The organism is Aggregatibacter segnis ATCC 33393, from assembly GCF_000185305.1.
Classification (GTDB): Bacteria; Pseudomonadota; Gammaproteobacteria; order Enterobacterales; family Pasteurellaceae; genus Aggregatibacter; species Aggregatibacter segnis.
On record NZ_GL622200.1, the window covers coordinates 1804741 to 1862411 of the forward strand.

The following is a 57671-nucleotide window of genomic DNA, read 5'->3' on the forward strand; positions in this document are numbered from 1 at the left end:
AGGATAAACAAAGCAGGAGGAAACATGGAATTTATATTAGCTTTTTTAGATGAATGGTATAAAACTCAATCCATACATCGAAAGAACCCTTCCCGTTTCAAAGAGATTAAAAACATATCTAAAATTAACCGCACTTTTAGCATTTTTTAAAATGTGTATTTTCAAAATACAAATTTTTCTTATCTATTCTCAACCCTCAATTCAAAATAAATAATCCCATCTAAATAAAATCACCGCTTAATCTCTTTTATATACAAATTTGCATTTTATTTTTTACATTATTTTCTCATTTATGATGTATTCATAAAGAATAAGTAAGGAGGAAATATGTTGAACTTAAGAATGCATCATAAAGCAACACAAGTAATATTTAATCCTTCCTATGCTGAAAGTGAAATTAACGCTATTGCTGCAGGTTTTGTTGAAGTAAGAGACGAACGTGCTTATAACGGACGTTATTTCATTAAAAATGGTAAAAAATGGATTCATAATTTAGAAGCTTTACGCAAGAAATTAAATACTAAATATGGTCGTTATATTGATGATGAGGAACTGTCTTCACCGGCACCTGAAGGGTTTGGTTACGACATTAAAACCTATTATTTATATAACTCAACATCATCAACTCACAATGAGTTTTCAACTCGTTTTCGTACGATACTGGAGAAGGTTTGTATTAAGCATTAGCTTGAGTGCAAATTTGTATTTCAATATTTAACACTCAAGATAATTTATTATTTAATCAATCATTGAAACACGAAAGGTATAAATAAAAATGTTCTATATCACTAAACATAATTATTATAAAAACATTATCTGTAAGTTAGATATTGATATTCCTACTATTGAAAAAACAGGCTTTTTCTCAAGTTACAAACTCGATCTATTTGATCTTGATCTTAGCTATTTTGCAAAAAATGAGCGTGAAATGCTCATCATCAGCGATCATTTATTCCGCAATATTTCTAATATTAATAAGAATGTGATTTTTAAACAAATCAAACACAAAGAAAATAACTGGGTGTATAAACTTAGTGTGCCTGCATATCATGCGGATCGTCATTGCCCGAATTTAACAAAAGAATTCAATAACATCAGAATTCCATATTCTCTTGAGCCTTCTCTATGCAAGGAATATCGTCAATTTTTTATTGATAATAAGGATCGTTATGGTAATAAAGCCGGTCTTATTGAACCGAAAGTTTTCGCACGTAAGTTAAAAGAGAAATTTAACTTAAGCGAAGAGCTTGATGAATTGCTAGAAAATCACATTTTACCGGAAATCCGTGAAAATAGCGGTGTAGAGTGCGTAAACATCACTGTTGAACAGCTTATTGATGAAATCAATGAACTCATTGATATTTTTAAGAATTTCATTAAAAAAGAACAGATTTCAGGCTTATTGTCCCGTCGCTCATGGTTGAGTACTAAAGATGATTCTGAACTTTCTGAGACGGAACGTGAATCTATGCAGAAAGTATATGAACAAAAAAGAAGAATCTGCGCCCGTATTCTCGCATTTCATTTTCAGCACTTTGAAAAAGAAGGGTTTAATATTTCGGAAAACCTATTAGAAATGCTTGGATTTCAGGCTTGCCCAAATTGCTGTAAGCATATTATTCCATTCTAAAATCGGAGAAGGGTTATGGATACTCGTCGGAGTCGCTACCTGATCGCCTATGATATTGCTGATTCTCATCGACTTTATCAAATGCATAAACACGTCGAGGCCTATGCCATTGGCGGACAAAAATCTTTCTATGAATGTTGGCTAACAGAACATGAAATGATCGCATTCCAACAAGACGTAAATGCATTAATTGACGCCTCTGACGATCGTGTATTTATTTTTAGAATTCCAAATAACATCGAACCTTTGCTATTCGGCAAAGCTACATTGCAATCAAATTCCCCATTTTTACTCGTTTAGGAGGCATTATGTCGAGCTTATATATTGATAGAAAAGGCACCGAAATCAAATTAAATGGCGAAGCCTTAGTGTGTTATGAAAATGGTGAACGCGTCGGCACCATTCCCCTTGCGCCAATAGAACGCATTTATTTAAAAAGCTATGTCACCGTACAAGCCTCATTGTTGGCAAAATTGGGAGAAAAGGGCATTGGCATTATTTTTCTTTCCGGCAGAAAAAATACCCCCACACTCTTTTTGGCTCAACCGCACAATGATGCCACCCGTCGTTTAAACCAATATGAACTGGCAAAAAATGAATCTTTCTGTTTAGCGTTTGCGAAAAAACTCATGCAACTCAAATTAGTCACACAAAAAAATTGGCTTTGGCAGGCAAGTAATGCTCGCGCGGATAAAAAAAGCCAATTGGCAGAAAAAGCCGGCGAATTGGATCAACTGATTGGCAAAATCAATGAACAGACAACCCTCGCCTCATTGCGTGGTATTGAAGGCAGAGCCGCCTCCGTTTATTTCACCGCATTAAGTCTTTATCTTCCTCCGGCATTACGCTTTCAAGGCAGAAACCGCCGTCCACCACGGGATCCGTTCAATGCCGGCTTATCCCTCACCTACACACTCATCCATTCAGAAGCCGTACTCGCAGCCTATGGCGCAGGGCTTGATCCATATATCGGCTTTTATCACGCCCTTGATTTTGGTCGAGAATCCCTCGCCTGTGATCTCATTGAACCGTTACGTCCTTTAATTGATAACTGGTGTTTAGGCTTATTTCGCCAAAACATTTTACGCGAAGAGTCTTTCTCTACAACACAAGAGGGCTGCTTTTTAGGGAAAGCAGGGCGTGTAGAATTTTATAAAAGCTATGAAAGTGCGGTCGGAAATTGGCGCAAAATGCTCACAGAGAACAGTTTAGACATTGTTAATCTCATTAAACAAGCTGATTTTATCAGCTCACCACAACGCCGTGAAAGTGAATGGCAAACCTTTTCCGGCATTAACGAACGACAATGGCAAGGTCTGTTAGGACGCTATTATTTTAATCAACAAACCATGCTACAAGACGTGATTTTCCAATTTTAGGAGGGAACAATAATGCAATACCTTATTGGTTACGACATTGCCGACCCCAAACGTCTCCAGCGTATTCATCGCCGCATGACCAAATATGCCACCCCAATTCAATACAGTATTTTCTTATTTGAAGGTTCAGAAAAATTGTTAACACAATGCTTAACGGAGGTTATGCAGATTTTCCATAAAAAAGAAGATGATCTCCGAATTTACCCCTTACCCCATAAGTGCTCTCAATGGCGCTTAGGAAAAGCGAGCCTGCCCCAAGGCATTATTTGGACAGCATTACCCATCAGTTTAACGTTATAACAGAGGTGAAAATGTGGAGAAACTGAGGTAAAATAGCGAACAAAAGTCATATAAAAAACGTCGTTTTTTATCACCGCACTTTGAACAAAGATTAAAAAGAAAATGAGTAAAAACGTTCAACATTTAATCAAATTCATACCCTACTTTTCGCGTGAGGGAAAAAATTGGGAACCGATCCTCCCAAGCCTTATCCATCAAGGCACTAAACCACCCCCGCAGTCGAAAGACCTTGCCCTGTTCCAAAGGGATTAAGACTACTCAAGCTTCTCGAGTCTAGCAGGTTCACCGTCGAAAGACCTTGCCCTGTTCCAAAGGGATTAAGACTTCTCCTTTAATTTCGCTTCGATTTCAGAAATCAGTCGAAAGACCTTGCCCTGTTCCAAAGGGATTAAGACTTGTAAAGTGCTAAATAAACCTTATCCATTATTGTGTCGAAAGACACCGCCCTGTTCGAAAGGGATTAAGACTTATCACCGCTTTGCCGGCTATCAAGCATTTGCAGTCGAAAGACACCGCCCTGTTCCAAAGGGATTGAAACGAATATGGGATATTGATATTAATTTCGTTCATTTGTCGAAAGCCCCGCCCTGCTCCAAAGGGATTGAAATGCGTTTAATGGGCGCTAAAATACGATTTAAACCTGTCGAAAGACCTCACCCTGCTCCAAAGGGATTGAAACTCTGGGTGGTATTTGATTGCCATTCTTTTATATGTCGAAAGACCCCGCCCTGCTCCAAAGGGATTCTCCATCAATCACCAAAGTGCGGTGTGTTTTTTAAATAAATCACGCCAATCAAGTTTCTACTAATTAATCGGCAAGACTAAATTTTTTCATTTTTTCTCTTGAAATCCCTCAAAACGATCTTATTTAAATTTGGCGAACAAATGTTCAACAGAACATCCATGGAACGAAGAAGGAAATACTTATGAATATTGAAAAATTTACGACCAAATTCCAACAAGCCATTGCTGAAGCGCAATCTTTAGCGATTGGCAAGGATAATCAATTTATTGAACCGGTGCATTTATTGAGTGCCTTGTTAAATCAACAAGACGGTTCGGTGGCACCGATTCTAACCGCAAGCGGTGTGAATGTTGCCGCGTTGCGCAACGAACTCAACAACGAACTTGCCAAACTTCCGCAAGTGTCCGGCAATGGCGGTGATGTACAACTTTCCCGTCAGTTGCTTAACCTTTTGAATTTATGCGATAAATTGGCGCAACAACGGCAGGATAAATTTATTTCCTCCGAACTCTTTTTACTTGCCGCCTTAGAAGAAAAAGGCGCCGTCAGCGAAATACTGAAAAAGTGCGGTGCGAAAAAAGACCAAATTTTACAAGCCATCGATCATATTCGTGGAGGACAAAACGTGAATGACCAAAATGCGGAAGAAAGCCGCCAAGCCTTAGAAAAATATACTATCGACTTAACTGCCCGCGCGGAAAGCGGCAAATTGGATCCGGTGATTGGGCGTGATGAAGAAATCCGTCGCACCATCCAAGTGTTGCAACGCCGTACTAAAAATAACCCGGTACTTATCGGTGAACCTGGCGTGGGTAAAACCGCCATTGTGGAAGGGTTGGCACAACGTATTGTGAACGGCGAAGTGCCGGAAGGTTTAAAAAATAAACGCGTACTTTCACTTGATATGGGCGCGTTAATCGCCGGCGCAAAATATCGCGGTGAATTTGAAGAACGCTTGAAAGCCGTTTTGAAAGAATTGGCGCAGGAAGAAGGCCGTGTCATTTTATTTATTGATGAAATTCACACCATGGTGGGTGCGGGTAAAACCGATGGTGCCATGGATGCGGGCAACTTGTTAAAACCAAGTTTGGCACGCGGTGAATTGCATTGTGTAGGCGCGACTACGTTAGACGAATATCGCCAATACATTGAAAAAGACGCGGCTCTTGAACGTCGTTTCCAAAAAGTGTTTGTGGGCGAACCAAGCGTGGAAGATACCATTGCTATTTTGCGTGGCTTAAAAGAACGTTATGAAATCCATCACCACGTGCAAATTACCGACCCGGCTATTGTGGCAGCGGCAACATTGTCCCATCGTTACATTTCCGATCGCCAGTTACCGGATAAAGCCATCGACTTGATCGACGAAGCCGCATCCAGCATTCGGATGGAAATCGACTCCAAACCACAGCCGTTGGATCGCTTGGATCGCCGTATTATCCAACTCAAATTGGAACAACAGGCGTTACAAAAAGAAGATGACGATGCCAGCCGCAAACGCTTGGAGATGTTAGAAAAAGAATTATCGGAAAAAGAACGGGAATACGCTGAATTAGAAGAAGTGTGGAAATCTGAAAAAGCCGCGCTTTCGGGCACCCAACACATTAAAGCTGAATTGGAAAACGCCCGTACCCAAATGGAACAAGCCCGTCGTGCTGGTGATTTGAGCAAAATGTCCGAATTGCAATACGGTAAAATTCCGGAATTGGAAAAACAATTAGCGGCAGCAGAAGGTGCGGAAGGCAAAGAAATGAGCCTATTACGCTATCGTGTTACCGACGAGGAAATTGCTGAAGTGCTTTCCCGCGCCACCGGCATTCCGGTCTCCAAAATGATGGAAGGTGAAAAAGAAAAACTCTTGCGCATGGAAGAAGAATTGCACAAACGCGTTATCGGGCAAAACGAAGCCGTGGATGCCGTGGCGAACGCCATTCGTCGTAGTCGTGCCGGTCTTTCCGATCCAAATCGCCCAATTGGTTCCTTCTTGTTCTTAGGGCCAACCGGTGTGGGTAAAACCGAATTGTGTAAAACCTTGGCGAAATTCTTATTCGACAGCGAAGATGCCATGGTGCGTATTGATATGTCCGAATTCATGGAAAAACACAGCGTGTCCCGCTTGGTCGGCGCACCTCCGGGTTATGTGGGCTATGAAGAAGGCGGCTATTTAACCGAAGCCGTACGTCGTCGCCCGTATTCTGTGATTTTGCTCGACGAAGTGGAAAAAGCGCACCACGATGTGTTCAACATCTTGTTGCAAGTGTTGGATGACGGCCGTTTAACCGACGGACAAGGCAGAACCGTGGATTTCCGCAATACGGTGGTAATCATGACGTCTAACTTGGGTTCCGATTTGATTCAAGGCAACCAAGAAGAAAGCTACGACGACATGAAGACGTTAGTGATGTCTGTGGTGAGCCAACATTTCCGTCCGGAATTTATTAACCGAATTGACGAAACCGTGGTGTTCCATCCGTTGAATAAAGACAACATTCGCGCCATTGCGGAAATTCAGTTAAAACGCTTAATCAACCGCATGGAAAGCCGTGGCTATGTGTTGCACTTTACGGATGCCACCCTCAATTTCATTAGCGAAATCGGCTATGACCCGATTTACGGCGCGCGTCCGTTAAAACGTGCGATTCAGCAAGAAATTGAGAACCCGTTAGCGCAACAAATCCTTTCCGGTAGTTTATTACCGGAAAAACCGATTAGCGTGGATTATGTTGACGGCAAAATTGTAGCAAAACAATAAAACATAAAAAAACAAAAGCCATTTAGTGAACGCTAAATGGCTTTTTTGTTATCTCGATGACAGAAAGTGCGGTCAAAATCCACCGCACTTTTTCTTTTCTTATTTCCGACGGTACATGTTCGCACACATCACTTGCCCTAACGTATAAAGGGAAGATTGTGGCTGTAACGCGATAGTATGTTGAGATTGGCGTTTCGGCGCGGTGCGAATACCGTCACCCCAAAAATCAGCGTAGAAATCGCTGCGCACGTGGGTGAAATAGTGACTCTCACAATTTAAAATTTTATATTGGCGCATGGATTTGGCATAAAGCGTCGGATGATCTTTGAATACATATAACCCTTTGTCCAAGTTAATCACCACATCAAAATGAATCAGGCGTTTGTCCTTGTTATCCACCCAAACGGAATTGGTGTCCACATAATAAAAAATACCCGGCACAAGTTGTAAAAAGCCGTTTTTCGTTTCTTTTGGCGGAACAAGCGGCACATCGCCCTGCGCTTTCGCATTGACTTGTGAATTTAACGCCGGCTTGGTTGAAGGCGAGGAAGAGCAAGCAGCCAATAAAAGTGCGGTTAAAAATACAAACGTTTTTTTCATATTAGACTCCTTATTCACGCCAAAGGGCACTATTCCTATGCCTTTCATTTTGGCACAATTCTTATTCAATAGCTAATTGAAAGCCGGCTTTCGGAGAAAAATTCTTTACACGTATCGCAAACGTTTGCGTAAGCGTGTACAATGGCGCCCTAATTAATTTAGTCATCATTAACGGGAAGCCATCGTGAGTACACAATCCTTAAGTTATAAAGATGCCGGCGTGGATATTCATGCAGGTAATGAATTAGTTGAACGCATTAAACCAGAAGTGAAACGCACCACTCGTCCTGAAGTGATGGGCGGTTTAGGCGGTTTCGGCGCACTTTGTGCCATTCCGTCTAAATATAAAGAGCCGATTTTGGTATCAGGTACTGACGGTGTCGGCACAAAATTGCGTTTAGCCATTGATTTAAATCGTCACGACAGTATCGGTATCGATTTGGTGGCAATGTGCGTAAACGATTTGGTGGTACAAGGTGCCGAACCGTTATTCTTCCTGGATTATTATGCCACAGGCAAATTGGATGTAGATGTTGCCGCCAACGTCATTAAAGGCATTGCAAATGGTTGTGAACAATCCGGCTGTGCTTTAGTGGGCGGCGAAACGGCTGAAATGCCGGGCATGTACCACGAAGGCGATTACGACCTTGCCGGTTTCTGCGTCGGCGTGGTGGAAAAATCGGAAATCATTGATGGCAGTCAAGTCAAAGTTGGCGATGCGTTAATCGCCCTCGCTTCTAGTGGCCCACACTCTAACGGCTATTCTTTAATTCGCAAAGTGATTGATGTTGCCGGTGTGAATCCAGCTGAAGCACAGTTAGAGGGCAGTCCATTAGCCGACCATGTACTGGCACCGACAAAAATCTATGTGAAATCCATTCTGCAATTAATCAAACACGTAAATGTTCACGCTATCGCTCACTTAACCGGTGGTGGTTTCTGGGAAAATATCCCGCGCGTGTTACCAAACAGCGTCAAAGCGGTGATCAATGAAAACAGCTGGCAATGGCCTGCGGTGTTTGATTGGTTGCAACAACAAGGCAATATCACCGACTACGAAATGTATCGCACGTTTAACTGTGGCGTGGGTATGGTGATTGCATTGCCGCAAGAAGACGTGGAAACCGCACTAGGTCTGCTACAACAGGCTGGTGAAAACGCTTGGGTCGTCGGGGATATTCAACATCTCGCTGATGAAAACGAACCGCAAGTTGTTATTCGTTAATGAAAAAAATCGTTGTTCTTATTTCCGGTTATGGTGCGAATTTACAGGCGATTATTGATGCTTGTGAATCGCGCTATATTGACGGTGAAGTCGTTGGCGTATTCAGCAATCGAGCGGATGCCTTTGGACTGCAACGGGCAAAAAGTGCGGGTATTTTTCACCGCACTTTTTTACGTAGCGATTATGCCGACAACCTCGCCATGGATCGCCATATCGCCGATGAAATCGACAATCTCGGCGCGGATTTAATCGTGCTGGCCGGCTACATGAAAATCCTCACGGCGGAATTTACCCAACGCTTTGCGGGAAAAATTCTCAACATTCACCCTTCTTTATTGCCCAAATATCCTGGGCTGCATACCTACCAACGGGCAATCGAAGCCGGTGAGACGGAACACGGCATGACCATTCATTTTGTCAATGAAGAAGTTGATGGCGGCGCCATTGTGTTACAAGCCAAAGTGCCTATTTTTGCCGAAGATGATATTGCAGATATTGAGCAACGGGTCAAAGAACAAGAAATTCGTTTTTATCCGTTGGCAATAAAATGGTTTGCTGAGGGAAGACTCAGGTTAATCGACAATCATGCCTATTTAGACGGCAACCGCTTACCACCGCAAGGTTATGCGATTGACTAAAGATATAAAAAACGCGCTTTTCAGCGCGTTATTTTTTATTCGTTAATTAATCCGGCTTTGATAAGGAATCGATAAATGCCGTCTTGATCAAGCGGTTCCGCCACATGATCGGCAATCGCTTTGAGTTTTTCATTGCCATTGCCCATCGCCACACCTACGCCCACGGTGCTTAACATTTCCAAATCGTTTAACTGATCGCCGAACGCCATGACATTGTCCATTTGTAGTCCCAAGTGTTTGACCACCGCTTGAATACCGCGAGCCTTTGAACCTTCTGCATCGAATAAATCCACAGAATCTTCATGCCAACGCACCACGCGCAAGCCATCTAATACGCCTGAATTTTGCACCAATTCATCATGCTCTGCGCGATAAAACGGCAGAACTTGGCCAATATCATTTGTTTCAAAAAAGGTTTTATCCACAATATAATCTTTCAAGATCGGATCCATCGCGAACTGCACCACTGAATTCCGCTCTGAAACTGCCACCGTATGATCCGCGACAAACGCATAAGGCATATTATGTTGCTCAAAAAAATGCACCAAACGGCGAATTTTTTCCGTTGGAATCACATGTTTCTCAATCACTTGCCCACGATAACTTGCCATCTGCCCGTTCATGGTCACAAATAAATCAATGCCTTCCTGCTCAATCACCTGATTTAATTTATGCGGGAAAGCACAACGAGTACGCCCTGTGGCAATGGCAGGAATAATGCCGTTTTCTTTCAATTTACGCATAAACACAGGCACCGTTGCCGGCAGAAAATCACGTTGTTTCATAAACAACGTGTCATCGATATCAAAAAAGACCACTTTGATTTGGTCTCGATAATTCGGAATGCTCATGTTTTTTCTCTTCTATTAAATTCAGTGTCTGGCAGAAATGTTGCCTGATTTTAGCATTTTTGCGAGGCAGATCCTAAAATCGGGCAAAAAAACAACGAAAAAAAGCACCGCACTTTATGATGTGCCGGTTTTCTTAATCAAGTGCGGTCGCTTTTATGAACGTTTTTCGATCCAGCTGCGTGCATTGCCATGCGCCTCTTAAACTAGCCAAACATGGCTTATGTAGCCGTTGTAATCGAACGATTCGGCGTTTTCCTTATTGCGGTTGCTGTGGCTCAGAGCTGATGGAAAATGCCTTGCATTGTGGCAACTGTTTACAGCAGGAACCGGCGTGGGATCGCATGGTGATTATAGGTCGTTACAACGAACCGCTTTCCACGCTGATTCATCGCTTTAAATTTCAAAAACAATTTCAACTCGACCGCACTTTAGCACGCCTGTTGTATTTGGCCATCCGCGAAGCTCGACGAAATCATCAATTGCCTTTGCCTGAGGTGATCCTGCCCGTGCCGTTACATCATGTTCGACAATGGCAACGGGGATATAACCAAGCAGATTTATTGGCGCACCAACTGAGCTCATGGCTTAAGATACCCGCCAAAAACGACTTAATCATCCGTGCCAAACGTACACCGACTCAACGAGGCCTTAGTGCTAAAGATCGACGACAAAATCTCAAAAATGCGTTTCAACTTTCCGCTAAAGCCCGAGATTTTCCTTATCGTCACGTTGCCTTAATAGACGATGTGATCACCACCGGCGCGACGTTAAACGAAATCGCCAAGCTATTACGCAAAGCGAATGTTACACATATTCAAGTGTGGGGATTGGCGCGAACATAAAACGCATGATAAGGCAGCGGTATTTTTTATTACACCAAAAGGTGGAAAAAAAACCGCATGAAGCGTATCATATCCGACAAATTTAATTAGGTTTTATTGTGGGAGCGTTATGCAACAAATTACCATTTCAGCGGAAGCACAAGCACATTTCCGCCGTTTATTAGATCAGCAAGAAGAAGGCACTAACATTCGTATTTTCGTTGTCAATCCCGGTACGCCAAGTGCCGAGTGCGGTGTGTCTTACTGCCCACCCAATTCGGTGGAAGCAAGCGATACCGAAATGAAATACGACACCTTTTCTGCCTTTGTGGATGACATCAGTCTGCCATTTTTGGAAGATGCAGAAATCGACTATGTCACGGAAGAATTAGGCGCACAACTCACCTTAAAAGCACCAAACGCTAAAATGCGCAAAGTGGCAGACGACGCGCCGTTAATCGAACGCGTGGAATACGTCATTCAAACTCAAATCAACCCTCAATTAGCAAGTCACGGCGGTAAAATCACCTTATTAGAAATCACCGATGACGGCTATGCGATTCTACAATTCGGAGGCGGTTGCAACGGTTGCTCCATGGTGGATGTCACCTTGAAAGACGGCGTAGAAAAACAATTAATCAGCCTCTTCCCGGATGAATTAAAAGGCGCAAAAGATGTGACGGAACACCAACGCGGCGAACATTCTTATTATTAAACCCAAACAAAAAACCACCGAAAAGGTGGTTTTTTGTTGTCTTTGAAAACTATTTTGCACGTTTACCAACCAACATGGTCAAGAACATCACGCCTAACGCCGGAATTAACCACGCCAAGCCATTATCATATAATGGGAAATTGCCAAGGAATTGTTTCACGCTGTCAGACAATAATCCCACGTTATTTAAGCTGTCGCACAGACTAAAACACACGGTGACCGCAATCGTGGCGTTATAGGTTAATTTCACACGTGGCAATTTAGCACGGACGAATTGCAATACCACCAACATGATTGCCACCGGATAAATTAATAACAATGCAGGAATAGTTACTTGTAATAATTTCGTTAAGCCGTTTTCGGAAATGATGGTCGTCATGATAGTAAATACCACCACCCAAAAGGCGTACGGTAAGCGGTTGGAGAATTTAGCGAAATAGTAAGCACAAGCACTGGTCACGCCCACTAAGGTGGTTAAACTTGCCAAGAAGATGATACCGGACATAATCCAAGAACCTTCTTTGCCAAATAACACGTTTACATAACGAGAGAAAATTTGACCGCCGTTGCTAGCGCCTTGCGCCACTTGGTCACTGGTCGCACCAAGATAGAAAAGGGAAAAATAAAGTGCGGCTAATAAAACCACTGAAATGCAGCCCGCAGAAATGGTGTAACGCATGATTTTTTGCGGTTCAGTGACGTTTTTCGCACTTAACGCACGTGCAACAATGCCGCCGAAAGCAATTGCCGCTAAGACATCCATGGTTTGATAACCGCTAATTAAACCGGTGGTCAACGCGGAGCTGTCCGCATAACTTTTGCTTGGTGCGGCAATGTCAGACAATGGCGACATAAAGACTGTCACAGTGACCACCACCAATAACACCAATAACGCCGGGGTCATAAATTTGCCTACGCTGGAAATAATGGTGTTTGGTTTTAGCATGAATAACATAGCAATAATGTTAAAGACTACGGCAAAAATCAGGTGATTTGCCGGTGTATCCGAGACAATCTCTAACGGCACCAACGCCATTTCATAGGCTACGTTGGTAATTCGCGGCATCGCAAACGTAGAACCAATCACTAAATATAAGGTGGCTAAAAATAAAATTTCCGCCCATTTTGGTAGGTCGCGAGTAAGTTCTTCGCCACGTCCTAAAACAGACACAATCACTAAGGTGATAAATGGCATTAACACACCGGTCACAACAAAACCTAATGCCGCTGTTGCCCAATGTTGCCCAGCAGTGTAGCCTTCCATAGGTGGGAAAATGATGTTTCCTGCACCTAAAAACAGGGCAAAAATCATCATACCTAAAACAACAATATCTTTACGTGAAAACATAATAAATTTCTCTTTTGTTATAAAAAGTCGGCGGATTTTACACCAAAAATAGCGAATTTCGTAATAAAACATAAAAAAAGTGTGATATTTTTCCACCGCACTTTCTGTCAAATCCGCAAGCGCGGCGATTGAGTTCATCGGACCTTTGTTGTAAACTAGGCTCCCGTCTTGATAGATTATCTTTATTCTAATTTTTCCATTCATTCCAATAGCAACAAACAGGTTTCTTATGGCTACCAATTATATTTTCGTCACAGGCGGCGTGGTTTCTTCGCTTGGTAAAGGTATTGCAGCAGCGTCCCTTGCGGCAATCTTAGAAGCGCGTGGCTTGAACGTCACGATCATGAAACTCGACCCTTATATCAACGTCGATCCGGGCACCATGAGCCCGACCCAGCACGGTGAAGTTTTCGTGACCCAAGACGGCGCGGAAACCGATTTAGATTTAGGTCACTACGAACGTTTTATTCGTACCAAAATGACCAAACGTAACAACTTCACGACCGGTAAAATCTATTCCGAAGTGTTACGCAAAGAGCGTCGCGGAGATTATTTAGGCGCGACCATTCAAGTGATTCCACACATTACCAACGAAATTAAAGCACGCGTGATTGATGGCGCAGCGGGGCATGATGTGGCCATCGTAGAAGTAGGTGGCACAGTGGGCGATATTGAATCCCTCCCATTCTTGGAAGCCTTGCGCCAACTTGCCGTACAAGTGGGACGTGAACGCACGATTTTCATGCACTTAACGCTTGTTCCTTATATTCCGACCGCCGGCGAAGTCAAAACCAAACCAACACAACATTCCGTGAAAGAATTGTTGTCCATCGGGATTCAACCGGACGTGCTGATTTGCCGTTCCGACCGCATGATTCCACCAAATGAACGCGCCAAAATTGCGTTATTCTGTAACGTACCGGAACGCGCGGTGGTTTCCCTGAAAGATGTGTCTTCTATTTACCAAATCCCGGCACTTTTAAAATCTCAAGGATTGGACGATTTCATTTGCAATCGCTTCCACCTAACTTGCCCGGAAGCAGATTTGTCCGAATGGGAACAAGTGTTGTATCAACAAGCCAATCCGACAGGCGAAGTCACCATTGGTATGGTGGGCAAATACACTGAATTGCCGGATGCGTATAAATCCGTAAACGAAGCCTTAAAACACGCCGGTTTGAAAAATCGCTTGAGCGTAAATATTAAATACATCGACTCACAAGATGTAGAAACCAAAGGCGTCGACATCTTAAAAGGCTTAGACGGTATTTTAGTACCAGGCGGCTTCGGCTATCGTGGTGTGGAAGGCAAAATCCTCACCGCCAAATATGCCCGCGAAAACAACATTCCCTATTTAGGTATTTGCTTAGGGATGCAAGTGGCGCTCATCGAATTCGCCCGTAATGTTGCCGGCATGACCCAGGCAAACTCTTCCGAATTCGACCGCACTTGTCCTCAACCGGTGGTAGGTTTAATCACCGAATGGCAAAATGCAGAAGGCAATACGGAAGTCCGCAGTGATGAATCCGATTTAGGTGGCACCATGCGTCTTGGCGCACAAAAATGCCATTTAATTGAAGGCAGCTTAGCACGTCAATTATACGGGGCTGAAACCATTGAAGAACGCCATCGTCACCGTTACGAAGTCAATAACGTATTGCTTCCGCAAATCGAAAAAGCAGGCTTAAAAGTGACCGGTTTATCCGCCGATAAGAAACTGGTGGAAATCATTGAAGTGCCGAACCACCCTTGGTTTGTCGCTTGCCAATTCCACCCGGAATTCACCTCTACGCCACGTGATGGTCACCCGTTATTCGAAGGCTTTGTGAAAGCGGCAAAAACCAATCAGAAAAAATCCGACTAACGGCTTTCTGAAAAATTGAAATGAAAGTGCGGTCAGAAAAACACTTGGATTTTTGACCGCACTTTTTTATTTTCTCGCCGTGATCCACTTCACAAAAAATGGCCTTTGCTCTTGTTCTGCCTCTTGCCTTTCACTATATTGAGAACCCTCTTGTCGGAGTGCCGGAAGGCTGAGATCGCAATGAACGCGAGATCCGTGGAACCTGTGGATTAATCCCCGCGCAGGGAACAAGTTATTAGCAATTTGCATTTCATCACACCTTCCGCACAAGCTACCTTTTATTTACCTTACCGGAGATTGCCATGTCGGAAGCTGTGTCTCATTTATCAGAAATCATCCCGCCTAAAGCGCCTTTTGCGCCCACCGAATTTAAGTTGGGATTGTATGTCATCGTGGACAGTTACGAATGGATTGAACGGCTCATTCATGCCGGCGTGAAAACCTTGCAAATTCGCATTAAAGATCGCTCGCCGGAACAAGCAGAAGAGGAAATCGCCCGTTGCATTGCCTTAGCCAAACAACATCAAGTGCGGTTATTTGTAGATGATTTTTGGTCGTTAGCGATTAAATATCAGGCTTATGGCGTCCATCTTGGGCAGGAGGATTTGCTCACAGCGGATTTAAACGCCATCCAACAAGCAGGACTGCGTCTCGGTGTTTCCACCCACAATCAAGAAGAAGTCGATCTGGTGTTACCGTTGCGCCCTTCCTATGTTGCCCTCGGGCATATTTTCCCGACGCAAACGAAAGACATGCCTTCCGCCCCTCAAGGTATTACCAATTTAGCTGCACAGGTAAAAAACTTAGGTAAAATGCCGACTGTCGCAATCGGCGGTATTAGTGCCTCACATTTCCCCGATATTTTGGCCACAGGAGTCGGTAGCATTGCCGTGATTTCTGCTGTAACCAAAGCGCAAGACTGGCAACGTGCGGTGAAAAATTTACAGCAATATTTTGTCGAATAACGGGCTATTTTCGTTCAAATTTATGGCGCACCATCTCGAAAAATTCATCTTAAAATTGAACCGCACTTCAGACGCAGTAAAACATAGAGCAAAATCAAATTGTCTGTAGTTTTTGCAAGACAAAGGAACAAAATAGCTTTATGATACCGACATTTTTAGAGCAAACTAACCCGTTTTAATTAACTTAATGAGGAAAATAAAATGGCAAAAATCGTTAAAGTCATTGGTCGTGAAATTATCGACTCCCGTGGTAACCCAACAGTGGAAGCCGAAGTCCATTTAGAAGGCGGATTCGTCGGTCTTGCAGCAGCGCCATCAGGAGCATCTACCGGTTCTCGCGAAGCGTTAGAATTACGTGACGGCGACAAATCCCGTTTTTTAGGTAAAGGCGTATTAAAAGCGGTTGCCGCAGTAAACGGACCAATTGCCGAAGCAATTCTTGGTAAAGATGCGTCTAACCAAGCTGAAATCGACCAAATCATGATCGATTTAGATGGCACTGACAACAAATCTAACTTCGGTGCAAACGCCATCTTAGCGGTATCCTTAGCAAACGCAAAAGCAGCCGCAGCGTCTAAAGGTTTACCACTTTACGCTTACATCGCTGAACTTAACGGCACACCAGGCGTTTACGCTATGCCATTACCAATGATGAACATCATCAACGGTGGTGAGCACGCAGACAACAACGTTGATATCCAAGAATTCATGATTCAACCGGTTGGTGCGAAAACCTTACGTGAAGCACTTCGTATCGGTGCGGAAGTATTCCACAACTTAGCGAAAGTATTAAAATCTAAAGGCATGAGCACCGCAGTTGGTGATGAAGGTGGTTTCGCACCTAACTTAGCCTCTAACGCAGACGCGTTAGCCTGTATCAAAGAAGCGGTAGAAAAAGCAGGTTATGTATTAGGTAAAGACGTGACTTTAGCAATGGACTGCGCATCTTCTGAGTTCTACAACAAAGAAACCGGCAAATATGAAATGAAAGGCGAAGGCCGTTCATTCACTTCTCAAGAGTTCACACACTATCTTGAAGAATTAACCAAACAATACCCAATCGTGTCTATCGAAGACGGTCAAGATGAATCAGACTGGGAAGGTTTTGCATATCAAACTAAAGTGTTAGGCGACCGCGTTCAATTAGTGGGCGACGACTTATTCGTAACTAACACTAAAATTTTAAAAGAAGGTATCGAAAAAGGTATCGCAAACTCCATCTTAATCAAATTCAACCAAATCGGTTCTTTAACCGAAACCTTGGCTGCGATTAAAATGGCGAAAGATGCTGGTTACACTGCTGTGATCTCTCACCGTTCAGGTGAAACCGAAGATGCGACTATTGCTGACTTAGCCGTGGGTACCGCAGCAGGTCAAATCAAAACCGGTTCTATGAGCCGTTCTGACCGTATTGCGAAATACAACCAATTAATCCGTATCGAAGAAGCATTAGAACGCGCAGGTACACCTGCTCCGTTCCCAGGCTTGAAAGCGGTTAAAGGTCAAGCTTAATTAATAACCATCGCGGTTATTAAAACGCGCTAAAAGAACACCGCACTTTTTGTTGAAAGATAAAAAGTGCGGTGATTTTTTTATGTGTTTTTTTAAAGCAATTTATTCACAGTATTGCTCAAACCAACTTTCCAATATTAAACAAGCAGAAATACCGTCCACTTTACTTTTATTCAAAGCTCGATAACCGCCCCGCCCAAAAATTTCGCTACGGGCTTCTGTGGTAGTTAAGCGTTCGTCCTGTAACTCCACCGGCAAATTGAAACGCCCATGAAGGCGGTTAGCAAATTTTTTTGCCCGTAAAGTTAACGGCTGTTCCGTACCGTCCATGTTCAATGGTAACCCCACCACAAGTCGTTCAGGTTGCCAATCTTGAATACACTTTTCAATGGCTTCCCAGTTTGGAATACCGTCTTGCGCCTTGAATGCGGGTAAGGATTGCGCCGTGCCGGTAATACTTTGCCCGACCGCACAACCGATACTTTTTGTGCCGAAATCAAAGGCGATAACCGTAATGCCCATTAACTGTGCCCTACCTGACCGGCAAAATTATGGGAATCAATACCTAACAATTGGTTTGCTGCAAGCCAGCGCTCTTCGTACGGCAAATCAAATAAAATCTGCTCGGTTGCTGGTACAACTAACCAAGAGTTATTCATAATTTCCCGTTCCAACTGATTCGGTTCCCAACTCGCACAACCAAGTGCTACCAAATATTTTTCCGGCTCCAATAGCGTGCCGAAAGTATCCACGACATCCGCTGAAGTCGTCAGCATGAGGTTGTCGTTCACCCGATAACTGTGATCAAAAGGCTCATGAGTATTAGTATGCAAAATAAAACCACGATCGACATTGACCGGTCCACCGGCAAGCACCAACTTATCGCTATAAGTGCGGTTGCTGACCATCATGAAATTCATCTTGGCGCCCAGCTCCGCAATACTTAAATCTGTCGGTTGATTTAACACTAATCCCATAGAACCTTTTTCATTATGTTCACAGATATAAATCACCGAGCGGTAAAAATAACTGTCATCTAAATTCGGCATTGCAATCAAGAGATGATCTTGTAAATCCATCATATTTCGTTTTTCTCTATCCTAAATCACCAAAACACACTTGCAAGGCGGTAATTGCCGCCATCGCTGCGGTTTCAGTGCGTAATACACGTTTTCCTAATAAGACTTCCACAAAGCCATGTTCCTCGGTTTGTGCAATTTCTTGTGGGGACAAACCGCCTTCCGAACCGATTAATAAGCGAACCCCCGCCTTAGAGATTGCCGGCAGAGTACGAATGGAATAACTGGCTCTTGGATGTAAATTTAATTTGAGTGCGTCATCCGGTTCGGCACACCATTGTTGTAATTTCATTAACGGACGAATTTCCGGGATGGTATTCCGTCCGCACTGTTCGCAGGCAGCAATCGCAATTTTTTGCCATTGCTGAATTTTTTTCTCCATGCGTTCACCGTCTAATTTCACGCCACAACGTTCCGACCACAGAGGCGTAATGACATTCACACCCAGTTCAACGGATTTCTGAATAGTAAATTCCATGCGTTCCCCACGGGAAATCACTTGTCCTAAATGGATCGCAAGTGGACTTTCACGATCATCTAACTGACGACTCAAAATATCGACATCAACGGATTTTTTCGTGATCGCATTGATGACAGCTTGATAGATATGGTTACTGCCATCAAAAAGTTCAAGTTGATCGCCCGGTTGCATACGCAAAACACGAGCGACATGGTTGGCACCATCTTCAGAAAGTGCGCAGGAGGTAAGTGAATTAAGAGAAGTTGGATGATAAATTCGAGGTATTCGCATAATAGAACAAATAAGTAAAAATAATTTGTTCTATCATAGCAGAAAAGCAGATGGCAAAACGAAAAATGCGAAGTGAAAAAATTAATATTCCCACTGTGTCGGATCAATGCCCAACTCGCGCATAATTTTTTTCGCTTCTTCCGGAATTTCGTCACTACGTTCTTTTAACAGGTCTTCATCTGTTGGCAAAGGTTGACCTGTAAAAGCATGTAAAAATGCTTCGCATAACAGTTCACTGTTGGTGGCGTGACGCAAATTACGAATTTGGCGACGGGTACGTTCATTGGTCAAAATTTCAAGCACTTTAATCGGAATAGATACTGTAATCTTTTTAACTTGTTCGCTTTTTTTACCGTGTTCCGCATAAGGACTGATATATTGTCCGTTCCAATCCGCCATAATTGATTCCTAAAATAACCTTATTAATTGTCGAGATATTCTAATAAAAAATAATAAAAATAACAATCTAGCCGTGAAGACTGCTAGATTTCCAGCGCTAAAAATAGAAAAAATAAAGGCATCTTATCGATGCCTTTTTATTCAACAAAATTAAAATGTTTTTACTAAATCTTTTAAATAAGATTTAAATTCACCACCCAGTTTATTGTGATGCAAACCATATTCTACGAAGGCTTTCATATAACCAATTTTATCACCGCAATCGTAAGAAACGCCGGTCATATGGAACGCTTCGACAGTTTCTTTTTCAATTAACATATCAATCGCATCGGTTAATTGAATTTCATCACCAACACCAATCGGTGTTCTTTCCAACAAATCCCAAATAGCCACAGAGAACACATAACGTCCCACAACTGCTAGATTAGATGGCGCTTCATCAACACTTGGTTTTTCCACAATGCTATTAATTTTCGCACTTTCTCCCGGTGGAATTTCAACACCGCCGCAGTCAGCAATACCGTAGCTGCTGACAGCTTCCGCTGCAACAGGACTTACCATGATTTGGCTGGCTTTCGTTTGATTGAAACGTTTTAACATTGCTGCTAAATTTTCTTTTTTCTGGTTCGCAGAAAATTCCGCTAATAACACATCTGGCAAGATCACCGCAAAAGACTCATCTCCAACTAACGGACGACCACATAATACGGCGTGACCCAAGCCTTTCGCATTCCCTTGGCGAACATGCATGATGGTGACATCTTTTGGCACAATAGAACGAACTTCTTCCAAGAGCTGACGTTTTACCCGTTTTTCTAACATCGTTTCCAATTCGAAAGAGGTATCAAAATGGTTTTCGATAGCATTTTTGGAAGAGTGGGTAACCAACACAATTTCTTTGATGCCCGCGGCAACACATTCATTTACAACGTACTGAATAAGTGGTTTATCCACCAGCGTTAACATTTCCTTTGGAATCGCCTTTGTTGCAGGCAACATACGTGTGCCTAAGCCGGCAACAGGAATAATTGCTTTCATGTCTATTTTCCTTATATAAAAAGACCGCACTTCTCTCTTCGGAAAAGTGCGGTAAGTTTTTTATGTGTTTTTACTGGCGAAGTAATGCCAAAATCTCTTCGGTTTTTTCCGCCATCAGTTGTTTATCACCACGGGTTTCTAGGTTCAAACGAACCACCGGCTCGGTATTTGATGAACGCAGGTTAAAACGCCAATTTGGATATTCAATACTAATACCGTCAATATCATCAACGCGAACAGCGTTTTTTTCATACGCAGCACGTACACGTGCAATGGCGCTTTTCGCATCGGCTAATTTGCTGTTAATTTCGCCTGGAGACGGGAAGGTATTCACGCTATTGTTCACTAGCTCACCTAATGATTTACCGGTAACAGAAACAAGTTCCATCACAAGCAACCATGGGATCATACCACTATCACAATAGAAGAAATCACGGAAATAATGGTGTGCGCTCATTTCACCGCCGTAAATTGCGTCTACTGCACGCATTTTCTCTTTAATGAAAGAATGACCTGATTTAGACATAACAGCCTCGCCGCCATTTTCTTCTACTAATTTCACCGTATTCCAAATTAAACGCGGATCATAAATAATTTTCGCGCCTTTATTTTTTTGCAGGAACGCTTGGCTTAACAAGCCGACAATATAGTAGCCTTCGATAAAATTCGCGTGTTCATCAAATAGGAAACAACGGTCAAAATCACCATCAAAGGCAATTCCCATATCCGCTTGATTTGCCAAAACAGCATCAATCGTATCTTGGCGGTTTTCCGGCAATAAAGGATTAGGAATACCATGTGGGAATGTCCCATCCGGATTGTTATGAACCTTAATAAACTCGACCGGCACTTGTTTTGCTTTAAATTGAGCTTCAATTGCGTCAATAACGTGTCCTGCCGCGCCATTACCGGCGTTAATCACTAACTTTAAAGGCTTCAACTGTGCCAAATTAATGTAGGACAACAAGTGTTCAACGTAATCGCCTAGCACGGAAAGCTGTTTATATTCACCACGTTGAATCACTGGTGGAAAATTATTCTCTTCTGCCAAACGTTGAATATCCGCCAAGCCAGTATCTGCACTAATCGGACGGGAACCTTCACGTACTAATTTAAGTCCGTTGTAATCCATTGGATTGTGGCTTGCGGTAACTTCAATACCGCCATCGGTTTTCAAAAATGACGTAGCAAAATAGACTTCCTCTGTCCCCGTTTCACCTAAATCAATTACATTAACTCCGGAATCCAATAATCCATTTGTTACCGCACTTTTTAGTTCTTTGCTCGTTAAACGAACATCTCCACCAACGACAATGGTTTTAGGCTTCAAAAACTGCCCAAATGCACGACCTATACGATAAACAATATCCACGTTTAACTCTTCGCCTAAGCGACCACGGATATCGTAAGCTTTAAAGCAAGTCAATTTACTCATAACTACTCCATTTTAATTGTCCATAAAATGAAATTTGCTACTATGCTTTGTTTTCATCCTTCGCTTGATGAATACGCTGGTAAATTTCTTCTCTATGAACAGAAACATCCTTGGGGGCTTGCACGCCAATTTTTACTTGGTTGCCTCGTATATTGAGAATCGTGATAGAAACATCATCGCCGATGAGCAAGCTCTCGCCAACTTTACGGGTTAAGATCAGCATATAAACTCCTCACCTTTTATAGTTTATTTCCAACTTCCCTATTTTGCTTCCAACATCCCTATCAAACATTAAACAATACTTTGTACTTTGGCACTCATGAAATCATAAGTACCCATAATTAATTAACAAGAAACAAAGATTACAAATTTGCTTTTAACCAATCAGAGCAAACAGATAATGCTTTGTTGATATTTTGTGGTTCAGTACCACCGGCCATCGCCATATCCGGGCGACCACCGCCTTTACCACCGACTTGTTGAGCCATTAAATTCACGAGCTCACCGGCTTTTACTTTGGCGGTTAGATCCTGAGTTACGCCAACAATTAAGTTAACTTTTTCATCCAACGCGGAAGCAAACACCACGACGGCAGAGCCTAACTGATTTTTCAGGCTATCAACCATTGCGCGTAAAGACTTCGCTTCAATACCATCAAGCTGCTGCACAATCACAGAAACACCATTAATTTCGACCGCACTTTTCGCCAAGTCATTACCAGCCTGAAGTGCAGCTTTTTCTTTTAATGTTTGTAACTCTTTTTCAACTTTCTTATATTTATCTTGCAACAGAGAAATCTTATCCGTAACGGAATTAACGTCCGATTTCAGTAATTCAGCGCTTTGATTCAATAAAGTTTGTTGATGTTGTAACCATTCAATCGCAGTTTCACCGGTAATCGCTTCAATTCGACGAATACCTGCTGCCACAGCAGTTTCTGTGACGATTTTAAATAATCCGATATCTCCCGTACGTTTTGCATGAATACCACCACACAACTCAATAGAGAAATCACCCATCGTTAAGACACGAACTTGTTCGGAATACTTCTCACCGAATAACGCCATAGCACCTTTTGCTTTTGCGGCTTCCAACTCCATAATGTCAGTTTGGATTGGATTATTTGCTCTCACTTGCTGGTTCACAATACGTTCAACTTCAGCTAATTGTGCTTTGCTAATTGCTTCATGTTGAGCAAAGTCAAAACGTAACAACGTATCGGAAACAAGTGAGCCTTTTTGCGCGACATGTTCACCTAATACTTGACGTAATGCAGCATGCAACAAGTGTGTTGCGGAGTGATTTAACGAAATACGTTGACGGCGAACATCGTCAACCACTGCATTTACAGACTGCCCAACAGATAAACTACCTTGGGTAAGCTCACCAATATGACCAAACACTTGACCATATTTTTGAGTGTCTTTTACGTCAAAACAAAAACCATTGCCTTCTAAACGGCCGATATCACCAATTTGACCACCTGATTCCGCATAGAATGGCGTATTATCTAAAATAACCACTGCACTTTGACCGGCTGAAATCGATTCCACCGGATTTCCCTCATGGAAAAGTGCGGTCACTTTTGCCAGTGTTTCTGACTCGGTATATCCTTCAAAACGGGTTGTCCCGTCAACACGGATTACACTGTTATAGTCCATGCCGAATTGACTTGCAGATTGTGCGCGAACTCGTTGCAATTCCATTTCACGCTCGAAACCTACTTCATCAATGGCAATACCACGCTCACGGCAAACATCTGCGGTTAAATCTAATGGGAAACCATAGGTATCATATAACTTAAAGGCCACTTCACCGGATAAAACATTCTCTTTTACATTGGCTAACGCTTCATCCAACAAAGTCAAACCACGTTCTAATGTGCGAGCAAATTGTTCTTCTTCCAAGCGCAAGAATTTTTCCACTGTCGCTTGCTGTTTTTTCACTTCTTCACCGGCCTCTGCCATCACATCAATCAGTGTTGGGACGAGTTTGTAGAAGAATGCTTCTGTTGCACCGAGTAAATGCCCATGACGTACTGCGCGACGAATAATACGACGAAGGACATAACCACGCCCTTCATTGGAAGGAACCACACCGTCAGCAATTAAATAAGCGCAAGAACGAATATGGTCGGCAATAACACGTAATGATTTATTGGCTAAATCTTTCTCGCCGGTTAACTCTGCCACTTTGGCAATTAAGGTTTTAAAAATATCAATATCATAGTTGGAGTTGACGTGTTGCAATACGGCACTGATTCGTTCCAACCCCATACCGGTATCCACAGACGGTTTTGGAAGTTTCTCCATTGTGCCGTCAGCATGGCGGTTAAATTGCATGAACACGATGTTCCAGATTTCAATATAGCGGTCACCATCCTCCTCAGGAGAACCCGGAGGGCCACCCCAAATATGATCACCATGATCGTAGAAAATTTCAGTACAAGGACCGCAAGGACCGGTATCGCCCATTTGCCAGAAGTTATCCGACGCATAAGGCGCTCCTTTGTTGTCGCCAATACGAATAATACGCTCTGCAGGAATACCGATTTCTTTATGCCAAATGTTGTAGGCTTCATCATCGGTTTCGTACACGGTCACCCATAATCTTTCTTTCGGTAAGCCCAACCATTGTGGTGAAGTTAAAAATTCCCAACCGTAATGAATTGCATCTTGTTTAAAATAATCACCAAAGCTGAAATTACCTAACATTTCAAAGAAAGTATGGTGTCTGGCGGTATAACCCACATTTTCTAAATCGTTATGTTTTCCCCCCGCGCGTACACAGCGTTGTGCTGTAGTTGCTCGGGTATAAGGGCGTTTTTCTAATCCTAAAAAAACATTTTTAAATTGGTTCATTCCTGCGTTGGTAAATAATAACGTCGGATCATTGTCTGGAACCAAAGAACTACTTGCTACAACTTGATGCCCTTTACTATGGAAAAAATCAAGGTACGACTGTCGAATTTGTGCTGTTGTTTTCATGTACACGCCTTAGCTTTTAAATCTTATTAAATACCGTCAATTCACGGAGTAACTCTGTATTCTTACATATTTTTGAAATTTATAAAAAAACTTTTTATACCGCACACTTTATTTTCTAATAATAGAGAAAATAAAACCGCACTTACGCTCTAAATTCGTGAAAGTGCGGTCGGTTTTTATAATATTTTTAATAACTGGCTACGCTTTGTAATCATTCTTCACGAAGAGGAACTACGAGCATATCAATGGTAATTGAGTTCATCACCTGGCGAGTAGAAGACATCAATTTACTCCAGAAATCTTGATGGTGTCCCGTTACCAATAAATCAACATCATATTGTTCGATAGCATCTGTCAACACTTGACCTAAGTCGCCGCTACCGCTAAGTTTTTCATTGATCGGATAACCGGCTTGTTCTGCTAATTGTAATAACGCTTGTTGCGTTTCACTGGAAATACGATCCTGCATTGACACCATATTTACATCAATCAGCCCTGTATAAAGATCCGAAAAATTTACATCAACATGGATAATAGATAATTTCGCATCGTGGCGTTTTGCAACCCCCACCGCTTTTTTCAAGAGAATTGGACTTTCTTCTGAAAGATCTACTGCAACTAATACATGTTTATACATAATCGACTCCTTATCCGATCAGGGTTAATTAATCTTCATCAGTATAGTATCACTAGGTTTCAAGAAAAAATATGTGCAAGATCACATTTTAGAAAAAAGATCCTAAATGTCTTTTATGTTATTATTTTGTCTCCTTTTTCTCTCTATTTTCAAAAAATATGACCTATTCAATAAACGACTTTTTAAAATTAATTGCCCAATTACGCGATCCTATAAATGGCTGTCCGTGGGATATTAAACAAAACTACCATTCCATGATTTCTTGTTTAAAAGAAGAAACCTACGAAGTCATTGAGGCGATTGAAAAAAATGATGTTGAAAATCTAAAAGAAGAACTGGGCGATTTATTGCTCCAAGTGGTATTTCTGAGTCAACTTGCGACGGAAGAAAATAAATTTACGTTTGACCACGTCGTACAAAACGTAGCCGAAAAGATCGTTCGGCGCCACCCTCATGTGTTTGGTGATAAACAGGCTAAAAATGAGCAAGAAGCTTTACAAAATTGGAATGCGATGAAAGCCGAAGAACACAAAACACTTGGGCATACGTCAATTTTAGACAATATTCCACAGTCCTTTCCCGCCTTAATGCGGGCGGAAAAACTACAAAAACGCTGCTCAAAAATCGGATTCGATTGGGATAATATCGCGCCGGTCTTTTCTAAGGTAGAAGAGGAATTACAAGAGGTCAAACAAGAACTCGCACGTCAGCCACAAGACCAAGTAAAAATTGAAGAAGAGATGGGTGATTTGCTCTTTGCAACAGTAAATCTAAGTCGTCATATACACTGTCAAGCAGAAGAAAGCCTACGTAAAGCTAACCAAAAGTTTGAACAACGCTTCCGTAAAGTCGAAGAGAGGTTAAAACAACAAAACCGTCGCCTTGAAGATGCAAGCTTAGTAGAAATGGATGTGCTTTGGGATGAAGTGAAGAAAGAAGAAAAACACTGCTAAAAATGACCGCACTTTCAGAAAAAATACCGAGCAATTGCTCGGTATTTTTTGTATGAGATCAGAGAAGAACTAGTCCAAGCCCAATACTTTACGACCGTTGATACTGGCGATATTTACCATGGCATCTAAATCAGGGAAGCGGCAACCTGCAGCCAGTAAACTTAATTCTTGCCACATATCCCCTTCGCACAAGGGCACCATGTAGTCACAAATATTATCCGTACCAATCGCCACCGTAATCCCTTCCGGAATCATTTCATCAGCCGGCGTTAACGCATTATGGAAAGGCATAAGTTCTTCTTTACGATTACTATCAATCCACGCCATAGGGCAAGCAATCATCATCATTTGCGCTTGGCGCATTTTCTCATATAAACGATAACGATACTCTTTAGAATGTGAACCGATAGAAATCCCGTGAATCGCCACGACACGTCCTTGCATCCCATGTTCAATGGTTTTGTCACATAGTTGTTCGGTTTCAATTTCGGTTGGCGAGTTAAATTGATCCACATGCACATGACACATAATCCCTAAAGATTTCGCCTTATCCAACAAAATATCCATGGCTTCCAAACCGCGACCATAATCTAGCTCGTCGCGATACGGCAAACCACCAATCATATCCACCATTTCCGAACCAATATCAAACCATTTACGTGCTGTTGGCTCAATCACGCCTTTTAAGGTTTGGTTAGCGAATTTCAATACGATGTCATGTTTATAAACTTCACGGGCTTTATGTGCCGCGATAATTGCACGATCTTCACACACCGGGTCGATATCAACAAAGGTTCCGAAAGCCGTTACCCCTTGAGAAATCATTAATTCGATAGATTGGCAGAAACGGGCATAGTAATCATCCACGGAAGACGTACGTTTTACTTCATCTACCAAGTCCCATTTTTGTTGTAAATTGCAACTTTGGTAAATGCCAATTTTTTCCGGCGTCATGGTAAAAGCACGATCCGCGTGGGCATGAGCATTTACCCAGCCCCCTTTTTTAATGATTTCATCCCGAATATAAGTTTTAAAACTACGAACGTGATTTTTGGTCATAACGACTCCGTAATGAGTAAGTTTTGGAAACGGGCAGGGAGCAAATAGAAAAAAATCCTCATGGAAGAGGATGGCTTATTAATTGAAAATAGAAAGAGGTTCAATGATAATGCATTGAAATAACGAACAATGTTATGAAAAATTCTCAGATTTTTAATTAATAACATCTTATTTGTCCTGATGGAATTGCGCGCTAGTATAAAACTCGCTGCTACAAAAATATAATTGATTTTAGCTATCGGTCAGCGCCTATTTCATTATTTTTCTAAAAAAGAACGCTCCTGACTAAAGGCTTCTAAAAACAATCCTAAAGGCGGTCTTTCGGATGACATTTTTTGATAAGTGCGGTCGTATTTTTCATAATTTCCGCGGTTATCAATATGATATTGCGTACCATCCGGTTGAACAATCACATTCCAACGATAATTAGAAACCAAAACCCAATCCGAACTAGAAGTAAGATCAAACAAATCTCGTCCTTGAGCATAATCGGCAATTGGATTTTTTACCTTAAAAATATGCTTCATTAAAGCCGGCACTAAATCCACATGTGAAGTTAACTTGGAGATTTTCCCTGTTGCCAAACCATTCCAATGAACAATCATTGGTACTTGCACTTCATCACGCGAAAAATAATTTGTTTCTTCTTTTTCTGATAATTTTTTGAATGTATAGCCATGCTCAGCAGTAATAATCACAAGGGTATTTGGCAAATCTAACTCGGGCAACAACTGTCCCAATGACGCATCAATATCTGCCAGTTGCTGCTCATATTTCTCTTGCGTAAGATTGGGTTCGATATTCAAGCTTAAATGCCCCCAAAACGGTTTATTCTGCGTTTTTGCGGTATCCAACCAACGCGTGAAAGAACGAATCGCGGCCTGATTACCATTCTCCGCAACAAGCTTCGTTTTTGGATAAATGGCACGACGGAAAATACCCGCATCCATCTTTTTAGAAAAAAACACGCCTTGCGCATATTGTTGTTGTGTTAAACGTTCCACTAACACAGAAGGCGTTTTATTGCTGAGCAAGCTGTCGGTATAACTTCCATTTAGACCATAAAACAACCCGACTAACCCTGTATTATTGTTATTACCACTGCTGTAATGATTGATAAATTGTGTCGAATTCTCTGCAAATTGTGCCAAATTCGGCATTTTTTCCGCATCAATCACATCATGGCGCAAGCCTGACAGCGTGATTAATAGAATATTGGTATTTTCCTGTTGCTCAGCAAAGACTAACGGATTTTTCGGATAGTCGATGGCTAAGGCATCTAATCGCCCCTCTTGTGCGAGACGTTGTGCATATTCTGCTTTATCTAAGAAACCGTGTTTCTCTAAAAAGGAACGTGCTGTCATCGGATAAGACAAAGGAAAATTAGAACGTTGCATGGTGATTGGACGGTATAAATAGGCATCCGCCCATGCATAAATTAGGTGAGTTGCACTAAAGGTGCAAACAAAAAAGACGCCCACTGCTTTTAGCCATTTTTGGCGTTCTAAGCTACGCAGTTTTTGCCAAGACCAGCGGGAAAACAGCATTTGCACCAATAAAATCAATGGCATCGGCACAAAGAAACTTTGCCAGTTGCGTGATAATTCTCCGTTCTCCGGGTTAACTAAGAGATTCCAGACTAATGACGACAAGTGCAAGTTAAAACGCAAGAATACTTCGCTGTCCACCAACAACAAAGTGTTGCCGATAGTTGCAAGAATAACCGTCAGTCCACGAAAAGTGCGGTGGTTTTTAACAATGAAACTGAGCGGGAAAATGACCAGCAAATAAAAGGCGAAAACAATAAAACTAAAATGCCCAAGTAAGCTGATAAAGAAGTAAATTTTGCCGAATAGCGTATCCGGCCAGTCAATGATAAACGCATAACGGGCACCAATAAAAACAGCCCAAAGAATATTAAAAAAAGCAAACCAGTGACCCCAAGAAATTTTCTGTGAGGTTTCTTCACGATATTGCCTGCTTTTAAATGTCCACATACGCTAATTATTTTGCTGTTTTAATAGAGTTGAGTAAGGCGTCAGAAAATGCTTGCGCTAAGACGTGTTGCTGCTGTTTGCCTACGCTGCCGGTAAGTAAATTTGTGGTCATGTTCCCGAGAACAATTAAGGATAAGTCTAGAGGAGCCTGATGTTTCTCAAGCACTGCAATCATGTCATTTAAGATCGCATCGATTTGTTTATCTTGATATTTAGATTGGATTGCCATAGTGATAATTTACCGGTTTAAAATGCCGTTTATATTAACTGATAATTGCGCTAATCCTAACATATTTTGTTAGTTCTGTTAAAAAGTGCGGTTATAATAGCGGAAATTTTTTAGAGGCAAATTTATGAGCATTACCGTTAAACAAATCATTCTTCATCAACTCGTTAAGTCCAATGAAGAAGCTGAAAATTCTCCTCAATTAACCGCTGTTTTGCGGGAACAATTACTTGCTATCACGCCGGAAGTGGAACAAATGATGTTACAACTTCATCAAGGCTATCAAAATAAAGCTAAAGGCTATGGCATCTTTCAGGAATCATCTATTTTTGCACAAAGTTTAAATCGCTTACTGGAAAACGAAACAGACTTTCTGCCTTTTAGTCATGAATCAACACATTTACTCATCAACGAATTAAGCAAGTATAACTTTGCCGATAACGGTACATTGGTGCTGTGCCAGTACAACTTTTTAGCCACCGACTATTTATTTATCGCATTACTAGACAGCAGAATCAGTATGCTAGTTAACGAACAGTTAGAAATTCAACGTACAGAATATCTTGATATTACTCAATTCGACATTGCCGCCCGGATTAACTTGACGGATTTACAACTGAATGCCAATTCAAACCGCTATTTAACCTTCATTAAAGGTCGCGTTGGACGGAAAATCGCTGACTTTTTTATGGATTTTCTTGGGGCGGAGGAAGGATTAAATCCGCAAGTACAAAACCAATGCTTATTACAAGCGGTTGATGATTATTGTGTCCAAGGCGAATTAAACCGAGAACAAACGCAAGCGGTGAAAAAACAAGTATTTGAATATTGCAAAGGTCAATTAAACAGTGGAGAAGAAATTGAATTAGCGGAACTTTCCAATGAGCTGCCGACTCTAAACCAGCAACCTTTTATGGCGTTTACCCAAGAACAAAACTACGGCCTGGAAGAAAATATTCCGCCGGTACGCACCGCACTTAAATCGTTGACCAAATTTTCCGGCTCCGGCAAAGGCGTTACCATTAGCTTTGATGCCGAATTAATTGATCAGCGAATCATTTGGGATGAGGCAGCCGATACTTTAACCATCAAAGGGCTTCCACCGAATTTACGGGATCAATTACAGCGCCGGTTAAAAGCATTGAATTAATTTGGCAATGCACTAAACTTTCAGTATGATCATTGCAACTATTTACAGAGGATAAAAAGCAAAAATGCAATTCAAATCTGTTCTCACCACACTCATTTTGGCACTCAGCGTAACTGCCTGCTCCAGCGTTAACAAAATTGTTTATCGTATTGACGTGCCGCAAGGCAACTACTTGCAAGCAGAAACTGTGGCTCAAGTTAAGACCGGCATGACAGCACAGCAAGTTCAGTACTTGTTAGGTACACCGGTGCTCATCGATCCATACAGCAACCAAACTTGGTACTACGTTTTCCTACAACAAAAAGCCTATGAAACACCGGAACAACATACATTGGTCGTCAACTTTGACCAACGTGGTATTGTGACTAATGTCGATTTAGATAAACCATTACCAAATAGCGGCCAAGCAGAAGTCAATAATACGATTATCAACGGACCAAGTGCTCCCTCAAAGAGCTGGTGGAAATTCTGGTAATAGTCTTAAAGTTTCATCATATAGATTGACATAAACACGGTTTTCTTTATGCCCAAAATCTTACTTGTCGATGATGATACTGAATTATCTGAATTGCTCGCCAACTTCCTGACATTGGAAGGTTTCCGGGTCACTATCACAAAGACAGATCAAATAGCACAGCAACTTGATCTGTCTTACGATCTTATCTTATTAGATGTTATTGCTCCCACATGGAACGGCATCGCAACTCTCAAACAAATCCGGAAACACTATTCCACACCGATTATCATCTTAAACGCCCAAAATGATGCGATGAGTCGAATCCTGTACTTAGAGCTGGGTGCTGATGATTATTTGGTAAAACCCTTTAACGCTCATGAGCTGATTATCAGAATAAAAATGCTTTTGCGTCGGAGCGGGCAACAAGCCAACTTTATCGAACCGTATTCCGCAACATCAGAACAAATTAAATTTGATTTATTGACGCTCCATCCGGAAACCCAGCAACTTTTTTTTGGTAGCACCCCAATTGAATTAACCCATACTGAATTTACGTTGCTTCTCCAATTCGTTAAACGCCCGAATATATTGATGACTCGTGAAGAATTAAGTGTGGCGATCCTCAATAAGCTGTTAACGCCTTTTGATCGTGCTATAGATATGCATATGTCCAATTTACGCAAAAAATTGCCTAGCCGAGAAAATGGCTTACCTTGGTTTAAAACCGTCAGAGGCAAAGGATATATTCTGCTTAAAGATAACTAAAACTTCGCTCAAATAGACCGCACTTAAAAAATTTCCATCAAAGAAAAACCCCATTGATTTCTCAATAGGGTTCTTTTTTATGACTAAATACCTAGCAATTAATGCAGGGATGTCACCACAACCATAAAGCCTTTCAATACGGCGGCATTCACCAGGTCAATAAAGAATGCACCAACCATTGGTACGATTAAGAATGCTTTGTGTGATGGTCCAAAACGGCTCGTAATTGCTTGCATATTTGCAACAGCAGTTGGTGTCGCACCAAGACCGAAACCACAGTGACCGGCACTTAACACAACCGCATCATAGTCTTTCCCCATCATGCGATAAGTCACATAGATTGCAAATGCGGCCATTAAAACAACTTGAACCGCTAAGATTACCATTACCGGTAATGCCAAGCCGGCCAATTGCCATAATTTCAAAGACATTAATGCAATAGCCAAGAATAGAGACAACCCAACGTTACCTAACACATCAACGGCCGCATCCGCCACATTAAATTTGAAGATGTGCGTTAAGGTGTTACGAATGATCACCCCGGTGAACAAACACCATACGAAAGTAGGTAATGCAAGTGCGGTGCCTTTTGTTTGCGCATCTAAGAATTGTCCGATAAGCAAACAACACGCCAACATAGTGATGGTTTCAATTAATGAACGGGTATTAATTTTACGTTGGAAAGTCGGGTGTTCAAACGCTTCTTGAATGTCGCTATTGTCTTCATTTTCCGGGCTTTCATCACGGTGCATTTTTTTCAATAAATGACGCGCTACCGGCCCACCGATAATACCACCGGACACCAAACCAAATGTCGCACAGGCCATAGCAAGCTCTGTCGCACCTTGTAAGCCAAATGTTTCAGTGAAGGTTTTGGCCCACGCTGCACCTGTACCATGACCACCGGTTAAGGTAACAGAACCGGCAATCAAACCGTAAGCAGGATCAATACCAAGCAATAAAGAACCGGCAACGCCTACTGTATTTTGTAATGCAATCAAAATCCCTGCGGCAACCACAAAAATAATTAAGGGTTTTCCACCTTTAATCAATCGGGCAAAGTTAGCACTCAAACCAATAGATGAAAAGAACACTAACATCATAGAAGAACGCAAATTGTCATCGAATGTAAAAGAAACGCCCCAACCTTGATATAATACCGTTAAGATGATCGCGACAAGAAAGCCGCCAACAACAGGTTCCGGAATATTGTAGTTTTTTAATAGGGAAATACGTTTTACTAAAAAGTATCCTAGCAAGAGCACAAAGCCTGCTAAAGCAAGAGTTTCATAGGTATTAAAATTCATAGAATAGCCTCTTTCTGATGATTATTTATACGAAATCATCGTTGATGATTTGATATAAAATAAATTTATGCGAAGAATAAAAATTTCTATTAATCACAAAAGGAATTTCAATTTAACAGAAAAAAAACATCGCTTCTACAAAAAACTCAAAAAGATTTTCTCAATTTCTAACTATTTAACCAAAATGTGACCGGTCCCTCATTTACTAGACTGACTTGCATGTCCGCTGCAAATCGGCCGCATTCCACCTCCACTTTTTCACCGCACTTTTCGGCAAAATATTCATAGAGTTCGTTTGCTAACGATGGTGTTGCGCCTTTGGAAAAGCTCGGACGAAGCCCTTTTTGTGTATCCGCCACCAACGTAAATTGCGACACAACCAAGACTTCGCCAGCCACTTGTTGTACGTTCAAATTCATTTTGTCATCTGCATCGCTGAAAACACGATAATTCAGGACTTTCTCCGACAACTTATCTGCCTTTTGTCGGTCATCATCCTTTTCTACGCCTAACAGGACCAACAACCCTTTGCCAATTTGCCCAACGATTTCACCGTCAACTTCCACTTTTGCACTGGAGACACGCTGAATTAATGCGATCATTTTGTTTCCTCACTTTGTTCTAAATTCATCATTTTTTTCGACCGCAATTCTGCCAACACTGCGGCTAATTGCGCGCCGAGCAACACCACCGTCCAGCTTAACTGAATCCATAACAACATAATGGGCAAGGTGGCCATGGCGCCATAAATTAATTGATAAGACGGGAACGTCACGATATACCAAGCAAAGGCTTGCTTACCTAAGGTAAAGAATACAGCAGCAATCAGCGCACCGGCGGCAGAATGTTTAATACTGACTTTTTGATTCGGCACCACCATGTAAATCAGGGTAAAAATAAACCACGTGGATAAAAACGGCACAAAACTCAACAACTTCAAACTAAAAGAAAAGTTTGACGCGCTCTCAAACATGGTCTTTACATAGGTGCTGGCGGCAATACTGGCGCCGACTAACAGCGGGCCAAGTGTCAGAATCAACCAATAAATCGCAAAAGACGTAAAAATCGGCCGCGTGCCGGTATCATGCCAAATACTGTTTAACGTGCGATCGATAGAATTAATCAACATCAATGCCACAACAATTAAGCTGATAATCCCCACCGCACTCATTTTTTTGGAATTATTCACAAATTCATCAATGTACTGACCCACCATGTCACTTGCTGACGGGGCAAAATTGGTGAAAATAAATTCTTTCAACGCACCCGTTACTTCATTAAATACCGGAAATGCCGAGAAAATAGAAAACACCACCATAATCAACGGCACAATGGCAAGCATGGTGCTGTAAGTTAAATAACCGGCGGCTTGGGTTAATTTATTCTGATTAAAACGCTGCCAAAAGATCGCACCAAACGTTTTCCACTCACTCATAAAAAGCCTCCGCAACAATGCTTAAATTTTTTGCCGGAACCGCACACGCAAGGTTGTTTCATCGTTGGCAGTGGCACCGTTGGATCCACAAAATACCAACGCCCGTCAATTTTCACAAAAATCGACCGCTCATGATGAGATTGTTCCCCCTCCTCACCTTGAAAAACGGCGTTAAATTCCACCGCACTTTGGATTTTCGTTAAGCTTTCCGTGTTCAAAATTTGCAATCCCAACCATTGTGTTTCCTCCGCCCATGCTTGAATGGCTTGTACGTTGAGTAACTTCTGTTGGCTCAGCACGGTGGTTTCCACAATATAAGGCACATTTTTCAACACATAAGCGGCATAGCGGGAACGCATGAGTTGCTCAGCAGTTTCAGGGAATTGGGCATGTGTATGAAAACGTCCACAACAATCCCCGTAAGATTTATTCGATTGACAAGGGCAAGCTGAATCTAAAAGTGCGGTCATGTTTAACTCTGTTTTTCTTGTAATTTCATCAGTTGTGAATTTAACGAACGCTTAAATGCCGGGGCTAATTCTTCAATAGCCAGAGCTTGTTTCAATTCCGCCATGCTCGGTTTATCGGATAATAAACGATTTAAATAACGAATAGTAAATTGCGGATACGGACGCTGTTGCAAAATTATCTCATCGCCCTTGTGAATCTCACCGGTTTCAATTACGCGGACATACCAGCCCGTCCAACCTGATTGATGCACAATTTTCTGCGTATTTTCATTTTCGGTATTTTTCGACAACCGTTCGCAAGGTTTACGCGGTTGAGATACCTCTAATAGCACCGAACCGATTTTAAATCGATCGCCCACGCACACAGAATCTTCATTAAATCCCGATACCACAAAATTTTCGCCATAAATTGCCGTATTATCGTAAGTAAAATTTTCACCTAACAAGGCATTTAATGCCGGAAAAGATACGTCAGACATAAAAAATAAGGCTTTATCCGGACCGCCGTGATGCGCTTTTAACCCAACATCATTGCCTTCCGCCCCCAACGCATGAATTTTCACCGACGCGACCGGCTGCTTACGAATCGCACTTTCATATTGCGATCCATCGGCAAAGGTCAATTGTGCAACTTCCCCAATTTTTATGATTAAAACTTCTGCTTTTGACATACCTCACTCCAAATCACACTAATAAATTAATAAACTAATAAAATGTGGCAGATTATAACGTAAAAACACTGAAATTTTTGACCGCACTGTGTTTTTTAAATATCATGCCTCGCTTAATACGCAATCAATTAGGAACAACAAAATATGCAATATTTACTCGCCCAAACTAGCCAAAACCAACAACTTGGTATCACCGCGAAAATGGCGAACCGCCACGGTTTAATCGCCGGCGCCACCGGCACAGGGAAAACCGTCACGTTACGCAAAATGGCGGAAGCCTTTAGTGACGATGGCGTGCCAGTGTTTTTAGTGGATGTGAAAGGCGACCTTTCCGGCTTAGTGCAGCCGGGCGCGATGCAAGGCAAAATCGCCGAGCGTATTGAACAATTCAATTTAGGCGGCGAAAGCTATTTGAGCGGTTATCCTGTTTCTTTCTGGGACGTGTTCGGCGAAACCGGCATTCCGCTTCGCACCACCATTTCCGAAATGGGGCCGTTATTGCTCTCCCGTTTATTAAACCTCAACGCGACGCAAGAAGGCTTGCTCAACCTCGTGTTCCGTGTGGCGGATGACAAAGGCTTATTGCTTATCGACCTAAAAGACCTGCGTGCCATGTTGAAATATGTAGCGGAAAACGCCAAAACCTTCCAAGTGGAATATGGCAATGTGTCTGCCGCCAGCGTAGGCGCCATTCAACGCGCCTTATTAACCTTAGAAAACGAAGGTGCGGCAAATTTATTCGGCGAACCGGCGCTTAACTTAGATGACTGGCTACAAACCCGTGATGGTCGCGGTGTAATCAATGTGCTTAATTCGGAAAAATTAATTAACTCTCCACGCATGTACAGCGCGTTCTTGCTTTGGTTAATGGCGGAATTATTTGAACAGCTACCGGAAGTAGGCGATCCCGACAAACCGAAATTCGTGATGTTCTTTGACGAAGCGCATTTGCTGTTTGACGGCGCACCAAGCGTATTGGTGGATAAAGTGGAACAGGTCGTGCGTTTGATTCGTTCCAAAGGTGTGGGCATTTATTTCGTGACCCAAAATCCGTTGGATTTGCCGGATACCGTGCTCGGTCAATTAGGCAACCGCGTGCAACACGCCTTGCGCGCCTTTACGCCACGCGATCAAAAGGCTGTGAAATCAGCCGCGGAAACCTTCCGTTCCAACCCGAACATAAACGTGGTTGAAACGATTTCAACACTCGGCGTAGGTCAGGCATTAGTCTCATTCTTAGATGAAAAAGGCATGCCGACACCGGTGGAAATTGCTTACATTTTCCCACCGAAAAGCCAATTAGCGCCGATTACCGCCGAACAACGCACCGCTTGGGTGAAAGACGACGATTTGTATGCCTTCTATAAAGATTATGTGGATAACGAATCTGCTTTTGAGGTGTTAAACCAACAAGCAGATTTAGCCGCCGTGGCGCAAAAACAAGCGGAACAAGCCAAGCAAGAAAAAGAAAACGGCATTATGGGTAGCCTCAGCCGCATGATCTTCGGTACGAAAAAACGCGGTGAACAACTGACCGTAACGGAAGAGCTGGTCAGCGGCGTCGCCAAAGCCGTAGGACGCAACATCCGCAGCCAAATCACCAAACAAATTATGCGGGGAATTTTGGGCGCGTTTAAAAAATAAAATTTATCCGAAAAATGCACCGCACTTTTGGATATTCACTGACGATATTCTCTAAAAAGTGCGGTCATTTTTTTTTAATGTTTTTCACTCTTCATTACTCAGTCTTTAATCAAGAATAATTCTCATCTATAATCACCCCTATTAATAAGAGAAATCACTTTCCCACGACGGCAGTTTACGCCGTACTGCCCGCCATAGCTTTATTCCACTGCAAACAAGCAGGATAAACATAAGGAGTAACTATGTTTCAAATTCAAGATGCGGTCAGCGAAACCCTGCTTATTCCGCTATATATGCGTTATCGAGAATCATTAAAACCCAATCCGATTATTCATGATGAATCGGCGCTGCGCCTGATTCCACAAATCGATTATGATTTCAGTAAATTTGATACCGCCGTACACAGTTCCGTAGGTTCGGCGATTCGCGCCACATATTTGGATAACGTGACTAAAGACTTTATTCAACGCCATCAACAACCGATTATCGTGATGGTCGGCTGCGGGTTGGATGCACGTCATGAGCGTGTTGGTGATATCGGCAAAAACATTCCTTTCTATGAACTGGATTTGCCTGATGTCATTGCATTACGCAAGCAAATGATGCCGCCGGCGGAAAACGAAATTTTATTGCCTGCGTCAGCCTTTGAAACGGATTGGATGGACACATTACAAACGCAATACCCGCACGCTTCGTTTTTATTTGTGATTGAAGGGGTGTTGATGTATTTCACTAAGTCGCAGGTAAAAAAACTGTTTAAAGATTTAGCCGCCCGTTTTAGCGGCGGAGAAATCGTTTTTGATATCGGTAGCACTTGGATGAGCCGCAATTCGAAAAAACATCATGACGTAATAAAACATATGCGAGCCCAATTTGATTACGGCTGTGATGACGATCATGAAATGGAGCACTGGGCAAATAATCTACAACTCATATCGGCAAAATATATGCCCGATTTTCCGGCTTGGAAACGTGTCGGTTTGCTAAAAGCAGTCATCATGTGGCTCGTTCCGACAATCCGCAAATCCTACCGTTTCCTGCGCTATAGAATTACCTAAAATTTGAGGTAAAAAAAGACCGCACTTTGATTTTGTCATTCAAAGTGCGGTCAGAATTTCAAACGTTTTTCGGGATTATTCCACTGTTACCGCTTTCGCCAAGTTACGAGGCTGATCCACATCGGTGCCTTTGATTAAGGCAATATGGTAGGCCAATAATTGCATCGGCACAGTGTAATAAATCGGTGCAGTAATATCATTTACTGTCGGCATAGTGATGATTTTCATACCTTCCGCTTCACTAAAGCCAGCCTCTTTATCCGCAAAAACATACAACTGACCACCGCGTGCGCGAACTTCCTCAATATTGGATTTGATTTTCTCCAGTAATTCATTGTTTGGTGCCACCACAATCACCGGCATATCGGCGTCAATTAATGCTAACGGACCGTGTTTCAATTCGCCGGCGGCATAGGCTTCCGCATGAATGTAAGAAATTTCTTTTAATTTTAGCGATGCTTCCATGGCTATCGGGTAAAACGCGCCTCGGCCTAAAAATAGTGCATGGTTCTTTTCAGCAAAATCTTCCGCAAGCTGTTCAATGTGTTGATCAAAAGCCAGTGCTTTTTCAATTTCTGCCGGTAATGCTTCTAACGCTTTCACGATCTCCTGTTCTTTCTCAGCCGAGAGCGAGCCTTTCGCTTTACCAACCGCGACCACCAACATTAATAATGCGGCTAACTGTGTCGTAAAGGCTTTGGTGGACGCCACACCGATTTCCACACCGGCGCGGGTCATGAAGGCAAGATCCGATTCACGCACCAACGAGGAACTGGCAACGTTACAAATGGTCATCGCAGCCATGTAGCCTTTTTGTTTTGCTAAGCGCAATGCCGCTAAGGTATCAGCGGTCTCACCGGATTGAGAAATGGTGACCAATAAACTGTTCGGACGGGTCACAAACTTGCGATAGCGAAATTCGGAGGCAATTTCCACATCGCAACTGATGCCGGCTAAGCTTTCAAACCAATAACGTGCCACCATACCAGAATTATACGAGGTACCACAGGCCACGATTTGGATGTGTTCTACATTTTCTAAAATCGCTTTTGCCCCATTGCCAATGGATTCAATGACTAAATTATCATGTGTCAAACGCCCTTGCATGGTGTTTACCAGTGCGGTCGGTTGTTCGTAAATTTCTTTTTGCATGTAGTGACGGAATTTTCCTTTCTCTGCCGCATCATTTTCGGCGTTGGAATCGTTCATGCCCCGTTCCACTTTATTACCATCGCGATCGTAAATATCCACAGAACGGCGGGTAATTTCCGCAATATCCCCTTCTTCTAAATAAATAAAACGGCGGGTGACACTCAATAATGCCAGTTGATCAGAGGCAAGGAAATTTTCACCGATCCCTAAACCAATCACCAATGGGCTACCGGAACGAGCCGCCACTAAATGTTCCGGATGCATGCGATCCATCACGACCATACCATACGCGCCGGTCAGTTGCTTCACCACATTTTGTACGGCAGCCAATAAACTTTCTGTACTGCGCATTTCCCATTCCACCAAATGCGCAATCACCTCTGTGTCGGTTTGAGAAGTAAAAATATAACCACGGGATTTTAGCAATGTCCGTAATTCTTCATAATTTTCGATAATGCCGTTATGCACTACGGCGAAATTACCGGAAACGTGCGGATGGGCGTTATCTTCTGAAGGCGCACCATGGGTTGCCCAACGGGTATGCGCAATGCCGGTGCCCCCAATAATCGGCGATTTTTCTACCGCCTCATCAAGCGCTTTAACTTTACCTAAACAACGAATACGTCGTAATTCGTGCTGTGCATCCACCACCGCTAAACCGGCAGAGTCATAACCGCGATACTCAAGACGATGTAATCCGTTAATTAAAATTTCTGCCACATCACGTTGAGCGACTGCACCAACAATTCCACACATAAATTTTGCTCTCCTAAATTCAATTAAAAAAACACTCATAAAAACGACCGCACTTTTAAGCACAAATGACTTCCACGCCATGTGCCTCTATACGTTTTTTACTCTCTTCCGACAACAAATTGTCCGTAATCAATACATCAATTTGTTGCCATACCAATTCAACGTTAGGCATCTTTCGCCCTATTTTTTGTGATTCCACCATCACAATCACTTCGCGAGCCACCTCTGCCATCACTTGGCTCAAGCCAACTAACTCGTTGAACGTTGTCGTTCCCCGTTCAAAATCAATTCCATCAGCACCGATAAATAGCTGGTCAAAGTTATAAGAACGCAATACTTGCTCCGCCACTTTCCCTTGAAAAGACTCTGAAGCCTTATCCCATGTTCCCCCCGTCATTAATAAGGTGGGTTCATTTTCTAGAGAACGCAGTTCGTTCGCCACATACATAGAATTGGTCATCACTACCAATCCTTGCTTGTTGTTCAACTGTTTAATCAACGCTGCCGTGGTGGTGCCGCTATCAATAATAATGCGATTGTGATCTAAAATACGTTCGGCTGCCAATTTAGCAATGGACAACTTTCGTTCCGAAAGAAAGTCCTCCTGTTCATCCTCAATAAGTTCTTGCGGCATCAAGATCGCGCCACCGTAACGGCGCACTAAGAAACCATTGTTTTCTAACACCGTTAAGTCTTTACGAATTGTTACTTCTGAGGTATCAAACAGCTGAACAAGCTGATCAACACTAACTTCTCCACGCTCAAGCAATAATTGCATGATGCCATGGCGACGCTGTTGGGTATTACGAGGCTGAATGTGTCGTTTAGTCATTTCCAAACCAAAATAGTTCCGGTTAAATTTCGGTTCGAAAGTTTATAGCCATTTAGAAAGGATGTAAATAAAAAGATAGGCAACAAAAAACCCTGTTCACTAGAAACAGGGTTTGAAGATTAAATATCAGAACTAATTATTTAACAGCATCTTTTAATGCTTTACCAGAAACGAATGCAGGCACTTTAGAAGCCGCAATTTTAATTTCTGCACCGGTTTGTGGGTTACGACCAGTACGAGCTTTACGCGCGTTTACTTTAAATGTACCGAAACCGATTAATTGTACAGCTTCACCTTTTTTCAAACTACCGGTGATTGCGTCTAAAGTTGCTTCTAAAGCTGCTTTAGCTTGTTTTTTATTTAACTCAGCGGCGCTTGCAATAGCATCAATTAAGTCTGTTTTGTTCATGGATTAGTACCTTCTTTTTAAGAAATTTAACAGTGGCTGAATAAGTATTTTAAGATACCTTATTCAATAAACCAGAATCACTGCAGTCAGTGCAGGCAAAGCTTAATCTAAGTTGCCTTGAAAACAAAGCAGGATTTTTAAAATTTGTGGAAAAAATCACATTATTGGTCAATTTTTACACAAATATTTGAAACTCCCACCTCGCGTAACTCATTTTTTAAATCAGAAATCAACTCAACGTTGTGTTTTTCAGCTTCTTTCAATGCACGATAAATCTGCCATTGCACGTCTAATTCCTGCTGAATTTCTTCCGTTTCCTTTAATTCTGCTTCGGATAATTCACGACCATTTTGCTCAACTAATAAATCGGCTACCGTTTGCAGAGAAAGTTCACTCAATTTAACCGCTTGCACACATGAATCGACGGCGATGACCGTATGCAACACTTCAGCAAGCCCCTCACAGGCATCCAACGCAGGTACGACACCATAAAAATCATAGTCATTCACATCGGGAATAATGTTTTCTAACTTCTCTAACTGATTTTCAAAATTAATATTGGCATCTTTAACCGTTAAATATTCCCACACTAAATTCAAAATATTGTGATATACCTTGGCATTTTGTGGCTGTTCTGTGATTTGGCAGAATAAATGGTAGTTGGGATACATTCGCTCACACAAGCACGCCATAAAAGTTAAATGCTGCCAAGTGGCGAGATTTTCTAAACGTTTATGAATCGGATTTCGCATATTATTTTTACCGCACTTTAGAGATGATAAGGCTTGGATAGCTGGTGTACCGCATCCACCAACACTTTCGGACTTTCTTCCGGCACGTCCTGATGAATGCCATGCCCAAGGTTAAATACATGGCCGCTCCCTTCACCAAACGCCGCTAAAATTGACCGCACTTCGTCTTCAATTCGGCCAGCAGGCGCATAGAGCACGCTCGGATCCATGTTGCCTTGCAATGCTACTTTATGCCCAATACGGTGGCGTGCCTTAGCGATATCCACCGTCCAATCCAAGCCTACCGCATCACAACCGGTGTCGGCAATGGCTTCTAACCATAATCCGCCACCTTTGGTAAATAAGGTGACCGGCACACGACGCCCCTCATGCTCGCGAATCAAACCATCTACGATTTTGTGCATATAACGCAAGGAAAACTCCGGATATTCACGATGCGCCAACACGCCGCCCCACGTATCAAACACCATGACCGCCTGGGCGCCGGCTTTAATTTGCGCATTTAAGTAAAGAATCACGCTGTCTGCCAGTTTATCTAACAAGGCGTGTAATAAGTGCGGTTCGCTATACAGCATTTTTTTAATTTTCGTAAAGGCTTTCGAAGATCCGCCTTCTACCATATAAGTGGCCAATGTCCACGGACTCCCGGAAAAGCCGATAAGGGGCACTTCTCCATTTAATTCACGACGAATCGTGCGCACCGCATTCATCACATATTGCAGTTCTTGTTCCGGATCCGGAATAGGTAAATTTTCCACCGCACTTTTGCTGTCGATAACCCGTTCAAATTTCGGCCCTTCACCGGCGCCAAAGCTTAACCCGAGCCCCATGGCATCAGGAATCGTTAAAATATCGGAAAATAAAATCGCGGCATCCAAAGCATAACGGCGCAACGGTTGTAATGTCACCTCACAAGCTAAATCCGCATTACGACACAAGGACATAAAATCACCGGCTTGCGCACGAGTGGCTTTGTATTCAGGCAAATACCGCCCCGCTTGGCGCATCATCCAAATCGGCGTCATATCCACAGGCTGACGTAAAAGGGCTCTTAAATAACGGTCATTTTTTAATGTGCTCATAAAACCTCATGATTTATTTTTATCTTGTTGACATAAAACAAGCGTTGCTTCAATTAATTTACGCGCAATAGTGCCATGTGGCGGCAATTCAGGCAAAGGCTGTTCGCAATCAAACCACTGCGCATCATAGATTTCTTCCGGTTGGACGTGAATTTCTCCTGCTGCGTAATCAGCCAAAAAGCCCACCATTTGCGAATTAGGAAATGCCCACGGCTGATTGCCAACATAGCGTAAATTTTTCACTTCAATCTGTGTTTCTTCCCAAATTTCACGGTGTACAGCCTCTTCAAAGGTTTCACCCACTTCCACAAAACCTGCCAGCGTCGTGTACATACCGCCTTTGTGGCGCATATGATTTGCTAACAAAATTTGCGAACCGCGCCGAACGGCAACAATCACACAAGGGCAGATTACAGGATAAGTACGAAAGCCGCAAACTTGACATTGTACTGCCCACTCATCCGATTTTTGTTCGGTTTTGCCACCGCACTTGCCACAAAATTGATGCGTTTGGTAAAAATGATTTAATTCTACGCCACGAGCAAGCAGATTAAATTGTTCCTGTGGTAATGACAGCTGATCGCGCAAGGGAAAATACGCCCGTGCATCGTTCGGTTGAGGCACCACGAGATATAACGGTTGCGCTAACCACTCGCCAAGAAAAAGTGCATGATGCCCTGTTAAACCTAATTCAGCCGCAGAACCAAAAGGAAGATTGCCATCAACAAGATGTATGGTGGAACCCTGTGTAAAAAGCCAAAAACCCTTGTCTTCAGCTTGAATTAATTTCATTTTTTGACACCCGTTTAAATACGTGAAAAACACTTAAATTTTCCACCGCACTTTGTTGTTCTGAGAAGAAAAAAGTGCGGTCATTATAAAAGGTATTTTTTTATTTAGCGAATCATGCCCATAAAAAAACCCGAGGTTTAGCTCGGGTTTTTATACGAGGGAATATTATTCCGCGTGCTCGTCATCTTCTACCATGTTTAACATTTCAGTTAAGCTGGCGGAAGCATCTTCAGAGGTCATAACGAATTCAGAAGCAATTTCTTCTTCATCCGCAGCCGATAATCTTACCGGCACCTCTTCATCAGCGATAACTGCCGGGTTTTTGTGACGATTTTGGTGATACGCAAAACCGGTACCAGCCGGGATCAGACGACCCACGATGACGTTTTCTTTCAAGCCGCGTAATTCATCGCGTTTACCTGCTACTGCTGCTTCCGTTAACACACGAGTGGTTTCTTGGAAGGATGCCGCAGAGATGAAGGACTCAGTTGCCAAGGACGCTTTGGTAATACCCAATAATTCACGTTCAAATTCCACCGGTGGCTTGCCTTCCGCTTCACGTTTACGGTTAACGATTTTCACGCGAGCTACTTCCACTTGTTCCCCTTCAAGGAATTCTGAGTCATAAGCTTTGGTAACAATCGCTTTACGCAACATTTGGCGAACGATAACTTCGATGTGTTTATCGTTAATTTTTACCCCTTGTAAGCGGTAAACTTCTTGGACTTCGTTAACGATATATTCGGTTACCGCGTGTACACCGCGTAAACGTAAGATGTCATGTGGCGTTTCTGCGCCATCGGAGATTAAATCACCGCGTTCTACCATTTCACCTTCGAATACGTTCAATTGACGCCATTTTGGAATCATTTCTTCGTACACTTCGCCTTCTGCCGGGGTAATCAACAAGCGACGTTTACCTTTGGTTTCTTTACCGAAGGACACGATACCGGAGATTTCCGCTAAAATCGCAGGCTCTTTCGGTTTACGCGCTTCAAACAAGTCTGCCACGCGAGGAAGACCACCGGTAATATCTTTCGTTCCCACAGATTCTTGCGGAATACGTGCTAACGGATCACCGATATGCACTTCTGCGCCGTCATCTAGGGTCACGATAGCTTTACTTGGTAAGAAGTATTGCGCTACAACATCGGTACCCGGCACGAAAATATCGTTACCTTTGTCATCAACCAGTTTAATCGCCGGACGTAAGTCTTTACCTGCTGTTGCACGTTCACCCACGTCTTGCACCACGATAGAAGAAAGACCGGTTAATTCGTCGGTTTGACGAGTAACAGTTAAACCATCCACGATATCCACGAATTTTACGAAACCGCTCACTTCAGAGATAACCGGCATAGTATGCGGATCCCAGTTCGCAATGGTTTCACCGGCATTCACCTCTTGCTGATCGCCTTTGTTCAAAATAGCACCGTAAGGCACTTTATAGTGCTCTTTGGTACGACCGAAGGTATCCACAACGGTTAATTCCGTGTTACGAGAAGTTAATACTAATTTACCTTCGTTATTGGTCACGAATTTCGCATTGGCCAAACGCAATGTACCGTTGTTTTTCACTTGTACGCTAGACTCTTTGGCTGCTGCAGATGCCGCACCACCGATGTGGAACGTACGCATGGTTAACTGTGTTCCCGGCTCACCGATAGATTGTGCCGCAATAACGCCCACGGCTTCACCTTGGTTAATCAAGTGACCGCGCGCTAAATCACGACCGTAACATTTTGCACACACACCAAAGTCGGTATTACAGGTTACAACAGAACGTACCTTCACGCTGTCCACAGAATTTGCATCTAATACGTCACACAATTTTTCATCTAATAAGGTATTGCGTGGAATTAATACTTCTTCTGTACCTGGTTTTAAGATGTCTTCTGCCGCAACACGACCTAAAACTTGTTCGCGTAGAGGCACTTTTTCATCGCCACCCTCAATTAACGGGGTCATCACGATACCTTCGTGTGTACCACAGTCATCTTCTACGATAACGAGGTCTTGTGCGACGTCAACCAAACGACGAGTTAAGTAACCGGAGTTCGCTGTTTTCAACGCGGTATCCGCCAAACCTTTACGCGCACCGTGGGTAGAAATAAAGTATTGCAAAACGTTCAAACCTTCACGGAAGTTTGCCGTAATCGGGGTTTCGATAATGGAACCATCCGGACGTGCCATCAAGCCACGCATACCCGCTAACTGACGAATCTGTGCTGCAGAACCACGTGCACCGGAATCCGCCATCATAAAGATGCTGTTGAAGGACGCTTGTTTTTCCGGTTTCCCTTCACGGTTAATCACTTCTTCCGTAGAAAGGTTTTCCATCATGGCTTTAGCAACACGCTCGTTGGCAGCAGCCCAAATATCGATTACTTTGTTATAACGTTCGCCGGCGGTCACAAGACCGGATTGGAATTGTTCCTGAATTTCAGCCACTTCTTCTTCCGCTGCAGAAATAATTTCATATTTCTTCGCCGGAATGACCATATCGTCAATACCAACGGAAGAACCAGAACGGGCAGCATAAGCAAAACCGGTATACATAATGTGGTCAGCAAACATAACACTGGCTTTCAAACCTAAACGACGATAGCTTTCGTTAATTAACTTAGAAATCGCTTTTTTACCGAGTGTTTGGTTAAACAAGCTAAATGGCATACCTTTCGGTGCAATCATCCATAAAATCGCACGACCGATAGTCGTATCTGTTAATGTGGTTTTTGATTCAAACTCACCGGCTTCGTTTTTCACATACTCAGTAATACGCACTTTCACACGAGAATGTAATTCTGCTTGACCGGTACGATAGGCTTTTTCTGCTTCGCGCGGGTCTTGCAATAACATGCCTTCACCTTTACCGTTCACTTTTTCGCGGGTCATGTAGTAAAGACCTAACACCACGTCTTGTGATGGAACGATAATCGGATCACCGTTTGCTGGAGAAAGGATGTTGTTCGTAGACATCATTAACGCACGCGCTTCTAATTGCGCTTCCAACGTTAACGGTACGTGTACCGCCATTTGGTCACCATCGAAGTCCGCGTTGAACGCCGCACAAACAAGTGGGTGTAATTGAATCGCTTTACCTTCGATTAAGATCGGCTCAAATGCTTGAATACCCAAACGGTGCAATGTTGGCGCACGGTTCAATAGAATCGGGTGTTCACGAATCACTTCAGCCAAGATATCCCAAACGATGGCGTCTTCACGCTCCACCATTTTCTTCGCAGCTTTAATTGTCGTTGCATAACCACGGCTTTCTAATTTCGCATAGATAAACGGACGGAATAATTCCAATGCCATTTTCTTCGGCAAACCACATTGGTGTAAACGTAAGTATGGACCTACGGTAATTACGGAACGACCGGAGTAGTCAACACGTTTACCCAACAAGTTTTGACGGAAACGGCCTTGTTTACCTTTAATCATATCCGCTAATGATTTTAACGGACGACGGTTAGAACCGGTGATTGCACGACCGCGACGACCGTTGTCTAACAACGCATCAACGGATTCTTGTAACATACGTTTTTCGTTACGCACGATAATATCCGGTGCGATTAAATCTAATAAACGTTTTAAGCGGTTGTTACGGTTGATGACACGACGGTATAAATCGTTCAAGTCGGAAGTCGCAAAACGACCGCCGTCTAACGGCACTAACGGACGTAAATCCGGTGGAAGCACCGGTAATACGGTCATCACCATCCATTCTGGTTTGTTGCCGGATTGTAAGAAGGCTTCCAATAATTTTAAGCGTTTAGTGATTTTCTTACGTTTGGTTTCGGAATTGGTTTCTTGTAATTCTTCGCGTAAATTTTCGCATTCCGCTTCCAAATCGATACCGCGTAATAAGGCTTGAATGGCTTCTGCACCCATTTTGGCATCGAACTCATCTTGCCAACGATCTTCCGCGTCAAGATATTGTTCTTCGGTTAACAACTGACCACGCTCGAGATCGGTCATACCCGGTTCGATCACAATGTAAGATTCAAAATAAAGCACGCGTTCAATATCACGCAACGGCATGTCTAACAATAAACCGATACGGGACGGCAGGGATTTTAAGAACCAAATGTGCGCCACCGGTGAGGCCAATTCAATGTGCCCCATACGTTCACGACGAACTTTAGTTTGAGTGACTTCTACGCCACATTTTTCACAAATCACACCGCGGTGTTTTAAGCGTTTGTACTTACCGCACAAACATTCGTAATCTTTTACCGGTCCGAAGATACGGGCACAGAAAAGACCGTCACGCTCTGGTTTAAAGGTACGATAGTTGATTGTTTCAGGCTTTTTAACTTCACCGTATGACCAAGAACGGATCATGTCAGGTGAGGCTAAACCGATTTTAATCACATCAAAATCTTCAGCGGTTTTTGATTGTGCTTTTAAAAACTTAACTAAGTCTTTCACAGATTTGCTCCTGTCGGAGTTAAACTTATTCAAGTGCGGTCGTTTTTCAAAACGTTTTTAAAATCGACCGCACTTGGGCTCAATAGGGGGTCAATACCCTGACTTATTCTTCGTCCAAGTCGATGTTAATACCAAGTGAACGGATTTCTTTCATAATTACGTTGAAAGATTCCGGTGTGCCCGGATCCATTTGTTGGTTGCCGCTGACGATGTTTTTATACATCTTCGTACGACCGTTCACGTCATCGGATTTCACGGTTAACATTTCTTGTAAGGTATAAGCCGCACCATAAGCTTCAAGTGCCCACACCTCCATCTCACCGAAACGTTGACCACCGAATTGCGCCTTACCACCCAACGGTTGTTGAGTAACAAGACTATAAGAACCGGTTGAACGCGCGTGCATTTTGTCATCAACCAAGTGGTTCAATTTGAGCATATACATGTAACCTACCGTTACCGGACGCTCGAATTTCTCACCTGTACGACCATCATAAAGGGTAATTTGACCGGAAGTCGGTAAACCACCAAGCTCTAATAAGCCTTTAATTTCTTTTTCATGAGCACCGTCAAATACCGGTGTCGCAATCGGCAAACCTTTACGCAAGTTTTGTGCTAAACGCATCACTTCTTCGTCTGTAAAGGTGCTGAGATCCACTTTTTGTGAACCGCCGCCAAGGTCATAGGCTTTCTGCATGTATTCACGCAATTTCGCGATAGATTGTTGTTGTTTAATCATCGCATTAATTTGATCACCGATACCTTTTGCCGCCAAACCTAAGTGAGTTTCTAAGATCTGACCAATATTCATACGGGACGGAACGCCCAGCGGGTTCAATACGATTTCAACAGGTTGACCGTTTTCATCGTATGGCATGTCTTCCACAGGGTTAATTTTGGAGATAACCCCTTTGTTACCGTGACGACCCGCCATTTTATCACCCGGTTGAATTTGACGTTTCACCGCCAAGTACACTTTAACGACTTTCAACACGCCCGGTGCCAAATCGTCGCCTTGGATAATCTTGTTGCGTTGAACTTCTAATTTACGTTCAAATTCTTTGCGTAATTCTTCGTGTTGTTCCGCTAACTGCTCTAACTGGTGTTGTTTTTCCTCGTTATCTAAGGTTTGTTCCAACCATTTAGTGCGGTCTAATTTATCTAAGGATTTCGCATCGAAACCGCCGGATAACAAGAGGTTGCGGACACGCATAAACAAGCCGGCTTCTAAGATCTCAAACTCTTCGCTCAAGTCTTTTTTCGCTTGTTTTAATTGCATTTCTTCGATTTCTAACGCACGTTTGTCTTTTTCTACGCCATCACGGGTAAACACTTGTACGTCAATAACGGTACCGGAAACGCTGTTTGGTACGCGTAAAGAAGAGTCTTTCACATCAGACGCTTTTTCACCGAAGATCGCGCGTAATAATTTTTCTTCCGGGGTTAATTGGGTTTCACCTTTTGGTGTCACTTTACCGACCAGAATATCGCCGCCCTTCACTTCCGCACCGATATACACGATACCGGATTCGTCCAATTTGCTTAATGCGGCTTCACCGACGTTAGGAATATCTGCGGTAATTTCTTCCGCACCTAATTTGGTATCACGTGCCACACAAGAAAGCTCTTGAATGTGAATAGTGGTGAAACGATCTTGTTGTACCACACGTTCGGAAACTAACATGGAGTCTTCGAAGTTATAACCGTTCCACGGCATGAACGCCACGCGAATATTTTGACCAAGCGCCAATTCACCTAAATCGGTAGAAGGACCATCTGCCAAAATTTCACCACGCTCAACCGGCTCACCTAATTCCACACAAGGAATTTGGTTGATACAGGTGTTTTGGTTAGAACGGGTATATTTGATTAAGTTATAAATATCAATACCGGCTTCGCCCGCAACGGTTTCGTCTTCATTGACTTTCACCACAATACGGGAAGCGTCCACGTATTGAATCGTACCACCGCGTTTTGCAACAACCGCAACACCGGAGTCAAGCGCTACTGCTTTCTCAATACCAGTACCGACTAATGGTTTGTCTGCGCGTAATGTTGGTACGGCTTGACGTTGCATGTTCGCCCCCATCAAGGCACGGTTCGCATCGTCATGCTCTAAGAATGGAATCAAAGCTGCCGCCACAGAAACCACTTGTTGAGTAGAAACGTCCATATAGTGAATTTCTTCAGGTTTATAAAGACCTGATTCACCATGTTCACCACGACAGGTAACAAACGCATCGGTAAAGCGGAACTCGTCATCAAGATTTGAGTTCGCCTGTGCGATAACGTATTTACCTTCTTCAATCGCAGAAAGGTATTCGATTTCTTCAGTCACTTGGCCATTGACGACTTTACGATACGGTGTTTCTAAGAAACCGTAGTCGTTGGTACGCGCATAAACGGAAAGAGAGTTAATCAAACCGATGTTTGGACCTTCAGGGGTTTCAATCGGACACACGCGACCATAGTGAGTCGCATGGACGTCACGCACTTCAAAGCCTGCACGTTCACGAGTTAAACCGCCCGGTCCCAATGCAGAAATACGGCGTTTGTGTGTAACTTCTGATAATGGGTTGTTTTGGTCCATAAATTGAGATAATTGAGATGAACCAAAGAATTCTTTCACCGCAGCAGAAATTGGTTTCGCATTAATTAAATCTTGTGGTGTCACAGCTTCCAGATCACCTAAAGACAAGCGCTCTTTCACTGCACGCTCAACACGCACTAAGCCAATACGGAATTGGTTTTCTGCCATCTCACCCACAGAACGAATACGACGGTTACCTAAGTGGTCAATATCATCCACTTCACCACGACCGTTACGAATTTCGATCAATTTCTTCATGACACTTACGATATCTTCGTTACTTAATGTGCCACTGCCGGTGGTTTCTTCAATCCCTAAAGAGCGGTTGAATTTCATACGGCCTACCGCAGACAAGTCATAACGGTCGGAAGAGAAGAATAAATTCTCAAATAACGCTTCTGCCGCTTCTTTTGTCGGTGGCTCACCCGGACGCATCATACGGTAAATTTCCACTAACGCGCTTAAACGATCGCTAGACGGATCAACACGTAATGTTTCGGAAATATATGGGCCGTAATCCAAGTCATTGGTGAATAAGGTTTCAACTGTGGTATAGCCTGCTTGTGCTAATTTCGCCAATACCTCAAGAGAAAGCTCCATATTCGCCGCACAAACTAATTCGCCGGTATCTAAATTGACATAGTCTTTCGCAGCAACTTTACCCACAATATATTCAGTTGGTACGTCTACTTGTTTAATATTATCTTTTTCTAATGCTTTAATATGACGAGCAGTGATGCGACGACCACGTTCCACATACACTTTGCCATTTGCTTCAATATCAAATGCCGCCGTTTCACCACGTAAACGTTCAGGCATTAAATTCATCAGCAATTTATTATCTTTAATTTCGAAGACAACTTTATCAAAGAAAAGATCTAAGATTTGTTCAGTGGTGTAACCCAACGCGCGCAAGATAATCGTTGATGGTAATTTACGACGACGGTCGATACGTGCATATAAGTTATCTTTCGGATCAAATTCAAAATCCAACCATGAACCACGGTAAGGAATAATACGTGCGTTATACAGCACTTTACCTGAAGAGTGAGTTTTACCTTTGTCACTATCAAAGAATACACCCGGACTACGATGTAATTGAGACACGATAACACGCTCGGTACCGTTAATCACGAAAGTACCATTATCGGTCATTAATGGGATCTCACCCATATAAACTTCTTGTTCTTTAATATCTTTGATCGTGCCAGGTGCGGCATCTTTGTCATAGCTAACCAAGCGTAATTTCACACGTAACGGTGCCGCATAAGTGGTACCACGGATTTGACACTCACGCACATCAAACACCGGCTCACCTAGCCTATAGCTAACATATTGTAATTCGGTATTTCCATTGGTACTGACAATTGGGAATACAGAGCGGAAAGCGGCTTCTAAGCCTTGTTGACCATCCGGATCTCTTTGAATAAATTTTTCAAAAGAATCAAGCTGGATTGTTAATAAATAGGGAATATTTAAAACTTGCGGACGTTTGCCGAAGTCTTTACGAATTCTTTTTTTCTCGGTATAGGAGTAAACCATAGGGTTCCTCTGCTTGCTGTTCAGTGACCCACAATCAACACGCAATATTTGCGACAAATATTGGTGATAATGTATTAGATACCGTTTTTAGATGACCGCACTATGAACCTTACTTCTTGAGTGGGTAGCTCAAATTAAAATGCTTTGTTTAACTTGAGGAAACAAAAGTAATCAAACGGCAAATTTACTTCTGTTTTTGATAGCACAAAATGGCTGATGGTCACCCACCAGCCATTTAGCCTGAGAAACAGGACGAAATAAAATCAAAATTATTTGATTTCTACTTTCGCGCCAGCTTCTTCTAATTCTTTCTTAAGTGCTTCTGCTTCTGCTTTAGCAATGCCTTCTTTCAATACAGCCGGTGCAGATTCAACTAAGTCTTTAGCTTCTTTCAAGCCTAAACCGGTTGCACCACGTACTGCTTTGATTACTGCTACTTTGTTAGCACCAGCTTCAGCAAGAACTACGTCGAATTCAGTTTTTTCTTCTGCCGCTGCTGCTGCACCACCTGCTGGAGCTGCTGCTACTGCTGCCGCTGCGGAAACACCGAATTTTTCTTCCATCGCTGCGATTAATTCAACGATTTCAGTTACAGATTTAGAAGCAATCGCTTCAATGATTTGTTCGTTAGTTAATGACATAACAATCAATTCCTAAAGTAAATAAAGTTAATTGGATGAAGAAACGCTTGATTAAGCCGCTTCTTGTAATTTGTCGCGTAATGCCGCAAAAGTGCGAACAAGTTTGCCTGCCGCAGCTTCTTTCATTGTGCCCATTAAACGTGCAATTGCTTCGTCGTAAGTCGGTAATGTTGCTAAGAATTCAACATCTTGGATCTTACCTTCAAAGGCTGCACCTTTAAGTTCAAACTTATCGTTTGCTTTCGCAAATTCTTTGAACAAACGTGCTGCAGCACCTGGATGTTCAGTAGAGAATGCGATAAGTGTTGGACCGGTAAATGTGTCTTTCAAACACTCGAATTCAGTACCTTCTACCGCACGACGTAATAAAGTATTACGAACAACGCGCATAGAAACACCGGCTTCACGTGCAGATTTACGCAATTCGGTCATTTTGTCTACTGTCACACCACGGGAATCCGCGATCACAGCAGAAAGGGCACCTTTGGCTGCTTCATTTACTTCGGCAACAATTGCTTGTTTGTCTTGAAGATTTAATGCCATTGGCTGTTAGCTCCTGAATACACTCCGATTGCTCGGAATTTAAATACCTAATAAAACGACTATTAGGACGAATTCGGTGCACAGAAGCAAGAAAATTCTTATTCTGTTCACCATCTACGTAGGATGATTAAGATTGCTCCCCTACGGTCTTGGACGGGGCTTGAATGAGGTCAAGCACCAACCAGAAATGCTAAACCGCAAATAAAATACGGTCTAAAAGGACGCAGATTATAACGATCGAAATAACATTTGTAAATGCCTGATGATAAAAAATCACCAATTCGACAACGATAAATGTCGAAAAAAATAACCGCACTTGTAAAAGTGCGGTCATATTTCATCGTATTTCTACGGATTACAGTGAAGCTTGATCGATTGCTACACCGGCACCCATTGTAGTAGAAAGACTTACTTTCTTAATGAAGATACCTTTAGATGTTGCAGGTTTCGCTTTAGTTAAAGCGGCTAACAACGCTTGAAGGTTTTCTTTCAATTGTACTTCAGAGAAGTTTGCTTTACCGATAGTAGTGTGGATGATACCGTTTTTATCGTTGCGATAACGGATCTGACCGGATTTAGCATTTTTCACTGCTTCAGCAACGTTTGGTGTGACAGTACCCACTTTCGGGTTTGGCATTAAACCACGTGGGCCTAATACTTGACCTAATTGACCAACAACACGCATTGCATCAGGAGAAGCGATAACAACGTCAAAGTTCATTTCGCCTTTCTTAACTTGCTCTGCTAAGTCTTCCATACCTACTAAATCAGCACCAGCTTCTTTAGCTGCTTCTGCGTTTGCACCTTGGGTGAACACAGCAACACGAACTTCACGACCAGTACCGTGTGGTAATACTGTTGCACCACGAACGTTTTGGTCAGATTTACGAGGGTCGATACCCAAGTTTACTGCAACATCAACACTTTCAACGAATTTAGCCGTTGCGAATTGTTTCAATACTGCGATTGCTTCGTTGATTTCGTATGCTTTAGTAGAATCTACGCCAGCTTTGATTGCTTTCATTTTTTTAGTCAATTTAGCCATCGTATTACTCCTCTACCACTAAGCCCATTGAACGAGCAGTACCAGCGATTGATTGCATTTTGTCTTCGATAGTCGCACCAGTCATATCCGCTGCTTTAGTTTCAGCGATTTGACGAACTTGTTCTAAAGTCACTTTACCTACTTTATCTTTGTTCGGTTTAGCAGAACCAGATTTCACACCAGCTGCTTTTTTCAACAATACTGCTGCCGGTGGAGTTTTAGTCACGAAAGTGAATGAACGGTCTGCATAAACGGTGATAACAACCGGAATTGGTAAACCTTTTTCTAAGCTCTCAGTACGAGCGTTGAATGCTTTACAGAATTCCATGATGTTTACACCTTGTTGACCTAACGCAGGACCAACCGGTGGTGATGGGTTTGCCATACCAGCTGCAACTTGCAACTTAACGTAGGCTTGGACTTTTTTTGCCATTTTAGTTTCCTCTAAATGGGTGATAACGCTATTGCTAGCTCCCCTGTTGTTAAAAAGGGCTGCATTCTAATCAAACGCAACCGGTTTTTCAAGTAAAACGTCGAAAAAATGCACCGCACTTAAAAAAGTGCGGTGGAAAATTCAACCATTTTACTAGTTATTCTTTTCTACTTGTCCGAACTCAAGTTCAACCGGCGTAGCACGACCAAAAATAGACACAGACACTTTCAAGCGGCCTTTTTCGTAGTCGATTTCTTCTACTGTACCATTGAAATCCATAAATGGACCTTCGGTTACTCGTACTTCTTCCCCAGGTTGGAAAGTCGTTCTTGGTTTCGGTTTATCGCTATTTTGTTCCAAGCGATTTAAAATGATATCCGCTTCACGATTGCTAATTGGCGCCGGTTTGTCCGGTGTGCCACCAATGAAACCCATCACGCGTGGTACGCTACGCACCAAGTGCCAAGTGTCATCGTTCATTTCCATTTGTACTAATACATAACCTGGGAAATATTTACGTTCACTTTTGCGACGTTTACCCGCCACATTTTCGACAACTTCTTCTGTCGGCACTAACACTTCACCGAACTGTTCTTCCATATTGTGAAGTTTGATGTATTCACGCAATGTGGTCGCTACGCGCGCTTCAAAACCGGAGAACGCTTGCAACACATACCAACGTTTTTTATTTGCGGTTTCGGTCATTTTAGAATCTCCAGTCGGTTAAGAAGGTAATGATGCTAACGATGATTGAATCCAAGCCCCAAAGGATTAAAGACACAAATACGGTCACACCAACAACGATAAAAGTTGTTTGCGTTGCTTCCGGACGGCTTGGCCAAACAATTCGACGTAATTCAGTACGGGCATCTTGAAAGAAACCAAGGGCTTTTCTGCCTTGATTGGTTGTCGCTGCAACCCCTAAAGAGATCAACAACAACACGATAACCGCAACAACGCGAATTGGGGTGGAATATTGATCTTGGAAATAGATATTACCAAATGCACTCGCCGCAATGATTGCAACGGTTAACAACCATAAAAAAATGTTTAATCCTTTAGACTTTTCAACGGAAGCCTCAGATTCATTTTTCTTTTTCTCAATCTCTAATGCCATAAAAATTTATCCATTATGTAACTTTAAAAAACAGGGATCCTTTTTCGAACGCAGGATTATAGCAGCTAATTTTCCAGTTTCACAATTAAAAATTATGCATTTACACAAGTGCGGTCGTTTTTCAGCGTGTTTCTAAACATTCTCAAAATCCACCGCACTTTTTACCACAACTGATACAGTGCAATAATGAAGGGCATGCTAAACATGCAAAGGAGGGTGGTGACCCCATAAATGGCACTGGCTTTTTGCGGATTATTCCCAAAAATTAACGCCATTTGCGTGACCGTCGAAGCCGCTGGGCTCGTTGTCGCAAGGAAACTAATCAAAGCGATCGTTTCACCGTTTTGTACCCAACCTGAAAAGCCGCAAAGTTTAACGACAACCATTAAAAACAGCGGAATCACTAACAAACGCAGAAACGTCACCAAATAAATACGTTTAGAGGAGAAAAGATCCCGCAGTGGAATAGAAGCAATCAGCATGCCGGCAATCAACATCGCATTCGGACCAATAAACATCCCGACGGAAGACAACGTACCATTGATGGTATCAGGCAGTTTAATTTGTAAGGCAAACATCACTAAACCCATCATGATCGACCAAATGTTGATATTTTTTAGCACCGTTTTCAGCGTTAAATTGCCCTTTCCGGCAATAATCAGACGACAGTGCGTCCAAAACATGAACG

54 protein-coding genes and 1 riboswitch (1 of these 55 running past the window's edge) are annotated in these 57671 nt (G+C 42.6%); of the genes, 19 read left to right on the forward strand and 35 right to left on the reverse strand.

Translation table 11 applies throughout. The annotated features are described in order from the left end of the window. The first annotated feature begins 327 nt into the window (after positions 1–327). From HMPREF9064_RS01020 to clpB, 6 genes are all read left to right on the forward strand, one after another. Positions 328–687: a hypothetical protein gene (locus tag HMPREF9064_RS01020; RefSeq protein WP_006719564.1), complete on the forward strand. Its 360-nt coding sequence runs from the start codon at positions 328–330 to the stop codon at positions 685–687. A gap of 88 nt (positions 688–775) precedes the next feature. Further along, complete coding sequence (locus HMPREF9064_RS01015; protein WP_006719565.1) at positions 776–1630, forward strand: hypothetical protein; 855 nt, start codon at positions 776–778, stop codon at positions 1628–1630. Positions 1631–1645: 15 nt separating this feature from the next. Next, positions 1646–1930 (forward strand): CRISPR-associated endonuclease Cas2, encoded by a 285-nt coding sequence (cas2, locus tag HMPREF9064_RS01010; RefSeq protein ID WP_006719566.1) that lies wholly within the window; start codon positions 1646–1648, stop codon positions 1928–1930. An 8-nt stretch (positions 1931–1938) separates the two neighbouring features. Next, positions 1939–3009 carry a CRISPR-associated endonuclease Cas1 gene (gene cas1 / locus HMPREF9064_RS01005; RefSeq protein WP_006719567.1) on the forward strand — a complete coding sequence of 357 codons (1071 nt, stop codon included), beginning with the start codon at positions 1939–1941 and terminating at the stop codon, positions 3007–3009. Positions 3010–3021: 12 nt separating this feature from the next. Further along, complete coding sequence (cas2, locus tag HMPREF9064_RS01000) at positions 3022–3309, forward strand: CRISPR-associated endonuclease Cas2 (RefSeq protein ID WP_006719568.1); 288 nt, start codon at positions 3022–3024, stop codon at positions 3307–3309. Positions 3310–4235: 926 nt separating this feature from the next. Beyond that, entirely contained in the window at positions 4236–6806 is a 2571-nt protein-coding gene (gene clpB, locus HMPREF9064_RS00995; protein WP_006719569.1) for an ATP-dependent chaperone ClpB, read from the forward strand. Between the two features lie 99 nt (positions 6807–6905). Here the strand turns inward: clpB and HMPREF9064_RS00990 are convergent, their stop codons facing one another. Then, positions 6906–7406: a surface-adhesin E family protein gene (locus HMPREF9064_RS00990; protein WP_032998013.1), complete on the reverse strand. Its 501-nt coding sequence runs from the start codon at positions 7404–7406 to the stop codon at positions 6906–6908. Positions 7407–7590: 184 nt separating this feature from the next. Here HMPREF9064_RS00990 and purM point away from each other — a divergent pair, with 184 nt between their 5' ends. Both purM and purN read left to right on the forward strand, forming a co-directional pair. Further along, on the forward strand, positions 7591–8631 hold the full coding sequence (purM, locus tag HMPREF9064_RS00985; RefSeq protein WP_006719571.1) for a phosphoribosylformylglycinamidine cyclo-ligase: 1041 nt from the start codon (positions 7591–7593) through the stop codon (positions 8629–8631). Next, complete coding sequence (purN, locus tag HMPREF9064_RS00980; RefSeq protein ID WP_006719572.1) at positions 8631–9269, forward strand: phosphoribosylglycinamide formyltransferase; 639 nt, start codon at positions 8631–8633, stop codon at positions 9267–9269. Before purM ends, purN begins: the two co-directional genes overlap by 1 nt. A gap of 35 nt (positions 9270–9304) precedes the next feature. Here the strand turns inward: purN and HMPREF9064_RS00975 are convergent, their stop codons facing one another. After that, the gene (locus HMPREF9064_RS00975; protein ID WP_006719573.1) at positions 9305–10120 is read right to left on the reverse strand and encodes a Cof-type HAD-IIB family hydrolase; all 816 of its coding nucleotides are present in this window, start codon (positions 10118–10120) and stop codon (positions 9305–9307) included. A 155-nt stretch (positions 10121–10275) separates the two neighbouring features. On the opposite strand from HMPREF9064_RS00975, the gene HMPREF9064_RS00970 reads away from it, so the two are divergent. Next, complete coding sequence (locus HMPREF9064_RS00970) at positions 10276–10962, forward strand: phosphoribosyltransferase family protein (protein WP_032998016.1); 687 nt, start codon at positions 10276–10278, stop codon at positions 10960–10962. 109 nt (positions 10963–11071) lie between these two features. After that, positions 11072–11656, forward strand: coding sequence for a Fe-S biogenesis protein NfuA (nfuA, locus tag HMPREF9064_RS00965; protein ID WP_006719576.1), 585 nt, complete (start codon positions 11072–11074; stop codon positions 11654–11656). Between the two features lie 49 nt (positions 11657–11705). Here the strand turns inward: nfuA and brnQ are convergent, their stop codons facing one another. Continuing rightward, entirely contained in the window at positions 11706–13208 is a 1503-nt protein-coding gene (brnQ, locus tag HMPREF9064_RS00960; RefSeq protein WP_006719577.1) for a branched-chain amino acid transport system II carrier protein, read from the reverse strand. Positions 13209–13233: 25 nt separating this feature from the next. On the opposite strand from brnQ, the gene pyrG reads away from it, so the two are divergent. The 3 genes from pyrG to eno all read left to right on the forward strand — a co-directional run bounded on the left by pyrG (position 13234) and on the right by eno (position 17345). Next, positions 13234–14868, forward strand: coding sequence for a glutamine hydrolyzing CTP synthase (pyrG, locus tag HMPREF9064_RS00955; RefSeq protein ID WP_006719578.1), 1635 nt, complete (start codon positions 13234–13236; stop codon positions 14866–14868). 144 nt (positions 14869–15012) lie between these two features. Then, a riboswitch (TPP riboswitch) is annotated at positions 15013–15112 on the forward strand. A 58-nt stretch (positions 15113–15170) separates the two neighbouring features. Then, positions 15171–15833, forward strand: coding sequence for a thiamine phosphate synthase (gene thiE, locus HMPREF9064_RS00950; protein WP_006719579.1), 663 nt, complete (start codon positions 15171–15173; stop codon positions 15831–15833). Positions 15834–16034: 201 nt separating this feature from the next. Continuing rightward, the gene (eno, locus tag HMPREF9064_RS00945) at positions 16035–17345 is read left to right on the forward strand and encodes a phosphopyruvate hydratase (protein ID WP_006719580.1); all 1311 of its coding nucleotides are present in this window, start codon (positions 16035–16037) and stop codon (positions 17343–17345) included. Between the two features lie 102 nt (positions 17346–17447). Here eno and ruvX read toward each other — a convergent pair whose 3' ends face one another. From ruvX to uspA, 9 genes are all read right to left on the reverse strand, one after another. Next, positions 17448–17867: a Holliday junction resolvase RuvX gene (ruvX, locus tag HMPREF9064_RS00940; RefSeq protein ID WP_006719581.1), complete on the reverse strand. Its 420-nt coding sequence runs from the start codon at positions 17865–17867 to the stop codon at positions 17448–17450. Then, positions 17867–18424 (reverse strand): YqgE/AlgH family protein, encoded by a 558-nt coding sequence (locus HMPREF9064_RS00935; RefSeq protein ID WP_032998018.1) that lies wholly within the window; start codon positions 18422–18424, stop codon positions 17867–17869. Before HMPREF9064_RS00935 ends, ruvX begins: the two co-directional genes overlap by 1 nt. Positions 18425–18440: 16 nt before the next feature. Then, a complete protein-coding gene (gene rsmE, locus HMPREF9064_RS00930) occupies positions 18441–19175 on the reverse strand; it encodes a 16S rRNA (uracil(1498)-N(3))-methyltransferase (protein ID WP_032998019.1) in 735 nt (244 codons plus the stop codon). Between the two features lie 81 nt (positions 19176–19256). Next, the gene (metJ, locus tag HMPREF9064_RS00925) at positions 19257–19574 is read right to left on the reverse strand and encodes a met regulon transcriptional regulator MetJ (protein WP_006719619.1); all 318 of its coding nucleotides are present in this window, start codon (positions 19572–19574) and stop codon (positions 19257–19259) included. Positions 19575–19724: 150 nt separating this feature from the next. Further along, the gene (gene galU / locus HMPREF9064_RS00920) at positions 19725–20612 is read right to left on the reverse strand and encodes a UTP--glucose-1-phosphate uridylyltransferase GalU (protein WP_006719620.1); all 888 of its coding nucleotides are present in this window, start codon (positions 20610–20612) and stop codon (positions 19725–19727) included. A 70-nt stretch (positions 20613–20682) separates the two neighbouring features. Continuing rightward, positions 20683–22047, reverse strand: a complete 1365-nt coding sequence (locus HMPREF9064_RS00915; RefSeq protein WP_006719621.1) for a phosphohexomutase domain-containing protein — start codon at positions 22045–22047, stop codon at positions 20683–20685. 40 nt (positions 22048–22087) lie between these two features. Continuing rightward, the gene (gene csrA, locus HMPREF9064_RS00910; RefSeq protein WP_006719623.1) at positions 22088–22270 is read right to left on the reverse strand and encodes a carbon storage regulator CsrA; all 183 of its coding nucleotides are present in this window, start codon (positions 22268–22270) and stop codon (positions 22088–22090) included. Positions 22271–22409: 139 nt separating this feature from the next. Continuing rightward, positions 22410–25034: an alanine--tRNA ligase gene (gene alaS / locus HMPREF9064_RS00905; RefSeq protein WP_006719624.1), complete on the reverse strand. Its 2625-nt coding sequence runs from the start codon at positions 25032–25034 to the stop codon at positions 22410–22412. A gap of 211 nt (positions 25035–25245) precedes the next feature. Next, the gene (gene uspA / locus HMPREF9064_RS00900; RefSeq protein ID WP_006719626.1) at positions 25246–25671 is read right to left on the reverse strand and encodes a universal stress protein UspA; all 426 of its coding nucleotides are present in this window, start codon (positions 25669–25671) and stop codon (positions 25246–25248) included. A gap of 158 nt (positions 25672–25829) precedes the next feature. Between uspA and mazG the strand changes: the two genes are divergently transcribed. Further along, on the forward strand, positions 25830–26624 hold the full coding sequence (gene mazG / locus HMPREF9064_RS00895) for a nucleoside triphosphate pyrophosphohydrolase (RefSeq protein WP_006719627.1): 795 nt from the start codon (positions 25830–25832) through the stop codon (positions 26622–26624). A 69-nt stretch (positions 26625–26693) separates the two neighbouring features. Here the strand turns inward: mazG and HMPREF9064_RS00890 are convergent, their stop codons facing one another. From HMPREF9064_RS00890 to HMPREF9064_RS00880, 3 genes are all read right to left on the reverse strand, one after another. Continuing rightward, complete coding sequence (locus HMPREF9064_RS00890) at positions 26694–27683, reverse strand: amidohydrolase family protein (RefSeq protein ID WP_006719629.1); 990 nt, start codon at positions 27681–27683, stop codon at positions 26694–26696. 257 nt (positions 27684–27940) lie between these two features. Beyond that, positions 27941–29680 carry a DUF3413 domain-containing protein gene (locus tag HMPREF9064_RS00885; RefSeq protein ID WP_006719631.1) on the reverse strand — a complete coding sequence of 580 codons (1740 nt, stop codon included), beginning with the start codon at positions 29678–29680 and terminating at the stop codon, positions 27941–27943. A gap of 7 nt (positions 29681–29687) precedes the next feature. Then, entirely contained in the window at positions 29688–29909 is a 222-nt protein-coding gene (locus HMPREF9064_RS00880) for a YejL family protein (RefSeq protein WP_006719633.1), read from the reverse strand. A 124-nt stretch (positions 29910–30033) separates the two neighbouring features. Here HMPREF9064_RS00880 and yejK point away from each other — a divergent pair, with 124 nt between their 5' ends. The 3 genes from yejK (at position 30034) to HMPREF9064_RS00865 (ending at position 32278) form a co-directional block, all read left to right on the forward strand. Next, entirely contained in the window at positions 30034–31056 is a 1023-nt protein-coding gene (gene yejK / locus HMPREF9064_RS00875; protein WP_006719635.1) for a nucleoid-associated protein YejK, read from the forward strand. Positions 31057–31120: 64 nt separating this feature from the next. Beyond that, complete coding sequence (gene bamE, locus HMPREF9064_RS00870) at positions 31121–31531, forward strand: outer membrane protein assembly factor BamE (protein WP_006719637.1); 411 nt, start codon at positions 31121–31123, stop codon at positions 31529–31531. Positions 31532–31579: 48 nt separating this feature from the next. Next, positions 31580–32278: a response regulator gene (locus tag HMPREF9064_RS00865; protein ID WP_006719638.1), complete on the forward strand. Its 699-nt coding sequence runs from the start codon at positions 31580–31582 to the stop codon at positions 32276–32278. Between the two features lie 98 nt (positions 32279–32376). Here the strand turns inward: HMPREF9064_RS00865 and gltS are convergent, their stop codons facing one another. The 5 genes from gltS to HMPREF9064_RS00840 all read right to left on the reverse strand — a co-directional run bounded on the left by gltS (position 32377) and on the right by HMPREF9064_RS00840 (position 36161). Further along, the gene (gene gltS / locus HMPREF9064_RS00860) at positions 32377–33585 is read right to left on the reverse strand and encodes a sodium/glutamate symporter (RefSeq protein ID WP_006719641.1); all 1209 of its coding nucleotides are present in this window, start codon (positions 33583–33585) and stop codon (positions 32377–32379) included. Between the two features lie 167 nt (positions 33586–33752). Continuing rightward, a complete protein-coding gene (dtd, locus tag HMPREF9064_RS00855) occupies positions 33753–34187 on the reverse strand; it encodes a D-aminoacyl-tRNA deacylase (RefSeq protein WP_006719642.1) in 435 nt (144 codons plus the stop codon). Further along, on the reverse strand, positions 34184–35020 hold the full coding sequence (locus tag HMPREF9064_RS00850; RefSeq protein ID WP_006719644.1) for a virulence factor BrkB family protein: 837 nt from the start codon (positions 35018–35020) through the stop codon (positions 34184–34186). Before HMPREF9064_RS00850 ends, dtd begins: the two co-directional genes overlap by 4 nt. Beyond that, entirely contained in the window at positions 35017–35490 is a 474-nt protein-coding gene (locus HMPREF9064_RS00845; RefSeq protein ID WP_006719646.1) for a YchJ family protein, read from the reverse strand. The genes HMPREF9064_RS00850 and HMPREF9064_RS00845 overlap by 4 nt, the downstream gene beginning before the upstream one ends. Before the next feature lie 2 nt (positions 35491–35492). After that, positions 35493–36161, reverse strand: coding sequence for an MOSC domain-containing protein (locus tag HMPREF9064_RS00840; protein ID WP_006719648.1), 669 nt, complete (start codon positions 36159–36161; stop codon positions 35493–35495). A gap of 144 nt (positions 36162–36305) precedes the next feature. Here HMPREF9064_RS00840 and HMPREF9064_RS00835 point away from each other — a divergent pair, with 144 nt between their 5' ends. Together HMPREF9064_RS00835 and HMPREF9064_RS00830 are read left to right on the forward strand one after the other, a co-directional pair. Next, positions 36306–37805, forward strand: a complete 1500-nt coding sequence (locus HMPREF9064_RS00835; RefSeq protein ID WP_006719652.1) for a helicase HerA-like C-terminal domain-containing protein — start codon at positions 36306–36308, stop codon at positions 37803–37805. Between the two features lie 242 nt (positions 37806–38047). Next, on the forward strand, positions 38048–38863 hold the full coding sequence (locus HMPREF9064_RS00830) for a class I SAM-dependent methyltransferase (RefSeq protein WP_006719654.1): 816 nt from the start codon (positions 38048–38050) through the stop codon (positions 38861–38863). 75 nt (positions 38864–38938) lie between these two features. Here HMPREF9064_RS00830 and glmS read toward each other — a convergent pair whose 3' ends face one another. From glmS to HMPREF9064_RS00755, 15 genes are all read right to left on the reverse strand, one after another. Further along, positions 38939–40771 (reverse strand): glutamine--fructose-6-phosphate transaminase (isomerizing), encoded by a 1833-nt coding sequence (gene glmS / locus HMPREF9064_RS00825; RefSeq protein ID WP_032998021.1) that lies wholly within the window; start codon positions 40769–40771, stop codon positions 38939–38941. A gap of 55 nt (positions 40772–40826) precedes the next feature. Further along, a complete protein-coding gene (locus HMPREF9064_RS00820) occupies positions 40827–41603 on the reverse strand; it encodes a DeoR/GlpR family DNA-binding transcription regulator (protein ID WP_032998022.1) in 777 nt (258 codons plus the stop codon). A gap of 136 nt (positions 41604–41739) precedes the next feature. After that, positions 41740–42012 carry an HU family DNA-binding protein gene (locus HMPREF9064_RS00815; RefSeq protein ID WP_006719659.1) on the reverse strand — a complete coding sequence of 91 codons (273 nt, stop codon included), beginning with the start codon at positions 42010–42012 and terminating at the stop codon, positions 41740–41742. A 161-nt stretch (positions 42013–42173) separates the two neighbouring features. Next, positions 42174–42764 (reverse strand): YjaG family protein, encoded by a 591-nt coding sequence (locus tag HMPREF9064_RS00810; protein ID WP_006719662.1) that lies wholly within the window; start codon positions 42762–42764, stop codon positions 42174–42176. 17 nt (positions 42765–42781) lie between these two features. Further along, positions 42782–43846, reverse strand: a complete 1065-nt coding sequence (gene hemE, locus HMPREF9064_RS00805; RefSeq protein WP_006719664.1) for a uroporphyrinogen decarboxylase — start codon at positions 43844–43846, stop codon at positions 42782–42784. A 6-nt stretch (positions 43847–43852) separates the two neighbouring features. Further along, complete coding sequence (nudC, locus tag HMPREF9064_RS00800) at positions 43853–44638, reverse strand: NAD(+) diphosphatase (protein WP_032998023.1); 786 nt, start codon at positions 44636–44638, stop codon at positions 43853–43855. Between the two features lie 165 nt (positions 44639–44803). Continuing rightward, positions 44804–49072 (reverse strand): DNA-directed RNA polymerase subunit beta', encoded by a 4269-nt coding sequence (rpoC, locus tag HMPREF9064_RS00795; protein ID WP_006719668.1) that lies wholly within the window; start codon positions 49070–49072, stop codon positions 44804–44806. A 103-nt stretch (positions 49073–49175) separates the two neighbouring features. Then, positions 49176–53204: a DNA-directed RNA polymerase subunit beta gene (rpoB, locus tag HMPREF9064_RS00790; protein WP_006719669.1), complete on the reverse strand. Its 4029-nt coding sequence runs from the start codon at positions 53202–53204 to the stop codon at positions 49176–49178. Positions 53205–53473: 269 nt separating this feature from the next. Next, positions 53474–53845 (reverse strand): 50S ribosomal protein L7/L12, encoded by a 372-nt coding sequence (gene rplL / locus HMPREF9064_RS00785; RefSeq protein ID WP_005558353.1) that lies wholly within the window; start codon positions 53843–53845, stop codon positions 53474–53476. A gap of 51 nt (positions 53846–53896) precedes the next feature. After that, positions 53897–54388 (reverse strand): 50S ribosomal protein L10, encoded by a 492-nt coding sequence (gene rplJ / locus HMPREF9064_RS00780; protein WP_005703558.1) that lies wholly within the window; start codon positions 54386–54388, stop codon positions 53897–53899. Positions 54389–54743: 355 nt separating this feature from the next. After that, entirely contained in the window at positions 54744–55433 is a 690-nt protein-coding gene (gene rplA, locus HMPREF9064_RS00775) for a 50S ribosomal protein L1 (RefSeq protein WP_006719681.1), read from the reverse strand. 4 nt (positions 55434–55437) lie between these two features. Beyond that, on the reverse strand, positions 55438–55866 hold the full coding sequence (rplK, locus tag HMPREF9064_RS00770) for a 50S ribosomal protein L11 (RefSeq protein ID WP_006719683.1): 429 nt from the start codon (positions 55864–55866) through the stop codon (positions 55438–55440). Between the two features lie 153 nt (positions 55867–56019). After that, positions 56020–56571 carry a transcription termination/antitermination protein NusG gene (gene nusG, locus HMPREF9064_RS00765; protein ID WP_006719685.1) on the reverse strand — a complete coding sequence of 184 codons (552 nt, stop codon included), beginning with the start codon at positions 56569–56571 and terminating at the stop codon, positions 56020–56022. A 1-nt stretch (position 56572) separates the two neighbouring features. Further along, on the reverse strand, positions 56573–56983 hold the full coding sequence (secE, locus tag HMPREF9064_RS00760) for a preprotein translocase subunit SecE (RefSeq protein WP_006719687.1): 411 nt from the start codon (positions 56981–56983) through the stop codon (positions 56573–56575). Positions 56984–57144: 161 nt separating this feature from the next. Then, positions 57145–57671: the 3' portion of an AEC family transporter gene (locus HMPREF9064_RS00755; protein WP_006719689.1), read on the reverse strand. 403 nt of this gene lie beyond the right edge of the window; 527 of the gene's 930 nt are visible here — the last part of the coding sequence; its start codon lies beyond the right edge, outside the window; it ends in the stop codon at positions 57145–57147.

Bases quoted from the DNA above. Each gene is read 5' to 3' on its own strand.
- rplJ (WP_005703558.1), bottom strand. From the start codon at position 54,388: ATGGCATTAAATCTTCAAGACAAACAAGCAATTGTTGCCGAAGTAAAT.
- rplL (WP_005558353.1), bottom strand. From the start codon at position 53,845: ATGTCATTAACTAACGAACAAATCATTGAAGCGATTGCTTCTAAATCT.
- rplA (WP_006719681.1), bottom strand. From the start codon at position 55,433: ATGGCTAAATTGACTAAAAAAATGAAAGCAATCAAAGCTGGCGTAGAT.
- nusG (WP_006719685.1), bottom strand. From the start codon at position 56,571: ATGACCGAAACCGCAAATAAAAAACGTTGGTATGTGTTGCAAGCGTTC.
- HMPREF9064_RS00885 (WP_006719631.1), bottom strand. From the start codon at position 29,680: ATGTGGACATTTAAAAGCAGGCAATATCGTGAAGAAACCTCACAGAAA.
- rpoB (WP_006719669.1), bottom strand. From the start codon at position 53,204: ATGGTTTACTCCTATACCGAGAAAAAAAGAATTCGTAAAGACTTCGGC.
- glmS (WP_032998021.1), bottom strand. From the start codon at position 40,771: ATGTGTGGAATTGTTGGTGCAGTCGCTCAACGTGATGTGGCAGAAATT.
- eno (WP_006719580.1), top strand. From the start codon at position 16,035: ATGGCAAAAATCGTTAAAGTCATTGGTCGTGAAATTATCGACTCCCGT.
- HMPREF9064_RS00820 (WP_032998022.1), bottom strand. From the start codon at position 41,603: ATGACTAAACGACACATTCAGCCTCGTAATACCCAACAGCGTCGCCAT.
- uspA (WP_006719626.1), bottom strand. From the start codon at position 25,671: ATGTATAAACATGTATTAGTTGCAGTAGATCTTTCAGAAGAAAGTCCA.
- rplK (WP_006719683.1), bottom strand. From the start codon at position 55,866: ATGGCAAAAAAAGTCCAAGCCTACGTTAAGTTGCAAGTTGCAGCTGGT.
- secE (WP_006719687.1), bottom strand. From the start codon at position 56,983: ATGGCATTAGAGATTGAGAAAAAGAAAAATGAATCTGAGGCTTCCGTT.
- cas2 (WP_006719566.1), top strand. From the start codon at position 1,646: ATGGATACTCGTCGGAGTCGCTACCTGATCGCCTATGATATTGCTGAT.
- nudC (WP_032998023.1), bottom strand. From the start codon at position 44,638: ATGAAATTAATTCAAGCTGAAGACAAGGGTTTTTGGCTTTTTACACAG.
- dtd (WP_006719642.1), bottom strand. From the start codon at position 34,187: ATGATCGCATTAATTCAGCGTGTCTCCAGTGCAAAAGTGGAAGTTGAC.
- HMPREF9064_RS00890 (WP_006719629.1), bottom strand. From the start codon at position 27,683: ATGACCAAAAATCACGTTCGTAGTTTTAAAACTTATATTCGGGATGAA.
- HMPREF9064_RS00850 (WP_006719644.1), bottom strand. From the start codon at position 35,020: ATGAGTGAGTGGAAAACGTTTGGTGCGATCTTTTGGCAGCGTTTTAAT.
- HMPREF9064_RS00810 (WP_006719662.1), bottom strand. From the start codon at position 42,764: ATGCGAAATCCGATTCATAAACGTTTAGAAAATCTCGCCACTTGGCAG.
- mazG (WP_006719627.1), top strand. From the start codon at position 25,830: ATGACCTATTCAATAAACGACTTTTTAAAATTAATTGCCCAATTACGC.
- HMPREF9064_RS00915 (WP_006719621.1), bottom strand. From the start codon at position 22,047: ATGAGTAAATTGACTTGCTTTAAAGCTTACGATATCCGTGGTCGCTTA.
- HMPREF9064_RS00970 (WP_032998016.1), top strand. From the start codon at position 10,276: ATGAACGTTTTTCGATCCAGCTGCGTGCATTGCCATGCGCCTCTTAAA.
- clpB (WP_006719569.1), top strand. From the start codon at position 4,236: ATGAATATTGAAAAATTTACGACCAAATTCCAACAAGCCATTGCTGAA.
- purN (WP_006719572.1), top strand. From the start codon at position 8,631: ATGAAAAAAATCGTTGTTCTTATTTCCGGTTATGGTGCGAATTTACAG.
- HMPREF9064_RS00865 (WP_006719638.1), top strand. From the start codon at position 31,580: ATGCCCAAAATCTTACTTGTCGATGATGATACTGAATTATCTGAATTG.
- rsmE (WP_032998019.1), bottom strand. From the start codon at position 19,175: ATGCGAATACCTCGAATTTATCATCCAACTTCTCTTAATTCACTTACC.
- HMPREF9064_RS00840 (WP_006719648.1), bottom strand. From the start codon at position 36,161: ATGTCAAAAGCAGAAGTTTTAATCATAAAAATTGGGGAAGTTGCACAA.
- yejK (WP_006719635.1), top strand. From the start codon at position 30,034: ATGAGCATTACCGTTAAACAAATCATTCTTCATCAACTCGTTAAGTCC.
- HMPREF9064_RS01015 (WP_006719565.1), top strand. From the start codon at position 776: ATGTTCTATATCACTAAACATAATTATTATAAAAACATTATCTGTAAG.
- ruvX (WP_006719581.1), bottom strand. From the start codon at position 17,867: ATGGGCATTACGGTTATCGCCTTTGATTTCGGCACAAAAAGTATCGGT.
- HMPREF9064_RS00815 (WP_006719659.1), bottom strand. From the start codon at position 42,012: ATGAACAAAACAGACTTAATTGATGCTATTGCAAGCGCCGCTGAGTTA.
- HMPREF9064_RS00935 (WP_032998018.1), bottom strand. From the start codon at position 18,424: ATGGATTTACAAGATCATCTCTTGATTGCAATGCCGAATTTAGATGAC.
- HMPREF9064_RS00975 (WP_006719573.1), bottom strand. From the start codon at position 10,120: ATGAGCATTCCGAATTATCGAGACCAAATCAAAGTGGTCTTTTTTGAT.
- hemE (WP_006719664.1), bottom strand. From the start codon at position 43,846: ATGAGCACATTAAAAAATGACCGTTATTTAAGAGCCCTTTTACGTCAG.
- gltS (WP_006719641.1), bottom strand. From the start codon at position 33,585: ATGAATTTTAATACCTATGAAACTCTTGCTTTAGCAGGCTTTGTGCTC.
- csrA (WP_006719623.1), bottom strand. From the start codon at position 22,270: ATGCTGATCTTAACCCGTAAAGTTGGCGAGAGCTTGCTCATCGGCGAT.
- thiE (WP_006719579.1), top strand. From the start codon at position 15,171: ATGTCGGAAGCTGTGTCTCATTTATCAGAAATCATCCCGCCTAAAGCG.
- HMPREF9064_RS00990 (WP_032998013.1), bottom strand. From the start codon at position 7,406: ATGAAAAAAACGTTTGTATTTTTAACCGCACTTTTATTGGCTGCTTGC.
- HMPREF9064_RS00830 (WP_006719654.1), top strand. From the start codon at position 38,048: ATGTTTCAAATTCAAGATGCGGTCAGCGAAACCCTGCTTATTCCGCTA.
- galU (WP_006719620.1), bottom strand. From the start codon at position 20,612: ATGAAAGCAATTATTCCTGTTGCCGGCTTAGGCACACGTATGTTGCCT.
- pyrG (WP_006719578.1), top strand. From the start codon at position 13,234: ATGGCTACCAATTATATTTTCGTCACAGGCGGCGTGGTTTCTTCGCTT.
- alaS (WP_006719624.1), bottom strand. From the start codon at position 25,034: ATGAAAACAACAGCACAAATTCGACAGTCGTACCTTGATTTTTTCCAT.
- metJ (WP_006719619.1), bottom strand. From the start codon at position 19,574: ATGGCGGATTGGAACGGACAATATATCAGTCCTTATGCGGAACACGGT.
- HMPREF9064_RS00845 (WP_006719646.1), bottom strand. From the start codon at position 35,490: ATGACCGCACTTTTAGATTCAGCTTGCCCTTGTCAATCGAATAAATCT.
- nfuA (WP_006719576.1), top strand. From the start codon at position 11,072: ATGCAACAAATTACCATTTCAGCGGAAGCACAAGCACATTTCCGCCGT.
- brnQ (WP_006719577.1), bottom strand. From the start codon at position 13,208: ATGAATGGAAAAATTAGAATAAAGATAATCTATCAAGACGGGAGCCTA.
- bamE (WP_006719637.1), top strand. From the start codon at position 31,121: ATGCAATTCAAATCTGTTCTCACCACACTCATTTTGGCACTCAGCGTA.
- cas2 (WP_006719568.1), top strand. From the start codon at position 3,022: ATGCAATACCTTATTGGTTACGACATTGCCGACCCCAAACGTCTCCAG.
- HMPREF9064_RS00835 (WP_006719652.1), top strand. From the start codon at position 36,306: ATGCAATATTTACTCGCCCAAACTAGCCAAAACCAACAACTTGGTATC.
- HMPREF9064_RS00880 (WP_006719633.1), bottom strand. From the start codon at position 29,909: ATGGCAATCCAATCTAAATATCAAGATAAACAAATCGATGCGATCTTA.
- cas1 (WP_006719567.1), top strand. From the start codon at position 1,939: ATGTCGAGCTTATATATTGATAGAAAAGGCACCGAAATCAAATTAAAT.
- HMPREF9064_RS01020 (WP_006719564.1), top strand. From the start codon at position 328: ATGTTGAACTTAAGAATGCATCATAAAGCAACACAAGTAATATTTAAT.